Source organism: Pseudomonas sp. NUPR-001, from assembly GCF_052147955.1.
GTDB lineage: Bacteria > Pseudomonadota > Gammaproteobacteria > Pseudomonadales > Pseudomonadaceae > Aquipseudomonas.
On sequence record NZ_CP197353.1, the window covers coordinates 5,951,678 to 6,008,482 of the forward strand.

Genomic DNA, 56,805 nt, shown 5'->3' on the forward strand with positions numbered 1-56,805 from the left:
ATGGCGAAGCCCGCCCTGGCGCCTCGGGCCTTGAGATCTACCACCCGGAATACCGCGCCCTGACCGGCGATGAACCGGTCCCGGTGGAGCAGACCCTGACGCCGATCTACCCGACCACCGAAGGCCTGACCCAGCAGCGCCTGCGCCAGCTGTGCCAACAAAGCCTGGCGATGCTCGGCCCGCGCAGCCTGCCCGACTGGTTGCCGCTGGAACTGGCCCGGGATTACCAACTGGCGCCGCTGGATGAAGCCATCCGCTACCTGCACCATCCACCGGCCGATGCCGACGTCGACGAACTTGCCGAAGGCCAGCATTGGGCCCAGCACCGCCTGGCCTTCGAAGAGCTGCTGACCCATCAGCTGTCGCAGCAACGCCTGCGCGAAAGCCTGCGTGCCCAGCGTGCACCGGTGCTGCCCAAGGCCACGCGCTTGCCCCAGCAATACCTGGCCAATCTCGGCTTTGCCCCCACCGGTGCTCAGCAACGGGTCGGCAACGAGATTGCCTACGACCTCAGCCAACCGGAGCCGATGCTGCGCCTGGTACAAGGTGACGTCGGTGCCGGGAAAACCGTGGTGGCCGCGCTGGCGGCCCTGCAAGCCCTGGAAGCGGGCTATCAGGTTGCACTGATGGCCCCCACCGAGATCCTCGCCGAACAACACTTCGCCACCTTCAAGCGCTGGTTGGAGCCGCTGGGTATTGAAGTCGCCTGGCTGGCCGGCAAGCTCAAAGGCAAAGCCCGCGCCAGTGCCCTGGAACAGATCGCCAGTGGCACACCGATGGTGGTCGGCACCCATGCGCTGTTTCAGGAAGAAGTGAAATTCCACAACCTGGCCCTGGCAATCATCGACGAGCAACACCGTTTCGGCGTTCAACAGCGCCTGGCGCTGCGCCAGAAAGGTGTGGGTGGCGAGCTGTGCCCACACCAGTTGATCATGACCGCAACGCCCATCCCACGCACCCTGGCGATGAGTGCCTACGCCGATCTGGACACCTCGATCCTCGACGAGCTGCCGCCCGGGCGCACGCCGGTCAACACCGTCCTGGTCGCTGACAGCCGTCGCTTCGAAGTGGTCGAGCGGGTACGCGCGGCGTGCGCGGAAGGGCGTCAGGCTTACTGGGTGTGTACGCTGATCGAAGAGTCGGAAGAACTCACCTGCCAGGCCGCAGAAACCACATTCGAAGAACTGGGTAGCGCCTTGGGCGAGTTGCGTGTCGGCCTGATTCACGGGCGCATGAAGCCTGCCGAAAAGGCAGCGGTGATGGCCGAGTTCAAACAAGGCAACCTACAGTTGCTGGTCGCGACCACGGTGATCGAGGTGGGCGTCGATGTGCCCAACGCCAGCCTGATGATCATCGAGAACCCCGAACGCCTGGGCCTGGCCCAGTTGCACCAGCTGCGCGGGCGGGTCGGACGCGGCAGCGCCGTGAGCCACTGTGTACTGCTCTACCACCCGCCGCTGTCACAGATTGGCCGCGAACGCCTGGGGATCATGCGCGAAACCAACGACGGCTTTATCATCGCCGAGAAAGACCTTGAGCTGCGCGGTCCCGGTGAAATGCTCGGAACACGCCAGACCGGCCTGCTGCAGTTCAAGGTGGCCGACCTGATGCGTGATGCCGACCTGTTGCCGGCGGTACGCGATGCCGCCCAAGCGCTGCTGGCTCGCTGGCCGGAGCATGTCAGTCCGCTACTGGACCGCTGGCTGCGTCACGGCCAGCAATATGGCCAGGTGTGACCCTTGTCTCAAATTGGATCCAGCTCGAGGTTGAAGCTGGTTATACTCTTGCGAACCTAAAACCTCTGGATACAGACAATGACTGAAGTTGCCTTGGACACCGCAACCCCCCACGCTCCGTCTGTTATCCGGCTGTTGCTGGAAAAGCTCGGTATTGCCTACCGGGAAGTACTCGATCATCCGCACTTGCTGCCTGAGCGCAAAGTCCAGGCCGTCTTGCTCGACGACGCGGTCGGCGCCCTGATGGTGCTGTTCCCGCAGAACCAGCTACTGGACCTTAACCGCCTCACTGAACTGACCGGCCGTAAGCTGGCTGCCGTGCCCCTGGATCGCCTCAAGACCATGCTGGACAAGCACACGCTGAAGATCCTGCCCGGCATTCCAGCGCTGACCAGCTCGCCGTGCCTGTATGAAGAGAGCCTGCTCGAACCCGAGAAGCTACTGGTCCACTCTGGCGAAGCGCACCTGTGGCTGGAAATTGAGCGGGACGATTTCAAGAAGATGTTGAGCAAGGCCAGCGCGGGCAATTTCGGTGAGCCAGTGGCGCGCATCCGCCCCAACCTCGATCGCCCAACCGACGACCGCGCGGAAATCTCCCAGGCGGTCCAGGTCTTTACCGCCCGGCGTATTCAACAGCGCCTGGAAAACACCATCGAGATTCCGCCACTGGCAGAAACGGCGCAGAAGATCATCAAGCTGCGGGTTGATCCCAACGCGACAATCGACGACATCACCGGCGTGGTCGAGACCGACCCGGCCCTGGCTGCACAAGTGGTCAGCTGGGCGGCGTCACCCTACTACGCCTCACCGGGCAAGATTCGCTCGGTAGAAGACGCCATTGTGCGCGTGCTGGGTTTTGATCTGGTGATCAACCTGGCGCTGGGCCTGGCCCTGGGCAAAACCCTGAGCCTGCCCAAAGACCACCCGCAGCAAGCCACGCCGTACTGGCAGCAGTCGATCTACACCGCCGCAGTGATTGAGGGCCTGACCCGTGCCATTCCACGGGCAGAACGCCCGGAAGCCGGGCTGACCTACCTGGCCGGGCTGCTGCACAACTTTGGCTACCTGCTGTTGGCGCATGTCTTCCCGCCGCACTTCTCGCTGATCTGCCGTCACCTGGAGGTCAACCCGCACCTGTGCCACAGCTACATCGAGCAGCACCTGCTGGGTATCAGCCGCGAACAGATCGGTGCCTGGTTGATGCGCTTCTGGGACATGCCTGATGAGTTGGCCACCGCGCTGCGCTTCCAGCACGATCCTTACTACGATGGCGAACATGCCGCCTTCCCGAACCTGGCGTGCCTGGCCGTGCGCCTGTTGCGCGCCCGAGGCATCGGCTCGGGCCCTGATGAGCCGATTCCGGACGAGCTGCTGCAACGCCTGAACATCTCCCGCGACAAGGCAGAAGATGTGGTCACCAAAGTGCTAGAGGCCGAGGCGCTGCTGCGCGAGCTGGCCTCGCAGTTCAACCAGCACTGATCAGCACAGGCCTGAGCCTAGGCTCAGGCCTTTTTCTTCGGTTTCAGGTACTTCATCAGGCCCTGGAACCAGATCACCAGCGCCGGATTGCCCTTGATCTGGATGCTCTTGTCCTGAATCCCCTGCATAAATGCCAACTGCTTGTTCTTCGCTTGCAAGGTGGCAAAGCCGAAGGCTGCGTCTTTGAAGGCGATGGCAAATGCCGGCTGCGGGTGGACGCCAGACTGGCTGTTGATGCGCATGTCTTTGACGATGAAGTGGCGCGCGACCTTACCGTCGAGCGTCTGCAGCTGGAAAACCAGATCCTTGTCGGTCAGCTGCTGCTGAAACGCCGGGTTCTGACGGCTGGCCTTGGCCATCAGCAAGCCCATGGCCCAAAGGAGAAAGCGAAACTTCATGTGCACGCCTCGGCTAAAAAATGACTGGCGAAGCAGTTTATAGTCTCGCTACAAAAACACCATACTTTGCCGCACATTTCGCGACGTTCATCGCCGTTTACATCTTTGTGGGAGCGGGCTTGCCCCGCGATGCGATGTTGGCTGACACACCGCTATCGCGGGGCAAGCCCGCTCCCACAGGTGGTGCAAGACAGGTACTCCTATCAAGCGCCCATAAAAAACGGGCACCGTCGCCGGTGCCCGTTTCTCAATGCAGTCAATCGGTGCGAGGCATCACGGATTGACGCTGTCCTTCAGGGATTTGCCTGGCTTGAAGGCAACCGTGTTGCTGGCTTTGATTTTTACCGGCTCACCGGTTTGCGGGTTCTTGCCGGTACGGGCACCGCGATGACGCTGCACGAAGGTACCGAAACCGACCAGCGTCACACTGTCTTTACGATGCAGGGCGCCGGTGATTTCTTCGAGTACGGCGTTAAGCACGCGATTGGCTTGCTCTTTGGTGAGATCGGCCTTTTCAGCGATAGCTGCGGCGAGTTCTGGTTTGCGCATAGTGAAGCCTCTTTGACGGTTTTTTGTTGTTATGCCGTGCTGCCCTTCAGGACAGCGCCCAAGGCACCGCAGGCTCTAAACTGCGGCAGACGGGAGTGAGGATGGCATGCTGTCGGGGGCCGCGCCAGTCTCTGGACGGCCATTGTTGAGGCAATAACAGGGGAAATCCGACAGAACGCCCGCTATTTACGCCATTAGCGCCGGAAGTTGCCGATTTAGAGCCAGTTTCTCCATCACCGCCGAGCCGGTCAGGGCATAGCCCAGCAGGTTGCCATCAGCATCGTGGCACAGCACTTTGAGGTCTGTACCCTGGCCTTCAACCTGCCATGTGCCTTCACGGCCATGGGGTGGCGGCGACACCACCAACGGGCACGCCGGGGTTTTCACGGTCACCGGCATAGGGCCATAGGCAACGCTCGTTGGATGACCGGCCAGGGTTTGCGCCAATGCCCGCGCGCAGCTCATCAGGGGCATGACGTAGAGCAGGTTGAGGCCATCGACTTCGGCACAATCGCCCAACGCGTAGATGTTGGCATGCGAGGTACGCAGCTGGCGGTCGACCACCACGCCACGATTCACCTGCAAGCCGGCAGCGGCGGCCAGATCGATACGCGGGCGCAGGCCAACGGCTGAAACCACCAGGTCGCAGGCGATAACAGTGCCATCGCTCAGATGCGCCTCCAGAGCGTCGCCAATGCGCTGCAAACGGTTAAGCACGGGGCCAAGATGGAAACGCACGCCAAGCCCTTGCAACCCAGCCTGCACGGCGCCAGCGGCCGCAGGATGGAGCAAGGTCGGCATGACCTGCTCGCAGGGCGCTACCAGATCAACCTGAAAACCACCCAGGCTCATGTCGTTGGCAAACTCGCAGCCGATCAACCCGGCACCGAGAATCAACACGCGCTGCTTGCCAGCGGCAGCGGCGCGAAAGCGTGCGTAATCTTCCAGATCGTTGATCGGGAAGATCGCGTCGGCCGCATCACCCGCAACGGGCACCTGAACGGTTTGCGCGCCCCACGCCAGGACCAGGTCACGGTAAGCCACCTGTTCCTCACCAATCCACAGGCGCTTATGGCCCGGATCGATGCCGCTGATGCGGGTGTGCGTACGCACTTCGGCGTTGAGCTGCTCGGCCATGGCGCCGGGTTCGGCCATGCTCAGGCCATCAGCATCCTTGTTCTTGGCAAAGCCGGTGGACAGCATCGGCTTGGAATAGGAACGGCCGTCATCGGCGGTAATCAACAGCAACGGCGTGTCGCTGTCGTGTTTGCGAAATTCGCGGGCCAGGTTGTAGCCCGCCAACCCTGTACCCACAATTACCACCGGTGCCGTCATGCCTTGTGTCCTTGCATCCTGATTAAAGAGTGATCAGCCGATGGCGATCATTTCGAAGTCCATCTTGCCCACGCCACAATCCGGGCACAGCCAGTCTGCCGGTACGTCTTCCCAACGGGTGCCCGGGGCAATACCGTCATCAGGCCAGCCTTCAGCCTCGTCGTAGATCAGACCGCACACAATACACTGCCACTTTTTCATTACGCACTTCCTCAACAGACCCAGGCATTGGAGGGGTCGCTCTTGGATAAATTACAGTGGCGACCCGCTAAGGAGGGGCTTTGTACTGGAGCCAGGTGCCAGCATGCAAGCCGGATCGGGCAATCATGCTAAGCTCGCGGTCTCTTTGGCCTGTTAATCCATACCATCGTGCCGTACGAAACATCGCAAGCGCCCGCTGCAGAATGGTTGCAGTACTCTCAGGTAGCAGACAGCACAACGCCTGCACTCCTTGACTGGTTGTTCGATCAAGGGTCACTGACGCGTCGCCTGACTCGATTATCCGCCGATCACTTTTCTGTTACACCCCTTTGCGAGGGCTGGCAGCCGCTGCGTGATGACGAGTGTCAAGCGCTCGACCTGCCGCCCGGCAGCGAAGGCTGGGTGCGCGAAGTGTACTTGCGTGGTCACGGCCAGGCCTGGGTATTCGCCCGTAGTGTTGCCGCGCGCAGTGCCCTGGAGCGCGGCGGGCTGGATATGGAGGCGCTGGGCAGCCGCTCGCTGGGCGAACTATTGTTCTGCGACCAGGCGTTCACCCGCCGTGCCATTGAGGTCTGCCACTATCCCCGCGGCTGGCTGCCAAGTGCAGACGCCAGCGACACACTCTGGGGGCGGCGCTCGCGCTTTGATCGCGGCGAGTTGAGCATTCTGGTTGCCGAAGTCTTCCTGCCATCACTGTGGCAGGCCGCTGAGATCACCGGGGAGATCCGCTGATGTACCTGCAGCTGCTCAAGTCGTTCAATCGTCTGCACCCTCGGGCCTGGGACTTCATTCAGCTAAGCCGCATGGATCGTCCGATCGGTATCTATCTGCTGCTGTGGCCCACCCTCTCAGCCGTATGGATCGCCGCCAAGGGTTCGCCAACCCTGGCCAATGTGCTGATTTTCACCCTTGGCGTGGTGCTGATGCGCGCCGCCGGCTGTGCCATCAATGACTTTGCCGACCGCAAGGTCGATGGCCATGTCAAACGCACCGCCGAGCGTCCGCTGGCGGCCGGCAAGATCAAGGCCCGCGAGGCCTTGGTGCTGTTTGCCGTGCTGGTGGGCGTGAGTTTCTTGCTGGTGCTGTGCACCAATGCCCAGACGGTGTGGCTGTCCTTCGGCGCGGTGGCGTTGGCCGCCTGTTACCCGTTCATGAAGCGTTACACCTACTACCCGCAAGTGGTACTCGGGGCCGCTTATTCCTGGGGCATTCCCATGGCCTTCACCGCCGCCACCGGTGAACTGCCTGCCATCGCCTGGCTGCTGTACATCGCCAACCTGCTGTGGACGGTGGGTTATGACACCTACTACGCCATGGTCGACCGCGATGACGACCTGAAAATCGGTGTGAAGTCTACAGCGATCCTGTTCGGTGAAGCCGATCGGGCAATCATCCTGACCCTGCAGGTGCTGTCGTTGGCGTGTTTGCTGCTGGCCGGCAACCGCTTTGAGCTGGGTGGCTGGTTCCATCTGGGGCTGGTAGCGGCGCTGGTGTGCTTTGTCTGGGAGTTCTGGTCGACCCGCAAGCTGGACCGCGAGTCGTGCTTCAAGGCGTTCCTGCACAACCACTGGGCGGGGTTGCTGGTATTTGTCGGGATTGTGCTGGATTACAGTTTTTGATGTGTCGCGGGGCAAGCCAGCTCCCACAGAGCCTGTAGGAGCGGGCTTGCCCCGCGATCAGAAACTGCTACTTAATCACGTGCCAAACATCTTTCATGCCGTCACCGGTCATGTCACCGGCTTTCTTGTCCTTGATGAAGGTGTACACCGGCTTGCCTTTGTAGGCCCATTGCATTGAGCCGTCGTCGCGCTTGATCTGCGTCCAGCCCTCTTCGGCCGTATCTCCCGCTTTGACCATCAACGGTGGCCAGTTCTTGGCACACTCGCCGTTGCACATGGACTTGCCGTCAGAGTCCTTGTCAAAGGTGTAGAGCGTCATGCCCGCATGATCGACCATCATCCCGTCTTTCATCATGGCATGATGGGCCGAGGCTATCCCTGGCAACGCCAGTGCCACCGCAGCGAAAAGCGTCATCCAGTTCAGCGTATGTCGTGTCATTGGATCCACCGTGTTTCTCGGGAGAGGGAATTTAAGCCTAGCTCAGTAACAGAATGTTGCTGGAAGCGTCACACCCTGTCACACGACTGCAATAATTCCGTTATCTAATGCGGGCCAAGACACCTGAACGGGAAGAGGTTTGAACATGGTTGGCAGAAACATTCTGATCGTTGACGACGAAGCGCCAATCCGCGAGATGATCGCCGTTGCATTGGAAATGGCCGGCTATGACTGCCTGGAGGCAGAGAACTCGCAGCAGGCCCACGCCATCATCGTTGACCGCAAGCCGGACCTGATCCTGCTCGACTGGATGCTTCCGGGCACCTCGGGTATCGAACTGGCCCGCCGCCTCAAGCGCGATGAGCTGACCGGTGATATCCCGATCATCATGCTCACTGCCAAGGGCGAGGAAGACAACAAGATCCAGGGCCTGGAAGTCGGTGCAGACGACTACATCACCAAACCGTTCTCGCCGCGCGAGCTGGTGGCCCGCCTAAAGGCTGTACTGCGCCGTGCCGGCCCCAGTGATGGCGAAGCACCGATCGAAGTCGGTGGCCTGCTCCTCGACCCCATCAGTCACCGCGTCACCATCGATGGCAAACCTGCGGAAATGGGCCCGACCGAATACCGCCTGCTGCAGTTCTTCATGACCCACCAGGAACGCGCCTATACCCGTGGGCAACTGCTCGATCAGGTCTGGGGCGGCAACGTGTATGTCGAAGAACGCACCGTCGATGTGCATATCCGTCGCTTGCGCAAAGCGCTGGGTGACGCCTACGAGAATCTGGTACAAACGGTACGCGGCACCGGCTACCGGTTCTCAACTAAAAGTTGATTCAAGCGGCAAGCTGTAAGCTGCAAGCCTCAAGAAAGAGCAAAAGCAATACGCGATCCGCTTCAATCTTGCAGCGTGTAGCTTGCAACTTGTAGCTGATCCGCTAAGGATCCAAATTGAACCAAAATTGGCATGGCACCCTGATTCGCCACATGCTGCTGTTGATCACCGTCTGCCTGCTGGTCGGTCTGGTCAGCGGCTATTACGGCTGGAGCCTGGCCGTGGGCCTGGCGCTGTACCTGGGCTGGACGCTGAAACAGCTGCTGCGCCTGCATGAGTGGCTACGCCTGCACAAACCAGATGAAGCGCCCCCCGACGGCTACGGTTTGTGGGGTGAGGTATTCGACAGCATCTATCACCTGCAACGCCGCGATCAGCGTGTGCGCGGGCGACTGCAGGCGGTGATCGACCGTGTACAGGAGTCCACCGCCGCGCTCCGGGATGCGGTGATCATGCTCGACAGTGACGGCAACCTGGAATGGTGGAACCGTGCTGCCGAAACATTACTGGGTCTGAAAACCCCGCAAGACAGCGGCCAGCCGGTCACCAACCTGGTGCGCCACCCGCGCTTCAAGGAGTACTTCGAGCAGGAGAATTACCTTGAACCGCTGGAGATTCCTTCACCAATCAACGACCGCCTGCGCGTTCAGCTGCATATCACCCGCTACGGCAACAACGAGCACCTGATGCTGGTACGCGATGTCACGCGCATCCACCAGCTTGAACAGATGCGCAAGGACTTCGTCGCCAACGTCTCCCATGAGCTACGCACGCCGCTGACGGTGATCGCCGGTTACCTGGAAACCCTGCTCGATAATGTCGAAGACGTGAACCCTCGCTGGGTTCGGGCCTTGCAGCAAATGCAGCAGCAAGGCGGACGCATGCAGACCCTGCTCAACGACCTGCTGCTACTGGCCAAACTGGAAGCCACCGATTACCCCTCGGACAATCAACCCGTGGCCGTTGACGCCTTGCTGCAATCGATCAAGGGCGACGCGCAGGCCTTGTCGGGCCAGCGCAATCAACGCATCACCCTGGAAGCCACACCGGGAATTTTCCTCAAGGGCAGTGAGGCAGAGCTGCGCAGTGCGTTCTCCAACCTGATTTTCAATGCGGTCAAATACACCCAGGACGAAGGGCAGATCCGCATTCGCTGGTGGAACGACGAACAGGGCGCGCACCTGAGCGTCCAGGATTCGGGGATTGGCATCGACGCCAAGCACCTGCCGCGCTTGACTGAGCGTTTTTACCGGGTCGACTCCAGCCGAGCGTCCAATACCGGCGGTACCGGCCTGGGGTTGGCGATCGTCAAGCACGTACTGTTGCGTCATCGCGCACGCTTAGAGATCAGTAGCGTACCCGGGCATGGCAGCACCTTTACCTGCCATTTTTCCCCCGCCCAGATTGCCCAACGCGTGGCCTCTTGAGGCCCCGCCCCTAGGCAATTGCGCCCTCACCCGCTACATTGGCGAACCTGTGCCAGCGAATGCTGGCACCGTATTTCTCTCTTTTTTCAGATGACGGACCCCGTAAAAATCCATCATGGACCCTTCCCCTGGTATTAGCCTCGCGTCACTTTTCGCCGATTTCGGCATGATTCTTTTTGCTTTCCTGCTGGTGCTGCTCAACGGTTTCTTCGTTGCGGCCGAGTTTGCCATGGTCAAATTGCGCTCGACGCGTGTCGAGTCGATTGCCGAGCAACATGGCTGGCGGGGGCAGATCCTGCGCACCGTCCACAATCAGCTGGATGCCTACCTTTCGGCCTGCCAACTGGGTATCACCCTGGCCTCGCTGGGCCTGGGTTGGGTGGGTGAGCCGGCCTTCGCACACCTGCTGGAGCCCATGCTGGCGGCGATTGGTGTGCAATCGCCAGAAGTGATCAAGGCGGTGTCGTTCTTCAGCGCCTTCTTCGTGATTTCCTACCTGCACATTGTGGTCGGTGAGCTGGCGCCCAAGTCGTGGGCGATTCGCAAACCTGAGCTGCTGTCGCTGTGGACTGCCGTGCCGTTGTACCTGTTCTACTGGCTGATGTACCCGGCCATCTACCTGCTCAACGCCAGCGCCAACGCCATCTTGCGCATCGCTGGCCAAGGTGAGCCCGGGCCGCACCACGAGCACCATTACAGCCGCGAAGAACTGAAACTGATTCTGCACTCCAGTCGTGGCCATGACCCGAGCGACCAAGGCATGCGCGTATTGGCTTCGGCCGTGGAAATGGGTGAGCTTGAGGTGGTCGATTGGGCCAACTCCCGCGAAGACATGGTGTTCCTGGACGCTCATGCGCCGCTCAAAGAAATCCTGGCGATGTTCCGCCGCCACAAATTCAGCCGTTACCCGGTGTTCGATGCCGAGCGGGGTGAGTTTATCGGCTTGCTGCACATCAAGGACCTGCTGCTGGAGTTGGCCGACCTGGACCACCTTCCGGCGTCGTTCAACCTGGCCGAACTGACCCGGCCGCTGGAGCGCGTGTCCCGGCACATGCCGTTGTCGCATTTGCTCGAGCAGTTCCGTAAAGGCGGCGCGCACTTTGCCCTGGTCGAAGAAGCTGATGGCAAGGTCATTGGCTACCTGACCATGGAAGATGTGCTGGAAGTGCTGGTTGGCGACATCCAGGACGAACACCGCAAGGCCGAACGCGGCATCCTCGCCTACCAGCCCGGCAAGTTGCTGGTCCGTGGTGATACACCACTGTTCAAGGTCGAGCGTCTGCTTGGTGTCGACCTCGACCATATCGAGGCAGAAACCCTGGCGGGCCTGGTTTACGAGACGCTCAAGCGCGTACCGGAAGAAGAAGAAGTGCTGGAAGTCGAAGGCCTGCGCATCATCATCAAGAAGATGAAAGGCCCGAAAATTGTCCTGGCCAAGGTGCTCAAGCTCGATTGAACCGCCGGTGGGAGCGGGCTTGCTGTGGGAGCGGGCTTGCCCCGCGATTGCGGTGTGTCAGCTACATCGTATCGCGGGGCAAGCCCGCTCCTACAGTGACTGATCCTGCAGTCAGGGGTTGCCGGCAGTAAAGTTCGGCAATCCCCCGACAGCTTGGTTGAACTGGAACGGAATCGACTCCAGCGCCAGCCCGACGTTGCGTTGTATGACAAAGTGCAGGTGCGGGCCAGTGCTGTTGCCGGTGTTGCCCGACTTCGCCAACGGTGTTCCGTACACTACTGACTGCCCCTCACGGACCACCACCGACCCACGCATCAGGTGCAGGTAAACCCCCATCGTGCCGTCATCATGCAAGATGCGCACAAAGTTGCCTGACGGGTGCGTACCCCGCCCACTCTGGTTGTTCTCAGTCTTGATCACCACACCCGCCCGTGAGGCAATGATTGGCGTCCCTTCAGGCATGGCGATGTCCATGGCATAGCGCCCTTTCGGCCCAAAATGGCTGTATTGCCCGTTCGGCCCCTGGGTCAGGCGAAATGGCCCGCCGCGCCACGGCACCGGGTAGCGGTAGGCCAGCTGGCGCTGCTTGGGGTTGCCCAGGGCAAAAGTGAACTTCTCCTGGTAACCCACCGGCTGCCCCGGCTGCTGCGCGTTGACCACCGTCAGCACCACTGCTGCACGCGCTGGCACCACCCGCCGAACCAACCGTGTAGCACCGCCTTTGGCGTTGCTCAGGCGCTCCAGACGCAGTTCCACCTCCACCGGCGCGTAAGTGTCGTTACGCGCACTGAAGCTCACGCCGCCGGTGAACGTGATGGCATGCAGTTTCACCTGGCGTTCCAGCTGCTCGACCATTCGATCGCGAAAAACCAGCGGCTGCGAGTCCGGCATGGGCCGGTCAGAGTACGAGACCACACCGTAGGCATCGGTGCTTTTGAAGATCGGAGTGGCCAAGGCCGGGCCACACGCCACGAGCAAGGCACAAAACAGCAGCGAGCGTGCTGGCATGATGGTGGCTTTTTGACAGTTGATATCTGTCGAAGACTAGCAGCAGATTTTGCCGTGAGAATCGCTGAAGTGTTGCAGAGGTGTACCAATGGACGAACGGTGGCAAACCCACCCCCGCCTGTGGGAGCGGGCTTGCCCCGCGACTGTGGCTCGTCTGCCACACCGCATCGCGGGGCAAGCCCGCTCCCACAGGCGGGGCAAGACAGTTCCACACAGAGCTGTATCAGGCTCCAGGCACAAAATGCTTCTGTGCCGTACCACGGGCAATCAGGCGCGACAGGTAATCCAGCTTCTGCGCATCCTGATCGACAAACTTGAAGGTCAACTGCAGCCAGTCGCTGTCCGGCTTGGGCTCCAGCGCGGCAATCGCATGCAGATAGCCATTAAGCCGGGCCACTTCAGCGTTCTCGCCCTGCTCCAAGTCGAGTACAGCGCCTTCGAGTACCTGAGGCAGGGTTTCGCCACGGCGCACCACCAGCAGCGCCTCCTTGAGGCTCAAGGCCTTGATCACGCAAGGCTGCACACCACTGGGCAAACGCAGTTGCCCCTGGCCACGCCCGGCAGGCGCGGCAGTGGCTGGCTTGGCGGCGTTGACCAACGGTTTGGCGGCAGCAACCGGCGCTGCTGGCGCCGCAGGCTTGACCACTTCGGCGCGCCCAGCGGTCAGCGCATTGAGCGAGTCGTTGGCAAACGCCGAGGTGGCCCGCGTCGGTGCGCTGGCCATGACTGCATCGAGCTTGCCGACCTTGGTCAGGGCTTTCTTCACTTTGGTCAGCAGTTGCTCGTTGGTGAACGGTTTACCAACAAAGTCGGAGACACCGGCCTGAATCGCCTGGACCACGTTCTCCTTGTCACCCCGGCTGGTCACCATGATGAACGGCAGGGTCTTCATCGACTCTTGCTGACGGCACCAGGTCAGCAGTTCCAGCCCGGACATTTCCGGCATTTCCCAGTCGCACAGAACCAGGTCGAATGCTTCGCGCGACAGCAAGGTCTGGGCCTTGCGGCCGTTCACTGCGTCTTCAATGACCATGCCGGGAAAATAGTTGCGCAGGCACTTCTTTACCAGGTCACGAATGAACGGCGCATCATCCACAACCAATACACTGACTTTACTCATCGCCACTCCTATTGAATCCCGACTAGCATAACGCTGACTGATGGCCATTTGCCAAACACTGGCTCATGCCGGGACTCGTTGCTTCGTTCACGGCTGCCTTGAGGTGCTCGACCGCAAACGAAAACGCCCGGCCTAAGCCGGGCGTTCATTCTCGGGGCAGTCTTACTTATCGTCAGAATTGCCTGGAACATTAGCCTTTTCGCCGCTGCCCTGAACCTCTTCCTTCATCCGTGCCAGGCCCAGGTGACGCACGTCAGTGCCGCGCACCAGGTAGATCACCAGCTCCGAGATGTTGCGTGCATGGTCGCCAATACGCTCCAGCGAACGCAGGGCCCAGATCACGCTCAGCACTCGCGAAATCGAGCGCGGATCTTCCATCATGTAGGTGACCAACTCGCGCAGTGCGGTTTTGTACTCACGGTCGATGGTTTTGTCGTATTGAGCAACCGACAGCGCCAGGTCTGCATCGAAGCGGGCGAACGCATCCAGGGCGTCACGGACCATGTTGCGCACCTGATCGCCGATATGCCGGACTTCAACATAACCACGCGGCGACTCACCCTCTTCACACAGCTGGATCGCCCGGCGGGCAATCTTGGTCGATTCGTCACCGATACGCTCCAGGTCGATCACCGACTTGGAAATGCTGATGATCAGACGCAGGTCGGAAGCCGCTGGCTGACGGCGAGCGAGAATGCGTACGCACTCCTCGTCGATGTTGCGCTCCATCTGATTGATTTGCTCATCGACTTCACGCACCTGCTGAGCCAGGCCCGAATCGGCCTCGATCAGCGCGGTAACCGCGTCATTGACCTGCTTCTCGACCAGGCCGCCCATCGCCAGGAGGTGGCTGCGGACCTCCTCAAGTTCGGCGTTGAACTGCTGGGAGATGTGATGGGTAAGGCTGTCTTTATCAATCATGCTTTCGCTCCGCTAAGCTGCAAGCTTCAAGCTGCATGCTTCAAGTCGTTCGTGTCGTTCCCAGGCACCGCTATCCTTCTTGCCGCTTGTAACGTGCAGCTTGAAGCTGTCGCCCTGCGACTAGCCATAGCGACCGGTGATGTAGTCTTCGGTCTGCTTCTTCGCCGGGTTGGTGAACAGCGTGTCGGTGTCACCGAATTCGATCAGCTTGCCCATGTACATGAAGGCGGTGTAGTCGGAAACCCGCGCGGCCTGTTGCATGTTGTGGGTAACGATGACGATGGTGTACTTGGACTTCAGCTCGTAGATCAGCTCTTCGACTTTCAGCGTCGAGATCGGGTCGAGTGCCGAGCACGGTTCGTCGAGCAGCAGTACTTCAGGCTCTACAGCAATGGTCCGGGCAATCACCAGACGCTGTTGCTGACCACCGGACAAGCCCAGTGCCGACTCGTGCAAACGGTCTTTGACCTCATCCCACAGGGCCGCACCCTTGAGGGCCCATTCCACGGCTTCATCCAGCATGCGTTTCTTGTTGATGCCCTGGATACGCAGACCGTACACCACGTTTTCGTAGATGGTCTTGGGGAACGGGTTCGGCTTCTGGAACACCATGCCCACCCGGCGGCGCAGCTCGGCCACGTCTTCGCCCTTGCGGTAGATGTTGTTGCCGTACAGGTTGATTGCGCCTTCAACACGGCAACCATCAACCAGGTCGTTCATGCGGTTGAAGGTACGCAGCAAGGTCGACTTACCGCAGCCGGACGGGCCGATGAAGGCGGTCACGCGCTGTTTCGGGATGTTCATGCTGACGTCGAACAGCGCTTGTTTCTCACCGTAGTACAGGCTCAGGCCTGGTACTTCGATGGCGACGGTTTCTTCAGCCAACTGCAGGCTTTGCTTGGTGCGACCCAGGGCCGACATATCAATACCGTGAGAATGAGTTTCGTGTTGCATAATTTCACTCCTTTTGTGGCTGCAACTTCAAGCTGCTAGCCGCAAGTCTGAGCAAAAGCGGCGGGTAGCTTGCCGCTTTTGGCTAATAGCTTTCAATCAGCTGTCCAGCGCCTTGTACTTCTCGCGCAGGTGGTTACGAATCCATACCGCCGAGAGGTTGAGGGTCGCGATCACCAGTACCAGCAGCAACGCGGTGGCGTACACCAGCGGTCGTGCGGCTTCGACGTTCGGGCTCTGGAAGCCGACGTCATAGATGTGGAAGCCCAGGTGCATGATCTTCTGGTCCAGGTGCAGGTACGGGTAGTTGCCGTCCACCGGCAGCGATGGCGCCAGCTTCACTACACCCACCAGCATCAGCGGTGCCACTTCACCGGCGGCACGCGCAACGGCGAGGATCATGCCGGTCATCATTGCCGGGCTGGCCATTGGCAGAACGATCTTCCACAGGGTCTCGGCCTTGGTTGCACCAAGCGCCAGCGAGCCTTCACGCACGGTACGTGGAATCCGCGCCAGGCCTTCTTCAGTGGCCACGATCACCACCGGTACCGCCAGCAGCGCCAGGGTCAGCGAAGCCCAGAGCAGGCCTGGGGTACCCAGGGTTGGTGCTGGCAGTGCCTCCGGGAAGAACAGACGGTCGAGCGAACCACCCAGCACGTAGACGAAGAAGCCCAGACCGAACACGCCGTACACAATCGCGGGTACACCGGCCAGGTTGTTCACCGCAATACGGATCAGGCGGGTCACCGGACCTTGGCGTGCGTATTCACGCAGGTACACCGCCGCCAGTACACCGAACGGGGTGACGATCACGGCCATGATCAGGGTCATCATCACGGTGCCGAAAATCGCCGGGAAAATCCCGCCTTCGGTGTTGGCTTCACGCGGGTCGTCGCTGAGGAATTCCCAAACCTTGGCGAAGTACACACCCATCTTGGTGAAGAAGCCCATGCCGTTAGGCTGGTAGGCGTGCACCACTTTGCTCAGGTTGATTTCAACTTCACGACCATTGCCATCCTTTGCTACCAGGCTGTCGCGAGCGAAGTCCTGGTGCAGGCCGCTCAGGCGCTCTTCAATGGCCTTGTAGCGATTGTTCAGCTCGGCACGTTCGGCTTCGATGTCAGCCTGGGCAGCCGCATCGAGCTTGCCATCAAGCTCCAGCTTGCGGGTTTGCAGACGCAGGCGCTCAAGACCGTAGTTGATCGCGCCGATGTCTTTCTTTTCCAGATGCTGCAAGTCACCGGCCAGCTTGTCGGCACGCTTGAGACGCGCCTGCAGCTCAGCCCAGGCGGCCTGACCTTCGGCCACGACCTTGCCGTTTTCCTTGACGCTGACCAGATAGCCGTAGAAGTTGCCCCACTCGCGGCGCTCCAGCGCAATCAGCTCAGCTGGCGTCTGGATGTCGGTCAGCCAGTCACCCACCACCCAGGTGAAGTCGCTGCCGTTGAGGTCGCGGTTACCGACCTTGATCAGCTCACGGGTCATGAACTCCGGGCCGTTATCAGGTACCGGCAAGCCGGCACCTTTCAGACGCGCCAGCGGCACTTCTTCCTTTTGCACCACTTCGCCAATCACAACGTGATCGGCCTGGCCCGGCACCTTATAGGTGGCCTGGATCAAATCAGCCGGCCAGAAGTGGCCAAGGCCGCGTACAGCGATGACCGAGAGCAGACCAATGGTCATGATCACCGCGATGGCGACGGCGCCACCGCTGATCCAGACGCCAGGGGCGCCGCTCTTGAACCAGCTTTTGAGGGAATCCTTTTTCACGGATCTCTACCTTTCTATCAAAGCGACGAGTATTTCTTGCGCAGACGCTGGCGAATCAGCTCGGCCAAGGTGTTCATCACGAAGGTGAACATCAGCAGCACCAGCGCGGCGAGGAACAGCACGCGGTAATGGCTGCCGCCAACTTCCGATTCCGGCATTTCCACCGCAACGTTCGCGGCCAGGGTACGCATACCTTCGAACAGGTTCAGTTCCATGACCGGGGTGTTACCGGTTGCCATCAAGACGATCATGGTTTCACCCACCGCACGGCCCATACCGATCATCAGCGCCGAGAAAATGCCCGGGCTGGCGGTCAGGATGACCACGCGGGTCAGGGTCTGCCATGGCGTTGCACCCAGGGCCAGGGAGCCCAGGGTCAGGCTGCGCGGCACGCTGAACACGGCGTCTTCGGCAATCGAGTAGATGTTCGGGATAACGGCGAAGCCCATGGCAATACCCACTACCAGGGCGTTGCGCTGGTCGTAGGTGATACCCAGGTCATTGGTGATCCACAGCCGCATGTCGCCACCGAAGAACCAGGTCTCCAGCAGTGGGCTCATGTACAGGGCAAACCAGCCGGTCAGCAGGATCACCGGGATCAGAATCGCCGACTCCCAACCATCCGGCACCCGCAGGCGAATCGACTCAGGCAGACGGCTCCAGGTGAAGCCGGCCACCAGGATGCCGATTGGCATCAGCAGGAACAGGCTGAATACACCCGGCAGGTGCCCTTCCAGGTACGGCGCCAGGAACAGACCGGCGAAGAAGCCGAGAATGACCGTTGGCATCGCCTCCATCAGTTCGATCACCGGCTTGACCTTGCGGCGCATGCCAGGGGCCATGAAGTAGGCGGTGTAGATCGCTGCAGCAATGGCCAGCGGAGCCGCCAGAATCATCGCGTAGAACGCCGCTTTCAGGGTGCCGAAAGTCAGCGGCGACAGGCTCAGCTTGGGTTCGAAGTCGGTGTTCGAGGCGGTGGACTGCCAAACGTATTTCGGCTCGTCATAGTTCTCGTACCAGACCTTGCTCCACAACGCGCTCCAGGACACTTCCGGGTGCGGGTTCTTCAGCGTCAGCGGCAGCAGCTTGCCACCTTCTTCAACGATGATGCGGTTGGCCCGCGGCGACAGCGCCAGAACGCCTGCGCCTTCGGCTACTGGCTCGACCAGCAGGGTACGGTGTGCGGTGCTGTGGAACACGCCAAGCTCGCCAGCGGCATCCAGGGCAACGAAACCTTTACGACGCTCTTCGGCATCGATCTGAACGATCGGCGAGGTGCCCATCTGGAAGTCGCGGATACGCTTGAAGCGCTGTTCGCCATCCGGGTCACGGGCCATGAACCACTGGGCCAGGCCACCTTTGGAATCACCGATGATCAGCGAGATGCCACCCACCAGCTGCGTGCTGGCAGTGACTTCGGCATTGCCGTCTTCGAGCAGCTTGTAACGGCCGTTGAGGTTCTTTTCACGCAGGCTGAAGACATCCGCCTGAGCGCGACCGTTGATCACATACAACCACTGCTGACGCGGGTCGATGAAGATCGCTTTAACCGGCTCGGTCATCTGCGGCAGGTCGATACGGTTCTGCTCGGTGGTGACCTCGCCGGTCATCATGTTTTCTTCGCGGCTCAGCGACATCACCTGCAGGTGCGCACCGGTAGAGCCAGCAACCACCAGGGTTTCGCCGTTCACATTAAGGCTGACGTGCTCCAGGGCACGGCCCTGGTCATCGAGCACGAAAGGCTCCTGGCCATAAGGGAAGTCGATGGCCGGGGTGATGGTTTTCTTGTTGTCCGGGTAGGTGATCTTGTAGCTGTGGCTGAACGCCAGCGCCTGACCATTGGACAAGCCCAGCACCACCAGCGGGTTACCCGGCTGATCAGCACCGATGGACGTCACCTGGGTACCGGCGGGTACCGGCAACTCGACGCGCTTGAGTTCGGCACCGGTCTTGGTGTCGAAGAACAGCGCCTGGCCTTTGTCGGAAACCCGCATGCCCACAAGGTTCTGTTCTTCCAGGGCAATCATCAGCGGTTTGCCGGCGTCCTGGCTCAACCAAGTCGGCTCCAGGGCTTTCTTGCTGGTCAAGGTAGCGCCCTGGAACAGCGGCACGACCACGTAGGCCAGGTAGAAGAAAATCAAGGTGATCGCTGCCAGCACGGCAAGCCCGCCTACCAGTACGTACCAGCGGGTCAGGCGATCTTTGAGTGCACGCACGCGACGCTTGCGTTGCAGTTCGGGCGTATTGAAATCAATCCGCACGGGGGGAGAATTTTGGGTCATGGTGGAGTTGGCCAGATCATTCATGCGCACACCCTAGCGGTCCCGTATGACAAAAACATTACAGTGCAGTGACGCAACAAAGCCCGCCGCTCAGTAACCCTGGCGGCGGACTCGCAATTTTCAGCAGGACCTGGTCAATTCCAGACCCTGCCTAGTTCACTCTCAGTTCTTAGCTACGCCTTTGGCGTGGTCCAGGCCCAGGTCTGCCAGGGCTTTTGCAGCGACTTTGGCAGGCAGTGGGATGTAACCGTCCTTGACCACAACTTGCTGGCCGGCTTGCGACAGCACCAGCTTCACGAACTCAGCTTCCAGCGGAGCCAGCGGCTTGTTCGGCGCCTTGTTGACGTAGACGTAGAGGAAACGCGACAGCGGGTAGGTGCCGTTCAGCGCGTTGGATTCGTTGTCTTCAACGAAAGCGCCGCCTTCTTTCTTGGCCAGAGGCACGGTCTTGACGGAGGCGGTCTTGTAACCGATACCCGAGTAGCCGATACCGTTCAGCGAGCTGCTGATCGACTGCACAACCGAAGCCGAGCCTGGTTGTTCGTTGACGTTCGGCTTGAAGTCGCCTTTGCACAGGCCTTCTTCTTTGAAATAGCCGTAGGTGCCCGACACCGAGTTACGGCCGAACAGTTGCACCGGCTTGTTGGCCAGGTCGCCGGTCACGCCCAGGTCACCCCAGGTTTTCACGTCGGCTTTGGCACCGCACAGGCGGGTCGAGGAGAAGATCGCATCGACCTGAGCCATGGTCAGGCCTTTGATCGGGTTGTCCTTGTGTACGAATACGGCCAGGGCATCGACGGCAACCGGGATTGCGGTTGGCTTGTAGCCGTACTTCTGTTCGAACGCCTGCAGCTCGACGTCCTTCATTTTGCGGCTCATCGGGCCGAGGTTGGCGGTGCCTTCAGTCAGCGCGGGTGGCGCAGTGGAAGAACCAGCAGCCTGAATCTGGATGTTTACGTTCGGGTATTCCTTCTTGTAGGCCTCAGCCCACAGAGTCATCAGGTTCGCCAAGGTATCGGAACCGACGCTGGAGAGGTTGCCCGACACACCGGTGGTTTTGGTGTAGGTCGGGATAGCAGGGTCAACAGCGGCAACCGCGTTGGCGGTAGCAACGCCAGCGGCGACGAAAGTCAGGGCCGCCATCAAACGCTTCAGTTTCATGCCTTACTCCTAGCAGGAATTGGGGTGAGCTGGATCTGGCCCAAGTATCTGCAGGCCGCATGAACACTTTATGAATCGAATATGACAATTAGATGAAAGGCCATCATCGGAAACCGAGGATGGCCTTTTCAAAATGTTGCGAGGGTTGAGCTAGAGCGGTCTTAGCGTTTGTTGGCCAGCAAATAAACGCCAACCAGCAGACCAATGGTGGAGATACCCGCCACATAGTAGGCCGGCGCCATTGGGCTGAACTTGAGCAATGCGGTCACCACCATCGGCGTCAGACCGCCGAAGATCGCATAAGCCATGTTGTAGGAAAACGACAGGCCGCTAAAACGCACCACCGGCGGGAACGCCTTGACCATGACATAGGGCACGGCGCCCACGATGCCGACACACAGCCCGGTCAGGGCGTACAGCGGAACCATCCACTCAGGGTGGGTAGGCAGGCTGTGATAAAACGTCCAGGACGACGCCAGCAACGCCAGGCTACCGACGATGAACACCCGACCAGCGCCCAGGCGGTCAGCCAGTGTGCCGGTGGCAATGCAGCCGAAGCTGAGCAGGACGATGGCCAGGCTGTTGGCCTTGAGCGAGTCGGTCGGGCTGATCTGATAGAGGCTCTGCAACAGGGCTGGGGTCATCAGGATCACCACGACGATACCGGCCGACAACAGCCAGGTCAGCAGCATCGACAGGACAATGGCGCCACGGTGATCACGCAATACCGCGCGCAGTGGCACTTCTTCGGCCAGCGCCTTGCGTGCCTGCATTTCGGCAAACACCGGTGTTTCGTGCAGCCAGCGACGCAGGTACACCGCGAACAGGCCAAACACGCCGCCAAGCAGGAACGGCAGACGCCAGGCGTAGTCAGCCACTTCTTCAGGGGTGTAGATGCTGTTGATCAGGGTTGCCACCAGCGAGCCAAGCAGAATCCCGGAGGTCAGCCCCGCCGTCAGGGTGCCGCAGGCATAACCAGTGTTGCGTGCCGGCACATGCTCAGACACGAATACCCAGGCGCCTGGCACTTCACCGCCAATCGCCGCGCCCTGAATCACCCGCATCAGCAGCAACAGAATCGGTGCCCACATGCCGATCTGTGCGTAGGTAGGCAGCAAGCCCATGATCAGCGTCGGTACCGCCATCATGAAGATGCTCAGGGTGAACATCTTTTTGCGCCCCAGCAGATCGCCAAAGTGCGCCATGACAATGCCGCCCAAAGGCCTCGCCAGGTAACCCGCGGCGAAAATACCAAACGTTTGCATCAAACGGAGCCATTCAGGCATGTCGGCGGGAAAGAACAGCTTGCCGACCACGGTGGCGAAGAACACAAAAATAATGAAATCGTAGAACTCCAGCGCACCGCCCAGGGCGGAAAGCGACAGAGTTTTATAGTCACTGCGGGTGAGCGGCCTCGAAGGCTGCGCAATACTGCCTGGCACGGAGGTCATAAGTATCTCTTATTGGATTTTCATTATGGATACCGCAGGCCGCCTGCGACAGGGCTTTCGGCCTGAGAAGCCCCGAACGATATCAAATTGCCGGAAAAAGCACATCGCAGTACATATTCAATACAAGTATTCATGACTGCATGGTCGTCGCTGCGCTTTCAGCTCTATATACTGGCCGCCTGTAGGATGAGGTTGGACCTTGCGAAGGATGTTGTGCGAAAACGTCGCTAAGCAGGCTTAGTCGATTTCGCAGAGTTTCCCTTCGCCGCCTGGCAAAGCGAAAGCAGCGTAAAATAGTTGTGCTGAATCGTTTTTCGAGGCGTCTGTCATAGCGCCAACCAACGAAGCGTCATGGGTCAGAGGCACCCCCGGCATGATTGAACTCGAACAAGAAGATCCTATCCCGCAGGGCGACCTGGCCTTGCAGATCACCGCATTACCGCGTGAAACCAATGGTTTCGGCGACATCTTCGGCGGCTGGCTGGTCGCCCAGATGGACTTGGCCGGTACCGCCATGGCCAGCCGTGTCGCCGGTGGCCGAGTCGCGACCGTAGCGATTGATCGCATGGCCTTCCTGGTACCTGTCGCCGTTGGCGCACAGTTGTCCTTCTATACCCAAACCCTGGAAATTGGCCGCAGCTCGATCCAGATGATGGTTGAAGTATGGAGCGACGACCCGCTGTCCAGCGAGTGGCGCAAGGTGACTGAAGCCGTATTCGTGTTCGTTGCCATCGACGGCAGTGGCCGTACCCGCTCGGTTCCTCCTCGTCGCTGACCTGGCTGCGCGGTAAACTCAAGGGTATGCAAGCGGTCCAAAACCGTACGGCAAACCAATGAGAGCATGCGCATGTCCACACCCAAGGTCGAATCCGAAAAGCACGGTGAGCTTAACTGCTGGCGCATCACCAGCGACACTGCCGAACTGCTGGTAGCCCAGCAGGGCGCGCAGGTCCTGAGTTATCAGCGCCTCGGCGAGCCACCGGTGCTGTGGCTGAGTGAGCAGGCCATCTTCAAACAGGGCAAATCTGTGCGTGCCGGTGTTCCGGTGTGCTGGCCCTGGTTTGGCAACCTCAAGCGCAACCCTGAAACTGTCCAGGCCCTGTATCACGGCGAAGAAGCGCCAGCCCACGGCTTGGTACGGGGTCGTGACTGGGAATTGCTGGGCATCGCCAACGAAGGCAGCGCGGTACGCGTGGACTTTAGCTTGCCGCACACTCAGGGTGGCCTGCCCGGCTGGCCACACAATGTCGAGCTCACCCTGAGCATCGTCATGGCTGAACAACTGCGAATCACCCTCACCAGTTACAACCTCGACAACGTGCCGGTCACCCTCAGCCAGGCGCTGCACAGCTACTTTGCCGTCAGTGATGTGCGTGAAGTACAGGTCGAAGGCGTGGAGGGTCTGGGCTATATCGAAACCCTGGCCAACTGGGAACAGCGCACACAAGCAGGCGCGCTGGGCTTTGCCGGAGAGACTGACCGCATTTACCTGCAGGTGCCGGAGCAGTTGAGCATTGTTGATCCGAACTGGAACCGACGCACTCGTGTAACCAGCACCGGCTCGCGCTCGGCTGTCATCTGGAACCCCTGGATCGAGCGCGCTGCTGAACTGCCAGACATGGCTGATGATGGCTGGCAGCGCATGCTGTGCATTGAAACGGCGAATGTCTGGGACGATGTGGTGACGCTGGCGCCAGGTGCGAGTCATACGTTGAGCTTGAGTATCGGTAGCGAACCGCTCTAGAACGCAGATCGCGGGGCAAGCCCGCTCCCACAGGAGCAGGCTTGGCCAAAAGGCAGCTACCTCAGCCTCGCTTCATACCCATCTGCACAACATCAATGATCGCCTTGGCGAAGCCGCTGAGGTAATACGCGGCCCAGACTGTGCAGTCGTCTTCATCCATGACCCCGGCCATGATCAGCTTGTGCACACAGCCGAGTATCGTTGATGCCTGTTCCAGCGCGTAGTCACAGGGAACACCCGGTGCAATGCAAAACAGCTCCAAGGGCGGATGCCGGCTGTTGATAAACGTTGCGATTCCGACTGTCTCGGGAGGTGAATCCTTGTTCATACCGAGCCTCCTTGCACTTTGATCAGCGCATGCTCGACCAATGCCCTGGCCATCTCGGCCGAATGCAGCACATTCACCAGCATGCCCTGGCCCGGTTCGTTGGCATGGGCTCGGCAGTATTCTTCAGTGGTTTCGCGGATGCCGTGCAGTAGCTCGCTGGCGAAGGCCAGGGAGTCTGGAGGGATCAGATCGCTGTGGATGGAAAAGTATGGGGTGGTGATAAGAGAAGGCGGTGGATCGGGGACAATTTTCTTCATGACGTAACTCCTATATCTATCAGGAGCTACCCCCATATCCCTCTCACAGGATAAGGGTGGCAGCCGTACGCGGGGTGAGAGACCGGTAGACATAGGAAACCCGGCCAGACCGAAGCCTGCCCGCGCACAGCCGCCATAACTAGCTGCAACTACATCCACAAAGGCTCTCACACCCAGCGAGAAAGCTAGCCCTGTAGTGCCTTACTCACAACAGCGAAAAGGCGACAGCGTTCGTAGGATAGATCTGAACAGCATCCAAGTGAATTTTTTTGCCAACACCTCAGCGGTGGGAGCGGGCTTGCCCCGCGATAGCGATCTGTCAGCCACATCGCTTCGCGGGGCAAGCCCGCTCCCACAGGCGGGGCAAGATGGTTGCCCCCACCGGTCAAAGGTCTGCGTCTTCCACTACCCGCACGTTGCCTGCATCCATGGCATAGGCAGCATCAGCCAGGTCGTTACTGACTTTCTCGATCTGCAGGGTGCCGTCGACCCACAGCGGTGTGTAGATATCGTCCAGCTTCAGGCCTTTGGGGTAACGCACCAGTACCAATTGGTTCGGCGGCGGTGGCGGAACGTGGATGCAGGCACCAGGGTACGGCACCAGGAAGAACAGGGTGCTGTTGCCTTTGGCGTCGGTTTCCAACGGCACCGGATAGCCACCCAGGCGGATGTGTTTGCCGTTCATCGCCGCCACGGTTTTGTTCGAGTACATCACCGCAGGCAAACCCTTGCTCTGCTTCAGGCCGCCCTTTTCGGTGAAGGTGCCCGTGGCTTCCGGCGAGTTGTGGTCGATCTCGGGCATCAGCTCAAGGGCTTTCTGGTCCGACTTGGGCATCAGCTCCAACCAGTCGGTTTCCGGCAGCTCGGCATGGGCAAGGCTGCTGATCAGCAGCAGTGAAAACAGAAATACACGGCGCATGAAAATGCTCGGCAACAAAAATTGCCGAGCATTTTAGCCTGCCGTCAGTTCTTTTTGACTATGCCGTATATCACCAGAAGAACCACAGCGCCCACCAGCGCGCCGAGGAAACCTGCACCTTCTCCGGCCTGGTAGATACCCAGCGCCTGGCCGCCGTAGGTCGCCGCAAGCGAACCGGCAATGCCGAGGAGAATGGTCATGATCCAGCCCATGCTGTCGTCGCCGGGCTTGATGAAGCGTGCCAGCAGACCAACGATCAGGCCGATGAAGATGGTTCCGATGATACCCATGGCAATCCCTCTGAATGGAATGACGCATGCCAAAGCCTAGTCAGCGCTTTGGCATCCCGCCATCAGAGGGATTGTGGAAGAGGAAGGTTCCCCTCAGCCCTGGATCAAGGCCTCTACCTGCTGGATTTTCTGCTCCAGGGTAGCAATATCGGCACAACGCAGGGTGGCGTGGCCAACCTTGCGCCCGACCTTGAAGGCTTTGCCGTAGTGATGCAGGTGGCATTCGTCGATGGCAACCACCTTGTCTACCGCCGGCACTTCACCGATGAAGTTGAGCATGGCGCTCTCACCGACTTTGGCCGTCGAGCCCAGCGGCAAGCCAGCAACGGCACGCAGGTGGTTTTCGAACTGGCTGCACTCGGCGCCTTCGATGGTCCAGTGCCCGGAGTTGTGCACACGCGGGGCAATTTCGTTGGCTTTCAGGCCACCGTCGACTTCGAAGAATTCGAAGGCCAGCACGCCGACATAGTCGAGTTGCTTGAGCACGCGCCCGGCGTAATCTTCGGCCAGCGACTGCAGCAGGTGGTCTTCACTGGCCACCGACAAGCGCAGGATGCCGCTCTCGTGGGTGTTATGCACCAGCGGGTAGAAACGGGTTTCACCGTCGCGAGCACGCACAGCGATCAGCGAGACTTCACCGGTGAACGGCACGAAGCCTTCCAGCAGGCACGGCACACTGCCCAGTTCGGCGAAAGTACCCACTACATCTTCGGCCGTTCGCAGCACTTTCTGGCCTTTTCCGTCATAACCCAAGGTACGGGTCTTGAGTACGGCTGGCAGACCAATGCTGACCACTGCGGCGTCCAGGTCGGCTTGCGACTGGATATCGGCGAACGACGGCGTTGGGATGCCCAGGTCCTTGAACATGCTCTTTTCGAACCAGCGGTCGCGGGCGATACGCAGGGATTCGGCGCTCGGGTAGACCGGTACGAACTGCGAGAGGAAGGCGACGGTTTCAGCCGGAACGCTTTCGAACTCGAAGGTGACCAGATCAACTTCGTCAGCCAACTGGCGCAGATGGTCCTGGTCGCCGTAATCGGCACGCAGGTGCTCGCCCAATGGCGCGGCACACGCGTCTGGCGCTGGGTCGAGGAAAGCGAAGTTCATGCCCAGCGGAGTTCCTGCCAGGGCCAACATGCGACCGAGCTGGCCGCCACCGATTACACCGATTTTCATGCTTGTGACCTCAGGCCTGGCGCGGATCTGGATTGTCCAGAACGTTGTCTGTCTGCTCTGCGCGGAACTGCTTCAACACGCTGTGGAACTGCGGGTGCTTGGCGCCGAGGATGCTCGCCGAGAGCAGCGCGGCGTTGATTGCGCCGGCTTTGCCGATTGCCAAGGTGGCCACCGGAATGCCTGCTGGCATTTGCACGATCGACAGCAGCGAGTCGACGCCGGAGAGCATCGAGGACTGCACCGGCACACCCAGCACCGGCAGGTGAGTCTTGGCGGCGCACATGCCAGGCAGGTGGGCAGCACCACCGGCACCGGCGATGATCACCTCGATGCCTCGGCCTTCGGCCTCTTCGGCATACTGGAACAGCAGGTCCGGGGTGCGGTGGGCGGAGACCACTTTAACCTCGTAGGGAATGCCGAGTTTTTCCAGCATATCGGCGGTGTGGCTAAGGGTGGACCAATCGGACTTGGAGCCCATGATCACGCCAACCAGTGCACTCATCGTCGAGCCTCTTCTCTTGGGCGCCCGCAGGCGCGTCAAAAAACAACAAGCCACGCGGGACGACCGGCGTGGCTTGTTATACGAATTAGGGTCGGGCGAACCGACCGAAGGCCGCGCAGTATATCGCAAAGCCGCGACGTTGATGCACTCCGTCGACCAACTGTCGGCCTTATTTTTCGGGGCCCGGACTGACTTTGGGGTCAAATAGCGACCCCCCTCGCATGGACTATCGCCCTACCACTGCAGTCAGCCTTTCCCGCTGCCTGCACCGCCTCAGTCGCCTTAGCGTAGGTACCTCCTAACGTCACAACGTCCAAGGAGGACACCACAATGACCCCTTTCAAACCCTTTGTAGCGCTGTTCGCCCTGCTGTGCGCGGTGCACTTACCCTCAGCCATGGCGGCCAAATCGCTGGTAGTTGAAGTTTTTGCCCACGACGAATTGGCTGACATCAGCAACGAAAGTCTTGAAAAAGACTACTTTTCGCACTGGATAAAGGAAATGCGCGAGATCAGCGCCCACCCGGTTGAGATCGTGTTCCGCCGCGGCATCGCAGGGGTGACGGACATCGATTACCGCAACAAGCCACCTCAACAAACCCTGGAAACGTTCGGCGACAATGCCAGCCAACAGGCAAAGACCGATGGCAAGTTGATACTCATCACCAAAGATATCTTCGACAGCAACACCGCCGGGCTGGCAAGCGTGTTCTTCGGCTCCGGCACTTACGCCATGGCCTCCATGTCAGCCTACGGTAACGCCGCCCATGAACTGGGGCATCTGCTGTCGGCAGTGCATGAGGATTCGGAAATCCGCTTCAATGGTTGGGCCTGCGAAACCTACATGCAACCAGGCCGCAACCAGCTTCGCTCGAACTGCTATCGCTACAGCGATGCAAACCGTGAACGTATCGCGCAAAACCTTCAGCGTACGCTCGAGTAACGCCAGCTCGTAACTGTCATTCGCCTGTGCTGGCTGCCGTCTCCAGCTTGCGCCACAGCAAGCGCACGTTGGCCTTGCGTACCAGGGCGCAGCGATACAGGCGAATTTCCAGGGGCACATGCCACTGGCTGCTGCCACAGATCACCAGCTCACCACGCTCAAGTTCTGCGCGTGCCGAAAGCCTCGGCACCCAGGCGACACCCAGCCCTTCCAGGGCCATGCTCTTGAGACTGTCGGCCATGGCGGTCTCATAGACCGTGGTGAAACGCAGGTTGCGCTGACGCAGCAGCAGATTGACCGAACGCCCGAGGAACGCCCCGGCGCTGTAGGCCAGCAACGGCACACTGCCCTCACCCTCCAGGTCGAACAGTGGCTTGCCATTGGCGTCAGCGGCGCACACCGGCAGCATCTCGGTGGTGCCCATGTGCAGTGACGGGAAGATTTCGGCATCCATCTGCAGGGCGGCATCGGGGTCGTAGAACGCCAGCATCAAGTCGCAGCCGCCTTCACGCAACGCATGCACCGCGTCGCCAACGTTGGTGGCCACCAGCCGGGTGGCGATGTTCAGCCCATCGTTGCGCAGTTGGGCAATCCAGCGCGGGAAGAATCCCAATGCCAGGGAGTGCGCCGCTGCCACCTGAATCACTTCGCCCTGCCCACCTTCCAGGTGGTGCAGGTGTCGCAGCACTTCGCCCAACTGATCGACCACGGTCCGTGCCGTGACCAGAAACAACTGGCCGGCTGCGGTCAGTTCGATGGGGGTGCGCGAGCGGTTGACCAAGGTCAGCCCCAGCGCAGCCTCAAGGCTGCGAATGCGGCGGCTGAAGGCCGGCTGGGTCACGAAGCGGCGCTCAGCGGCCTGGGAAAAGCTGCGGGTCGCCGCCAGGGCACTGAAGTCTTCCAGCCATTTGCTTTCGAGGTTCATTTGTCTCTCCAGGCATGCACCAAAATGGCACACGCTCGAATGTCGGTTGGCGTCACATCAACCATTATGCCGTTTGTGCATAGGTTAGCGTGCAACAGCATTGGCCGCAAAACCGGCGCAGGCCTAGGATTGGCGCCATTCCGGCATGTGCCGGGCCAAACTCGAGATGATATTTATCATGTCCGCTGCTGCATCGTTCCGCGTTGAAAAAGACCTGCTTGGCACCCTTGAAGTCCCAGCTGATGCCTACTACGGCATCCAGACCCTGCGCGCTGCCAACAACTTCCACCTCTCCGGTGTTCCGCTGTCGCACTACCCGAAGCTGGTCGTGGCCCTGGCCATGGTCAAGCAAGCAGCTGCCGACGCCAACCGTGAGCTGGGTCACCTGAGCGATGCCAAGCACGCCGCCATCAGCGAGGCTTGCGCCCGTCTGATCCGCGGTGACTTCCACGAGCAGTTCGTGGTCGACATGATTCAAGGCGGTGCTGGTACTTCTACCAACATGAACGCCAACGAAGTTATCGCCAACATCGCGCTGGAGGCCATGGGCCACCAGAAAGGCGAATACAAATACCTGCACCCGAACAACGACGTGAACATGGCGCAGTCGACCAACGACGCCTACCCGACCGCGATCCGTCTGGGTCTGCTGCTGGGTCACGACGCCCTGCTGGCTAGCCTCGACAGCCTGATCCAGGCCTTCGCTGCCAAAGGTAAAGAGTTCGACCACGTCCTGAAGATGGGCCGTACCCAGCTGCAAGACGCCGTACCGATGACCCTCGGTCAAGAATTCCGCGCCTTCGCCACCACCATGACCGAAGACCTGCAGCGCCTGCGCTCGCTGGCACCGGAACTGCTGACCGAAATCAACCTCGGTGGTACCGCGATCGGCACCGGCATCAACGCCGACCCTGGCTACCAGGCCCTGGCCGTACAACGCCTGGCAACCATCAGCGGTCAACCGCTGGTACCGGCTGCCGACCTGATCGAAGCAACCTCCGACATGGGCGCCTTCGTCCTGTTCTCCGGCATGCTCAAGCGTACTGCGGTCAAGCTGTCGAAGATCTGTAACGACCTGCGCCTGCTATCCAGCGGCCCGCGTACCGGCATCAACGAGATCAACCTGCCAGCACGTCAGCCAGGCAGCTCGATCATGCCAGGCAAGGTCAACCCGGTTATCCCGGAAGCGGTCAACCAAGTGGCCTTCGCCATCATGGGCAACGACCTGGCCCTGACCGTCGCCGCCGAAGGTGGCCAGCTGCAGTTGAACGTTATGGAGCCGCTGATCGCCTACAAGATCTTCGACTCGATCCGCCTGCTGCAACGCGCCATGGACATGCTGCGCGAGCACTGCATCGTCGGCATCACCGCCAACGAACAGCGCTGCCGTGAACTGGTCGAACACTCGATCGGCCTGGTTACTGCGCTGAACCCGTACATCGGCTACGAAAACGCCACCCGTATCGCCGCCATCGCCCTGGAAAGTGGCCGTGGTGTGCTGGAACTGGTCCGCGAGGAAGGCCTGCTGGACGAAGAGATGCTCAACGACATCCTGCGTCCGGAAAACATGATTGCTCCGCGTCTGGTTCCGCTGAAAGCGTAACGGATGCTGTAACACCGCTCACCAGGTCGAGGGACTAGACACCTCTCACCTTTTGAGGGCCCAGGGTTGATACCCCGGGCCCTTTTTTTATGCCTGTGAAAACCCGTAGGAGTGGGCTTGCCCCGCGATCACGGTCTATCAGTCACATCGCATCGCGGGGCAAGCCCGCGCCTACCCGGTGGCGTATAGTGGGCAGCTAACTATAAGCCGACCACGGAGACCGCCCGATGCCAACCGCACATACCGCCCGCACCATCATGGTGCTGTACACCGGTGGCACCATCGGCATGCAGGCGAGTGCTCATGGCCTGGCGCCGGCTTCCGGCTTCGAGCAGCGGATGCGCGAGCAACTTGATGGGGTTGCCGATATCCCGTCGTGGCGGTTTCGCGAAATGCAGCCATTGATCGACAGCGCCAACATGACACCTCAATACTGGCAGCGCTTGCGTGAGGCGGTCATCGAAGCGGTCGACGAGCAAGGCTGCGATGGCGTGCTGATTCTGCACGGCACCGATACCCTCGCCTACAGCGCGGCCGCCATGAGCTTTCAGTTGCTTGGCCTGCAAGCACCGGTACTGTTTACCGGCTCGATGCTGCCCGCCGGAGTCGCCGACAGCGATGCCTGGGAGAACCTGGTCGGAGCCCTGCAGGCACTCAAGCGCGGAATCGCCCCAGGGGTGCAGCTGTACTTTCATGGGGAACTGCTCGCCCCGCATCGCACCGCCAAGGTGCGCAGCTTCGGCCGCCACCCTTTCGTCCCCCTCAAACGCGCCGGTGGTGCACCCAGCGTGCAAGCATTAGCGCCCGAGCTGGACTATCGCCACCCCAAACAAACCGCCAAGGTTGCAGTCTTGCCGCTGGTTCCGGGATTCGACGCGCGCCTGTTGCAAGCAGTGCTCGCCAGCGGTGTGCAGGGTTTGGTTCTGGAGTGTTTCGGCAGCGGTACTGGCCCGGCCGACGACACCGAATTCCTCGATGCGCTGGCTCAGGCGCAGGCCAAAGGCGTGGTGGTGGTTGCGATCACCCAGTGCCATGAAGGCGGGGTTGAGCTGGATGTGTATGAAGCGGGCAGCCGACTGCGCCAGGCCGGGGTTTTGTCTGGCGGTGGAATGACCCGTGAGGCGGCATTCGGCAAATTGCAGTTGCTACTCGGCGCCGGTTTACCGCTGCCCGAAGTACGCCAGCTGATTGAACAAGACCTCTGCGGGGAACTGCGCTGACCCGGCAAGGCACGCATATTGCTGGCTTGCAGGTAGCCCTTCAGCAGGAAGCCCACCATGCTCCACTCGCACCTCACGACCCTCAACGCCGTGTCGCTGATTCTACAAGCCTTCAAAAATGACGGCGTAGAGGCAGCAGCGCTGCTCGACGGTAGCGGTATAAGCCCCGAGGACATGGGCCGCGCCGACCTGCGCATTACCACGCGCCAGGAGTTGTTGGTCTGCGCCAACGCGGTAGCGCGGCGTCGTGAAGTGGGCCTGGAGCTGGGTCGGCGCATGCATGTTTCCTGCTACGGCATGCTCGGTTACGCCCTGCTCTCCAGTGCCACCTTAGGTGACGCTTTGCGCCTGGCCATGCAGTACCCGGCGCTACTGGGAACACTTTTTCAACTGCGCCTGATCGACGACGGCGAGCGCATCTGGTTCAGCGCCAGCAACTATCGCGAAGTCCCGCAGTTGGCCGCGTTCAATGCCGAGTTCTGCCTGACCTCCTTGAAAGTCATTTGCGACGACTTGCTCGGGCAGTCATTGCCGCTGCTGGCGACACGCTTTGTCCATGCCGCACCAGACTATCAAGCGCTGTATGCCGACACCTTCAATTGCCCGTTGCAATTCGAAGCCAACGACAACGCTTTTGCTTTCGAGCGCCACTGGCTAGACAAACCCTTACCGTTGGCCGACCAGATCACCCACCGGGCCATGAGCGAACGTTGCCGTCGACAGAACCTTGAGTTCACCGGGCGTCAGGCCTGGCTGGGGCGCATCCGCCAGTTACTGCTCGAGCAACTGGACGCCGCACCCGGCCTGGAAGGCCTGGCCAAACAGATGAACTGCTCTTCACGTACGTTGCGCCGCCATTTGCAGGAGCTGGGCAGCAGCTATCAGCAATTGCTCGATGAGCTGCGCTTTGAGCGGGCCAAACAATTGCTGGCTGAAGACCAGCTGCCGATCTATCAAATTGCCGAAGCCTTGGGCTTTAGCGAAACCGCCAGCTTTCGCCATGCGTTTTTACGCTGGAGCGGTGTGGCGCCCAGTCATTTCCGCGCATAAATAGCGCGCCGCGCATCCACCCAGGGCGATATCCGGACCAGCAATCTGGCCATATCGATCCCCTTTTGGCCGTTTCCGCCGTTCTGAACCCAGGCCGATCCATCAACAATGGACCCCTGCCTGTGACTGTGGAAAACAAAAAAATGCTGACCATTTACTCTGATGACCATCGCCTGCACCACGGCCGCTGCGAGCTGATCGACGGGCAATTGATGCCGTGCTTCGAAATGCCTTCGCGCGCGGATCATGTACTGGAGCGGGTAAAAACGCGCGAACTGGGCCCGGTTCAAGGCCCGGTAGACTTTGGCCGTGCGCCCCTCCTACGCGTGCACAGCGCCGACTACCTGAACTTTTTCGAAGGCGCCTGGCAGCGTTGGGCCAGCCTCGGCCACGACGGTGACCTGCTGCCCTACACCTGGCCGGCACGCACGTTGCGTGGCGTTAAGCCAACTCACCTGCACGGCGAACTGGGTTATTACAGCTTCGATGCCGGCGCGCCCATCACGGCGGGCACATGGCAGGCCGCATACAGTGCCGCGCAAGTAGCACTCACCGCTCAGGCTGCCGTGCAAGCCGGTGCCCACAGCGCCTTTGCACTGTGCCGCCCACCAGGACACCACGCCGCCAGCGATGTCATGGGCGGTTACTGCTACCTGAACAACGCGGCGATTGCCGCTCAGGCGTTTATCGACCAAGGCCGCCGCAAAGTCGCCATCCTTGATGTGGACTACCACCACGGCAACGGCACCCAGGAGATTTTCTACCAGCGCAACGATGTGTTCTTCGCCTCGATTCACGGCGATCCACAAGCCGAGTTTCCGTTTTTCCTCGGTTATGCCGACGAACAGGGTGAAGGTGAAGGCCTGGGTTACAACGTCAACTATCCGCTGCCGGCAGGCAGTGACTGGCAGACGTGGGGTAACGCATTGGATCAAGCCTGCGAGCGCATTGCTGACTTTGGGGCGGAGATAATAGTGGTCTCGCTCGGGGTGGATACTTTCAAAGACGATCCGATCTCGCAGTTCAAACTGGACAGCCCCGACTACCTGAAAATGGGCGAACGCATCGCTCGCCTGGGTAAACCGACGCTGTTCGTGATGGAAGGTGGCTACGCGGTCGAGGAAATCGGCATCAACGCGGTCAACGTGCTGGAAGGCTTCCAGAACGCTCAGCCAACAGCCCGGTAATCTGGCGCCTGGGTGATACGTCACCCAATCGATAATGGGGGCGTATCACCATTCAGCAGTGAAACTGCTTATTGATACGCCGCCATCTTGTCCTTTTGCCAGGATGGACAAGAGCAATGCCGGTCATGCCCGGCAAAACATTGAACGCCATTACCTCCATACTTTGGATAATGCCTCCAGTGCGCTTATCACTGAACCTTCAGGCACTGAGGCAAAGCCCATGACCAAACCTGCCCGCGGCGCCAACTGCCCTTGTAGGTCCGGCATCGAAAAGTCACTCAGCGGGGTGATTTCCACCCCCACCTGCGCGGCCTGTGCAATCAACTGCCGCTCCCGCTCAATACTCTCGACTTCTACCGTGACATGCAGCCCGGCGTCGATATCCGGCAGCGGTTTGATACCGTCTTTACCGGCTGGCCAAGCGCTTATCAACGCGTTGCGCCGGGCCAGTGCCGCACGGCGCATGCGCCGGATATGACGCTGAAAGTGACCCTGAGCCATGAACTGCGCCATGACCCGTTGGGTGCCAATTTCCGAGTGCCTTACCGCCAATGCCCGACCTTGGGAAAATGCCTCGACCAGGCCTGGCGGCAGCACAAGATAGCCCAGCCTCAGGGCTGGAAAGGCAATCTTGCCGAAGGTTCCGACGTACAACACCCGACCATTGCCATCCAGCGCTGCAAGCGGTGCCAAGGGGGCACCGTTGTAGCGATATTCGCCGTCATAGTCGTCTTCGATGATCCAACCATCGTTGCGCTGAGCCCAGTCCAGCAAGGCCAGGCGCCGCGCAAGCGACATGGTCACGCCAAGTGGATACTGATGAGCTGGCGTTACATAGGCAAGACGGCACGTCGCAAGGGCCTGCAACGCAGAGCAATCGAATCCCTCCTGGTCCACAGCCACTCCCACAACCCGTGCCCCCGTCAGGGTAAAACTGTGGGCGGCGGCTCTGTAGCCAGGGTTTTCCACAGCAGCGATCTCGCCTGGCTGCAACAGCAGCTGTGCACAAAGGCTGATCGCTTGCTGCGCACCACTGGTGATCACAATTTGCTCAGCCCTGCAGGAAAGCCCGCGAGATCGACGAAGATAGGCAGCAATCAACTCACGAAGTTGCGGCTCACCCGCAGGGTCTCCGTAGCCCAGAGCCGCAAGTTCCGGATTACGCCAAAAACCCGCCTGCAGCTTGGCCCAGACCTCGAAAGGAAACAGATCGAGCGCCGGCAAACCGACACGAAATGCACGCGGCGACCCGCTTTTCGGGGCGGGTAAATGATTGCTTTGCAGGCGACTCAACGGGCCTTTGTGGATAACTTTACTGGACAAATCAACAGTATCAGAAGCCATTTTTGTGGATAAGGCTGTGGAAAAACCCCGGGATAACCCTGTGGATACTTTTGTGGATAGTTTTGGCAGCTGACTGACATAGGTCCCGTCACCGACCCGGCTTTCGATAAAGCCCTCGGCGTACAACTGGTCATAGGCACGCACCACACTGTTACGTGACAGCGACAAAGCACTGGCCATTTCGCGCGTGGCCGGCAAGCGCGTGCCGCTACTCAATCGACCATCCAGAACGCGCATGCGTAATGCCTGATAGAGCTGACGGCTGAGCCCCTGGCGCCGATCAAGGACGATACCCGCAGGGTCGAATTGCAGCGTGAGAGGATGCTCGCTCATGACAATGGACCTATCAAATTAGCTTTAAATGGCTCTTACCATAGACCAATAGCCTGCCTAGGATTGAGCCATTCGCCAAGGACAATCCCTATGTTCACACCGTCGCACTACAAGGAAACCGACCTCAGCCAACTGCATCAGCAGATTGAGCAGACGCGCCTGGCCGTTCTGGTAACCCAGGGTGAACAAGGCCTGCAGGCTAGCCACCTGCCGCTGTTGCTGGACCGCAGCGAAGGCAGCAACGGCACCCTGTACGGTCACTTTGCCCGCGCCAATCGGCAATGGCAGGAGCTGGCCAACGGCGCCGAAGCGCTGGTGATATTTGCCGGGCCCGATGCCTATGTCAGTGCCGGCTATTACCCCAGCAAGGCACAGAACCCGCGCACTGTACCAACCTGGAACTACCTGGCCGTGCATGCCTGGGGCAAAGCCGAGGTGTACCACGATGCCGAGCGCCTGCTGGACATTGTCCGACGCCTGAGCGACCACCACGAACAAGGCCAGGCCAAGCCGTGGTCGGTGGACGAAGCACCCGCCGATTACATGGCCGGGATGCTCAAGGCCATCGTCGGCTTCGCGCTGCCCATTGAGCGCCTGCAAGGCACCCGCAAGCTCAGCCAGAACCGTTCCCCCCTCGACATCGAGGGTGTCCGCACCGGCCTGGCCAACAGCCCTGATCCACTGGATAACCAACTGAGCGCATTGATGCGCCAACCTTGAAGGAACCGCCCCATGACTGCCGTCACTATCCGCCCGGTTACCGCCAACGACCATAGCGCCTGGCTGCCCCTGTGGCAGGCTTATCTACGCTTCTACGAAACCCGTCTTGCCGATGAGGTGACCACTGTCGCCTGGCAGCGCATGCTCGACCCGGCGGAGCCGACCAATGCCGCTCTGGCCTGGGTCGATGGCAAGGCGGTGGGCATGGTTCACTGGATCTATCATCGCTCCAACTGGAGCATCGAGAATTCCTGCTACCTGCAGGACCTCTATGTACAGAGCGAACTGCGTGGCCTTGGTGTCGGTCGCCAGTTGATCGAATACGTCTACGCTACGGCGAAGGAAGCTGGCTGCGCCAAGGTTCACTGGTTGACCCATGAAACCAACGCCACGGCCATCAGCCTCTATGAGCAAGTCGCTGAGCGGCCTGGCTTCATCCAGTTCCGCAAACCGTTGTAAGTCCAGGAGCCCTCATATGAGTACAACGTTGCACTGGCATCCGGCAAAACGCCCGCAACCTACCCCATTGGTTGGCCGCTTCATCCGCCTGGAGAAGCTCGACCCGCGGCGTGACCGCGAGGACCTGTGGCAAGTGTTCCAAGGCCCCGATGCCGACCCGAAACTCTGGGACTACCTGGCCTATGGCCCCTTCACCGAACGCGAAGACTTCGACCATTGGCTCGACAGCAATGCAGCCAGTAGCGATCCGTTGTTTTACAGCGTCATCGACAGTGCCAGCGGCCAGACCCAAGGCATCCTCAGCCTGATGTCGATCGTGCCTGACCAGGGCCGTATCGAAATCGGCCACATCGCCTTTGGCGCCGCCATGCAGCGCACACCCCGCGGCACCGAAGCGGTGTACCTGTTGGGCAAGCTGGCCTTCGAGCTGGGCAACCGGCGTCTGGAATGGAAGTGCAACAACGACAACGCCCGCTCGAAAAGGGCGGCTGAGCGCTTCGGTTTCCACTTTGAAGGGGTGTTTCGCAAACATATGGTCATCAAAGACCGCAACCGCGACACGGCGTGGTTCTCTATTACCGATGACGAGTGGCCGGCCATTGCGCTGGGGTTTGAGCGTTGGTTGTCGGCAAAGAATCAACAACCGCAAGGCCAAGTGCATTCACTAGAGGCATGCCGAGGCCTTTGAACCCGGTAGGAGCGGGCTTGCCCCGCGATGCGGTCAGACAGACAAACTGCAATCGCGGGACAAGCCCGCTCCTACAGGTGGTGCAAGACAATTGATCCCACCGCAAAAAAAAAAGGGGAGCATACGCCCCCCAGAGGTTAACCGCTTGTAGATGAGGGCTTGAGAATCAGCCCTCGATCTCGATCAGGATTTCACCCGGGTTGACCCGGTCGCCCTTGGCCACGTGAATGGCGGTGACCTTACCGGCGATGTCCGCCTGAACTTCGGTCTCCATCTTCATGGCTTCGGTAATCAGCACCGCCTGGCCGGCCTTGACCACGTCACCTTCCTTGACCAGCACATCGACGATGTTGCCCGGCATGGTGGTGCTGACATGGCCCGGTGCACTGGCCTGCTTGCGCTTGCTGCTGCCACCGCCGACGAATTCGTTGAGCGGCTCGAACACCACTTCTTCCGGCATGCCATCAATCGACAGGTAGAAGTGACGCTTGCCTTCAGCCTTGACGCCAACACCGGTGATGTCGACGCGGTAGGTTTCACCGTGTACGTCGATGACGAACTCGGTCGGTACGCCTTCACCGCTGGCCGAGGCCACGGCACCGGCTTCCGGAATCGGCAGTAGCACTTCAGGGGTCAGGGTTCCGGCTTCGCGCTCTTCAAGGAACTTGCGCCCGATGTCCGGGAACATGGCGAAGGTCAGCACGTCTTCTTCAGACCGGGCCAGGCTGCCGATGTCGTTACGCAGCTTGGTCATTTCCGGCTTGAGCAGGTCGGCCGGGCGCACGTCGATCACTTCTTCGCTGCCGATGGCCTGGCGGCGCAGGTTCTCGTTGACCACGCCCGGCGCCTTGCCATAACCACCTTGCAGGTACAGCTTCACCTCGTTGGTGATGGTTTTGTAGCGCTCACCGGCCAGCACGTTGAAGAACGCCTGGGTGCCGACGATTTGCGAAGTCGGGGTGACCAGTGGCGGGAAGCCGAGGTCTTCACGCACCCGTGGGATTTCCGCCAGCACTTCGTTCATGCGATTGAGTGCGCCCTGCTCTTTGAGCTGGTTGGCCAGGTTGGAAATCATGCCGCCCGGTACCTGGTTGACTTGCACACGGGTATCGACGGAGGTGAATTCGCTTTCGAACTGGTGGTACTTCTTGCGTACGGCGTAGAAGTACAGGCCGATTTCCTGCAGCAGCTCCAGGTCCAGGCCGGTGTCGAACTCACTGCCCTTGAGCGCCGCAACCATCGATTCGGTACCTGGATGGCTGGTACCCCAGGCAAAGCTGGAGATCGCGGTATCGATGTGGTCGGCACCGTTCTCGACCGCCTTGAGCTGGCACATGGCAGCCAGACCGGCAGTGTCGTGGGAGTGGATGAACACCGGCAGCGATTGCTCGGCTTTCAGTGCCTTGACCAGTTCACCTGTGGCGAACGGCGTCAACAGGCCGGCCATGTCTTTGATCGCCACCGAGTCGCAACCCATGGCTTCCATCTGCTTGGCCTGGGCCACAAACGCATCGATGGTGTGCACGGGGCTAGTGGTGTAAGCGATGGTGCCCTGGGCGTGTTTGCCGGCAGCTTTGACCGCTTCGATCGCCACGCGCAGGTTACGCACGTCGTTCATCGCATCGAAGATACGGAACACGTCGATACCGTTGACCGCAGCCTTGGCCACGAAGGCTTTGACCACGTCGTCGCTGTAGTGGCGGTAGCCGAGCAGGTTCTGCCCGCGCAGCAGCATTTGCAGACGGGTGTTAGGCAGTGCCGCACGCAGTTTGCGCAGACGCTCCCACGGGTCTTCCTTGAGGAAGCGCACACAGGCGTCGAAGGTCGCACCACCCCAGACTTCCAGCGACCAGTAGCCGACCTTGTCGAGCTTGTCGCAGATCGGCAGCATGTCTTCGGTACGCATGCGGGTGGCCAGCAGGGACTGGTGAGCGTCGCGCAGGATTGTGTCGGTTACAAAGATTTTCTTGGACATTATGGGATTCCTCACAGGCCTGCGTGGGCGGCAATGGCGGCAGCGATGGCCAGGGCCAGCTCTTCGGGTTTGCGCTTGATCGAGTAGTTGGTCAGTTCCGGATGGCTTTCAACGAAGCTGGTATTGAACTGACCGCTGCGGAATTCCGGATTGCGCAGGATTTCCTGGTAGTAGGCGGCGGTGGTTTTCACCCCTTGTACGCGCATGTCGTCCAGGGCCCGCAGACCACGGTCCATGGCTTCTTCCCAGGTCAGCGCCCAGACCACCAGTTTCAGGCACATGGAGTCATAGAACGGTGGAATGGTGTAGCCGGTGTAGATCGCCGTGTCGGTACGCACGCCAGGGCCGCCGGGTGCGTAGTAACGGGTGATCTTGCCGAAACTTGGCAGGAAGTTGTTTTTCGGGTCTTCAGCATTGATCCGGAACTGCAGGGCGAAACCGCGGTGCTGGATGTCTTCTTGCTTGACCGACAGTGGCAGGCCCGAGGCAATGCGGATCTGCTCACGAACAATGTCGATACCGGTGATTTCTTCGGTGATGGTGTGTTCCACCTGCACCCGGGTGTTCATTTCCATGAAGTACACCTCGCCATCGGCGAGCAGGAACTCCACGGTACCGGCGTTCTCGTAACCCACAGCCTTGGCTGCGCGCACCGACAGGTCACCGATGTAGGCGCGCTGTTCGGGGGTCAGTTGCGGGCTTGGGGCGATCTCAATCAGCTTCTGGTTGCGGCGCTGGATCGAGCAGTCACGCTCGAACAGGTGCACCACGTTGCCGAAGCTGTCACCGAGGATCTGCGCCTCGATGTGTTTCGGGTTGACGATGCATTTTTCCAGGAAGACTTCCGCCGAACCAAAGGCTTTGGTGGCCTCGGAAATCACTCGTGGGAAAGCTTGTTCCAGCTCATCACGGCTGTTGCAGCGACGAATACCGCGGCCGCCACCACCGGAGGTGGCCTTGAGCATGACCGGGTAACCGATGCGGTCACCTTCCTCAAGCGCCTCATGAATGTCGGCAACGTTGCCTTCAGTGCCCGGGGTGACCGGTACACCGGCTTTGATCATGCTGCGACGGGCTTCAGTCTTGTCACCCATGCGGCGAATGACTTCGGCGGCAGGGCCGATAAACTTGATGCCACGCTCAGCGCAGATGTCGGCAAGTTCAGCGTTCTCCGACAGAAAACCATAACCCGGGTGCAGCGCATCACAACCGGTTTCCACTGCCAGGTTCACCAGCTTGCGCGGGTTCAGGTAGCCGGCCAGGGGCTCGGCACCAATGCTGTGGGCCTCATCCGCACGTTTCACGTGCAAGGCGTGGCGGTCGGCGTCGGAGTAGATCGCCACGGAGCGAATGCCCATCTCGGCGCAGGCACGCACGATCCGAACAGCAATTTCACCACGGTTGGCGATCAGGATCTTTTTTATCACTGGAGTATTCCCAAGGCCGCTAGAACAAACGAGTCGGCAAAGCCGGTCGGCGCGTGACCAATCGTCGCTGGCCAGTCGCATCTTTACCCTAGCGCTGTCTCTTGATAAACAAAAATCAATATTTATTAGGGTGTGCATTAGCAAAAGCTTATAGTGCTGTTACAAGGTTTTGCCGAGATAAGAAAAAAATGCGTAAGTCATTGATGCGTATGACATTGCGTCAATTGCAGATCTTCAATGAGGTCTGTGATTTGCGTTCCTACAGCCGGGCGGCCGAGGAGATGAACCTGACGCAACCCGCCGTTAGTCTACAGATCCGCCAGCTTGAAGAATTGGTGGGCCAACCGCTGTTTGAATACGTCGGCAAAAAACTCTACCTGACCGAAGCTGCCGAAGCCCTTCAGCGTGCCAGCCGCGACATCTTCGGCCGCCTGGAAAGCCTCGACATGCAGCTTTCCGACATGCAGGGCTCGCTGCAAGGGCAGCTGAAGCTGGCGGTCGAGTCGAGCGCCAAATACTTCGTTCCACACCTGTTCGCCGCCTTCAAACGCCTGCACCCAGAGGTCAATCTTACCCTCACGGTGGTCAACCGGGCCCAGGCTATCCGTCGTCTTTCCGACAATCGCGACGACCTGATCATCATGTCCATGGTGCCTCAGGACATGGGCCTGGAATTTCTGCCCTTCCTCAACAACCCGATTGTAGCCGTGGCACCGCCCAATCATCCGCTGTGCAAGCTGGAGACGCTGCGCCTTCAGGACTTGGAACCGCATACCCTGCTGGTTCGCGAGCAAGGCTCGGGAACGCGTAAAGCGTGCGAGGAGTACTTCAAGGACAAGCGTGTGCACTTTACCCAGACGCTTGAGGTGGCCTCCGCCGATGCCCAGCGCGAGTGCGTGATTGCCGGGCTGGGCATTGCCCTGCTCACCCGCCACGCCCTGAACCTGGAACTGGCCACGGGCGTGTTGCGCGAGTTACCGGTCGAAGAACTTCCGCTGTACCGCAGTTGGTGCGTGGTGCAGTCCAAGGCCAAGCGGCAATCGCCGGTGGCCTTGGCCTTTCTTGCATTCATCCGCAGCGAACGTACGCAAATTAGCGCACTTGTTGAGCGTTTTTCGGGGAGCTTGCCGCCGATACCTGCCACACACTGATGGCCTGCAAATCGGGGTAATCGGCAATTTCCTGCAATAAGCGGCGTTGCTCGGAGTAGCTTTCGATCGCGCGTCGGAACTCCATGCGACGCTGATCCTTCTCCTGCTGCTTACGGGATTTGACGGTGGGTTGATACGAGCCATCGAATTCACGAGCCATTGCCTATCTCCCTGATCGAGTGCGGGAGTTTCAGCCTGACTACGTGGCGTTACGGTTTGGCGGCGCGCCAATGACAAATCAATGAAACGATTGTTGTAGGAGCGGGCTTGCCCCGCGATAGCGATCTTTCAGACACGTCGCATCGCGGGGCAAGCCCGCTCCTACGGAGGTCAGTCGTCCATCGCTTTGATTGATTTGGGCGACAGTCGCAGGCTGCGCAAGCTGCGCTTGACGCTCTTGAGGTGGTTGACCAGGCTTGGACCACGGGCCATCGCCACCCCCATCGCCAGCACATCGATCACCACCAGGTGGGCAATACGCGAGGTCAGCGGCGTGTAGATTTCCGTGTCTTCATGCACGTCGATGGCCAGGTTGACGCTCGACAGCTCGGCCAGTGGGGTCTGGCTCGGGCACAGGGTGATCAACGTGGCACCGCTCTCACGCACCAGGTTGGCGGTGATCAGCAGGTCTTTGGAGCGCCCTGACTGGGAAATGCAGATCGCCACATCGCCTGGCTTGAGGGTCACGGCCGACATCGCCTGCATGTGCGGGTCAGAGTACGCCGCCGCCGTGAGCAGCAAGCGGAAAAACTTGTGCTGCGCATCCGCAGCCACCGCGCCGGAAGCACCAAAGCCATAGAATTCGACGCGCTGAGCCTGAGCCATGGCCGACACCGCACGCTGCAAGGCCTGAGGGTCAAGATGCTCACGCACCTCCATCAGGGTATGCAATGTTGTATCGAAGATTTTCAGGCTGTAGTCGGCGACGGAGTCGTCTTCATGGATGGCGAACTGGCCGAAGCTGGCACCGGCCGCCAGGCTCTGGGCCAGCTTCAGCTTGAGGTCCTGGAACCCTGAACATCCGATGGCTCGGCAAAAGCGCACGATGGTCGGCTCGCTGATACCAACGCTGTGGGCAAGATCGGCCATGGAGCTGTGCATGACGGCTGCGGGATCCAGCAGCACGTGATCGGCAACTTTCAGTTCCGATTTGCGTAACAGATGGCGCGACTGGGCGATGTGTTGCAACAGATTCAAGGGCAGGACTCGGTTATGATCGACTGACCGGGTTGTAGCTTTCTTGTAGTTATACTACATGACCGGCGACCCGCCCAGCTAAACCAACTAGGAGAGTGGTGGTATTGACTATCCCCTGCGACATTATGGTGTTCGGCGGCACCGGTGATCTGGCCTTGCATAAACTGCTTCCGGCGCTCTACCACCTGTATCGCGAGGGTCGTCTGCACATTGCCGTGCGGATCATTGCGCTGGCCCGGCGCAACCTGCCACGCAGCGAATATCTCAAGCTCGCTGAACGCCGTTGCCGCGCCCAGATTGCCCGCAACGACTTCGACGAAGACGTCTGGGCGCGCTTCTCTGCCCGCTTGGACTACTTCTCCATGGATGCCGCGCAAAGCGCCGACTTCGGGCGCCTGGCACGCTATCTCGGGGAAGCCGGTGGTTTGACACGGGTGTACTACCTGGCGACCGCGCCGAACCTCTTCGTGCCGATCGCCAACCACCTGAAAGTGGCCGGTCTGGCTGACAGCGAAGCGCGTATCGTCCTGGAAAAGCCGATTGGCCATTCGCTGGACTCTGCCACTGCAATCAACCAGGCGATCGGTGCGGTATTCGACGAGTCGCAGGTGTTTCGCATCGATCACTACCTCGGCAAGGAGACCGTGCAGAACCTCATGGCCCTGCGCTTTGCCAATGCCCTGCTGGAGCCGGTGTGGCGTAACAGTCAGGTCGAGCACGTGCAAATCAGCGTTTGCGAAACCCTGGGCGTGGAAAACCGTGGTGCCTACTACGATCGTGCAGGTGCTACCCGCGACATGCTGCAGAACCACTTGCTGCAACTGCTCTGCCTGGTCGCCATGGAGCCACCCGCGCAGTTCGAGGCCGAAGCGGTGCGCGATGAAAAGGTAAAAATCCTCAAGGCGCTCAAACCCATTTGCGGCCAGGATGTGCAGGACAAAACTGTGCGCGGGCAATACAGCGCGGGCAAGATCGGCGGCCAGGAAGTTCCTGCGTACTACTTCGAGAAAGATGTCGACAACGACAGCGATACTGAAACCTTCGTCGCCGTAGAAGCACACATCGACAACTGGCGCTGGGCCGGCGTGCCGTTCTACCTGCGCACCGGCAAGCGTCTGGCCAAGCGCACGTCGCAAATCGTCATTCAGTTCAAGCCCGTTCCCCATCGCCTGTTCGACGGCGACCAGGCCAACCAGCTGCTGATTCAGCTACAGCCCGACGAGCGCATCAGCCTGCAGATGATGACCAAGTCCCCCGGCAAAGGCATGCGTCTGGAGCCGGTGGAACTGAACCTGAACCTTGCCCAAGTGTTTGGCCAGACGCGCCGCTGGGACGCTTACGAGCGCCTGTTGCTGGATGTCCTCGACGGCGACTCGACGCTGTTTATGCGCCGTGACGAGGTGGAAGCGGCGTGGGCCTGGATCGACCCGATCCTCACCGGCTGGCAAGAGTACTTTCAGGCGCCCAAGCCCTACCCTGCGGGCTCCAACGGGCCCGACCAGGCTCATAGCCTGCTGGGACGCCAAGGGAGCATGTGGCACGGCTGAAGGTTTTCCAACTCCACTGCCAACCTCGGTAACAACAAGATGGGGCTGCAACCTGTGTTGCGACCCACTATCGAGGAAACAAGACATGATGATCTCATCCAAGGACTGGCGTATTCACCATAATCTGATGCCAGGCGTCGATGGCAACAGCTTCAAGGTGCGCGGCACCGTCACTGTCGCCAATCCAGGCATCAAGGCGACACTGGAGAAGGCCAGAATTCAGGACAAATCCTTTGCCCTGAATCTGGAGCTCAAGCTTGAGCAGGAGTCAGGCCTCACCGTTCAGGTGATCACCGATCAAGAAGCCTGCTTCGAGATGCTCGGCGATCACAGCAATATCCCCTGGGTGAACATCTTTCATGAAGGCAAGCTGCTGACCACCGTCACAGAAGTCATCATTACCAAGTGACCCTGCACTGGCAGGCCTGCGCTCGCGTACGGTCTGCCAGCTCGCCAAGGGAGTATCCGCAACGGTTGAAGGCCGTTCAGCTCCACTGGTGAGCCTGCAACCTGTGTTGCGACACACAATTGAGGCATTACGTTATGACGATCGAGACCAAGGACTGGCGTTATCAAGTAGACCCGATATCAGGCAGCGACGATATGCGCGTCACGGTGCGTGGCACCGTTACTGTCGCCCACCCAGGCATTAAGCCGACACTGGTGAAAGGCAGGAAACTCAGAAGAGACGGTAGCGAACCTCTAGATCTCAAACTCGAGCAAGAGGCAGGCACGTTCATCCAAGTGAAGACCGATAAAGAGGTCTGTTTCGAAGTAATCGACATCCCAGGCAATCAACCCAAACTTGTTCATGTGAGAATACTCCATGAGCGTGCGGAAATTGCCACCCTCTTTGAAGTCGTCAAACCCGACTGATGTTTGCACTGGCAGGCCTGTGCCCGTACACGGCCTGCTACCCGCAGAAGCGGGTCATGCTGGATGCCAGCAGATTGCCGAAGGCAGTGGCATCCACCGGCTTGCTGATCAAGTAACCCTGCACTTCATCACACCCCTGCTCGCGCAGCAGTGCCAGTTGCTCCTGGGTTTCCACACCTTCGGCCACGACTTTCAGCTCCAGGCTCTTGGCCATGGCGATGATCGCCCGGGTAATCGCGGCATCTTCACTGCCTTCATGCAGGCCACGAACAAAGGCCTGATCGATTTTCACGTAGTCCACCGGGAAGCGCTTGAGGTAGCTGAGTGATGAATAGCCCGTACCAAAATCATCAATCGCCAGCTTGACCCCCAGTTCATGCAGTTGCTCAAAGGTGGTGATGATGTGCTCGACACTGTCGAGTAACTGGCTCTCGGTCAGTTCCAGTTCCAACAGGTGCGGCGCCAGGCCACTTTCCTCCAGCACCTGGCGCACCAGGCTGACCAGCTTGCCTTGACGCAGCTGATACACCGACAGGTTCACCGAAACACGGATCGGCGCCAGCCCTTGCCGCTGCCATTCACAGGCCTGCCAGCAGGCCTGGCGCAGGACAAATTCACCAATCGGTGCGATCAACCCGGTTTCTTCGGCCAGGCCAATGAACTCACCCGGCGGCACCATGCCCCACTCCGGATGCTGCCAGCGCACCAACGCTTCAGCGGCCAACAACTGACCATGGCGCAGGCACAACTTGGGCTGGTAATACACCAGCAACTGGCGCTCTTCGATGGCTTTGCGTAAATGATTTTCCAGTTGCAGGCGCTCGAGCGTGCTTGCCCGCAGGCTCTCGGTATAAAACTGGAAGCTGTCACCGCCCAAGTGCTTGGCGTGTTGCTTGGCCATATCGGCCTGGCTGACCAAGGCATTGAGATCGAACGTGGCATCGGACAACACACTGATGCCCACCGAGGCACTGATCACCACTTCATGGCCACCCAGGCGCTGCGGCACGCGCAGTTTGTCGAGCAGGCGTGTGGTCACCCGTACCAGGCTGGAGAGGTTGTTGTAACCGTCGAACAGCACGGCAAACTCGTCACCGGACAGGCGCGCGACAGTGTCAGCTTCAGGCAGCGCGCTGGCGATACGCTGGGCCATTTTCTTGAGCAACTCATCCGCCAGTTCATGGCCCAGGCTTTCATTGAGTAGCTTGAAGCGGTCTAGATCGATGTGCAGCAATGCCAGGCTGCGGCCATTAAGCCGTACTCGCTGCCCGGCCTCATGCAGGCGCAGGCGAAACAGTGCACGGTTGGCCAGCCCGGTGAGTTCGTCATAATGTGCCAGGTAGCGTAAACGCTCTTCCGACTCCCGACGTGCCGACAAGTCGGTGAAAAAGCCGACGATATTGCTGATGTTGCCTCGCGCATCCCGTACACCATTGAGCTGTAGCCATTGCGGGTACAGCTCTCCATTCTTGCGCGCTTCAACCAGTTCGCCCTGCCAGCGCCCCTGCTGGTCCAGTGCCTGGTCAATGGCCATGCTGTGCCGCCGGGCATCCCGGCTGCAAGGCAGCTCCAGGGCATCACGCCCCAGTAATTCTTCGCGGCAGTAACCGGTGACTTCGCAGTACGCCTGATTGACGGCCAGCAGTTCGAAGTCCGGGCTGAGAATGGCAATGCCCTCGCTGGCGGCTTCGAACACGGTCGCTGCCAACCGTTGCTGTTCTTCATAGGCCTTCTGGGCAGAAACATCGCGACGCGTACCGAGCATGCGCACTACCTTGCCGCTGGCATCGTGCTCCACGGCCCGCCCGCGGTCTTCGACCCAGCACCAGTGTCCCTGGTTGTGGCGCACACGGTACTCAACCCGATAATCCTCGCTGCGCCCTTTAAGGTGCTCGACCAGGGTGCGCCGCAACACCGGCAGATCATCCGGGTGCAACCGAGGCTTGAGGTCATTGCGCACGCTACGTACCTGGGTCTGCTCAAGGCCGAACAGGGTGTGCAGCTGGGTGTGGTGAATTTCATCCGTCTCCAGGTTCCAATCCCACATCCCCAGCTCACTGGCTTGCAGAGCCAACGCCAGGCGTTGCTCGCTTGCACTGAGGGCGTGATTGGCGTGGTCCAGCGCCCGCCCGCGCTCTTCGACCCGTGACTCAAGGCCGGCCTGGGCCTCTCGCAGCTGTTCTTCTATAAGTCGCCGCTGCTCAACTTCGCCGGCCAGCGCCTGGTTGAGGCGTTCGCTGCGCCGCTGTGCAGCCTGCAGGTGTTCGATCAGCGCCTGATTCTGAAAGCGTTTGAGCAAGCCTGCCTCGATCAGTCGGTTGACCTGCCATGCCACCACCAGCAAAGCGCCCAGCAGAATCAGCCCGAGCCAGCCCCACCCCTGTTGCTGCTCGTCGCCCGTCCAGAACAGAAAGGCGATAGGGGGTAGCAGGCACGGTAGGGTAAAACTGAGGAACGCAGGCAGGCTGACGGCATAGGCGATGCTGGCAGACAGGGTCGCCACCCCAAGCAAGCCGAATACCCACGCTTGCTGGGTGAAGTTGTCCACAGGGACCAAGGCAATCGCTGCACTGGCCAGGGTCAGGCCACTGAACGCCGAGCCTAATAGAAACATTCGCCACCAGGTCGGCTTGGCCTGGCGTTCGGGCATGGCCGAATCAAAAGCAGCAACCTGAATAACCCGCAGGGCCACCAGCGCCATCAACCACACCACCCAGACACTGACTTGCAGGTAGCGCGCCGGGCTCCACAGCAACCAGGCACAGACCAAACCGGTGAGCAGCATGAATAAGGTGGGCAGCAACGAGCCTTGATAGAGCAAGCGGGTACGCTCTACCGCCAGTTGCGTCGCGAATTGCTTACGGATACCCCCGCGCGTCTGCAATGGAACGCCAACGGAGCTCACACCAGTGGTCATAGGCAGTGTTCTTGTAATGGTTAGCCCTAAACGTGCACGGAGCATACACAAGCAAAGGCCTGCGCCAAACTGCTCTGGATCATTAATTCTGCTAGCGGATTTCCGACGAAAAGCGCTCAAGCGCGCAGGCCTTGGGCTGCGGCACGGTGACCGGGTGGTCGTGGGGCTTAACTTTTTCTACTGTATGTTTGCCCAAGGGTTGATTGCGCCCCTAAAATGGCCGGATGCGCGATGATCTCTCTCTCCTGTTGAACTCCCTCAACGACGCCCAACGCCAGGCCGTAGCGGCCCCCGTCGGTCGTCAGTTGGTCCTGGCTGGTGCTGGCTCCGGCAAAACCCGCGTGCTTGTGCACCGTATCGCCTGGTTGATCCAGGTCGAACAGGCCTCGCCGCACTCGATCCTGTCGGTGACCTTCACCAACAAGGCTGCCGCCGAAATGCGCCAGCGTATCGAGCAACTGATGGGCATCAACCCAGCGGGGATGTGGGTGGGTACCTTCCACGGCCTGGCTCACCGCCTGTTGCGTGCGCACTGGCAAGAAGCCGGGCTGAACCAGAATTTCCAGATTCTCGACAGCGATGACCAGCAACGCCTGGTCAAGCGGGTAATCCGCGAGCTAGGCCTCGATGAACAACGCTGGCCCGCGCGCCAGGCGCAATGGTTCATCAATGGGCAGAAAGACGAAGGACTGCGCCCGCAACATATCCAGGCCAGCGGTGACCTGTACCTGGGCACCATGCGCAGCATCTATGAAGCTTACGAGGCAGCCTGTCAGCGCGCCGGGGTCATCGACTTCTCCGAACTGCTGTTGCGCGCCCTGGACCTGTGGCGTGATCACCCGGGCCTGCTGGAACACTACCAACGGCGTTTCCGCCATGTACTGGTAGACGAATTCCAGGATACCAACGCCGTGCAGTACGCCTGGTTGCGCCTGCTGTGCAAAGGCGGCGACAGCCTGATGGTGGTCGGCGATGACGACCAGTCGATTTACGGCTGGCGCGGCGCCAAGATCGAGAACATCCACCAGTACAGCGCCGACTTCCCCGACGCCGAAATGATTCGTCTGGAGCAGAACTATCGCTCCACCGCCGGCATCCTCAAAGCGGCCAACGCCTTGATCGCCAACAACAGCGATCGCCTCGGCAAGGAGCTATGGACCGACGGCGGCGACGGTGAGCCGCTGAGCCTGTACGCCGCGTTCAACGAGCACGATGAAGCGCGCTACGTGGTGGAAACCATCGAAAGCGTGCTGAAAACCGGCCTGGCACGCAGCGACATTGCCATCCTGTACCGTTCCAACGCCCAATCGCGAGTGCTGGAAGAAGCCTTGCTGCGCGAACGCATTCCCTACCGCATCTATGGCGGCCAGCGCTTCTTCGAACGGGCAGAAATCAAAAATGCCATGGCCTACCTGCGCCTGCTTGAAGGTCGCGGTAATGACGCGGCGCTGGAGCGGGTCATCAACGTCCCTCCGCGTGGCATTGGCGAGAAAACCGTCGAAGCCATCCGCGATCACGCGCGACACGCCGAAGTGTCGATGTGGGAATCGATGAGCCTGCTGATCGCCAACAAGGCCCTCAAGGGCCGTGCCGCCAGCGCCCTGGCAGCGTTTATCGAGCTGATCGAAAACCTCGCCGCGAAAGTCATGGACATGCCTCTGCATCTGATGACCCAAACCGTCATCGAGCAGTCCGGGTTGATCATCTATCACCAGGAAGAAAAAGGTGAGAAGGGTCAGGCGCGGGTAGAAAACCTTGAGGAACTGGTCAGCGCCGCGCGCAACTTCGAATCCAGCGAAGAAGATGCCGAACTGTCTCCACTGGCCGCGTTCCTCGGCCATGCGTCACTGGAAGCCGGTGATGCCCAGGCCGACGAGCATGAAGACAGCATCCAGCTGATGACCCTGCACAGCGCCAAAGGCCTGGAATTCCCCCATGTGTTCCTGGTCGGCATGGAAGAAGGGCTGTTCCCGCACAAAATGAGCCTGGAAGAGCCGGGCCGCCTGGCGGAAGAGCGCAGGCTGGCCTACGTCGGCATCACTCGGGCGATGCAGCAGTTGGTGATGACCTACGCCGAAACCCGACGCCTGTATGGCAGTGAAACCTACAACAAGGTTTCACGATTCGTACGCGAGATTCCGGCGGGGCTGATTCAGGAAGTCCGCTTGTCCAACAGCGTCAGCCGTCCGTTCGGCTCTGGCCAGCAGCAAAACACCAGCAGCCTGTTTGCCAACGCAAACATTCCGCAAACCGCGTTCAACCTCGGCCAGCGTGTACAGCACGCGGTGTTTGGCGAAGGCGTGATCCTCAACTTCGAGGGCTCCGGTGCCCAGGCGCGGGTGCAGGTCAACTTTGCCGAAGGCAGCAAATGGCTGATGCTTGGCTATGCCAAGCTCGAAGCGCTGTAGACGGCGTCTGTAGGAGCGGGCTTGCCCCGCGATGTCATTTCATCGCGGGGCAAGCCCGCTCCTACAGATAAAGATGGAAACATCTTGGCGCTGGTCATGTGTCCTACAACCTGTGCAACATGACGCGCGTGCAATCCACAAAACGGGAATACCCTTCTATGCAACGTTTTCTCAGCATCGCCCTGGCGCTGTGCATCGGTCTGACGATGAGCCTCGACGCCAGTGCCGCTAAACGCATGGGCGGCGGCAAAAGCTCGGGCGCCGCGCCAATCCACCAGACTCGCCAGGCTACCCCCGCCACTCCGGCTGCCTCGCCAACCGCTCCAGGTCGCGCACCTGCAGCCGCCAGCGGCGCTTCGAAATGGCTCGGCCCTCTGGCCGGTATCGCCGCCGGTGGCCTGCTGGCCTCGATGTTCATGGGCGATGGCTTCGATGGCATGCAGATCTTCGACATCCTGATCATGGCGCTGATCGCCTTCCTGGTGTTCCGCTTCATCGCCGCCCGTCGCCGCAAGCAGCAGCCACAAATGGCCGCCGCCGGCCACGCGCCGTTCCAGCGTGAAGCACACCAGCCTGCTGCCCAGCCGTCGATCTTCGGTGGTTCCGCTGCACCTGCTGCTGCCGCTCGTCCGGTGATCAACGCTCCAGCCTGGTTCAACGAACAGAACTTCCTGGCCGCTGCCCGTAACCACTTCCAGACGCTGCAGCAGCACTGGGACGCCAACGAAATGGACAAGATCGCTGAATTCGTCACCCCGCAGATGCTGCAATTCCTCAAGCAGGAGCGTGCTGATCTGGGTGATGGCTTCCAGTCCACCTACATCGACAACCTGGACGTGCAACTTGAAGGCGTCGATGACCGCGCCGACAAGACCATCGCCACCCTGACCTTCAGCGGTGTATCGAAGACCTCGCGCTTCGACCAGGGCGAAGTGTTCAGCGAAAGCTGGAACATGGAACGCGCCCAGGGCGAAAACCAGCCTTGGCTGGTCGCCGGGATCCGCCAGAACGGCTGATCTTAAGGCATTGCACAAAAAACCCCGGGCTCGTCCCGGGGTTTTGCTTTTAGCGCAGCAGGCTACTAGGGTATAACGCGCAGCGTGTCGTAAAGGTTAGAGGATAGAACCGTGGAAGAAGTCATCGAACAGCTCCGAGAAGCCAACGAGCCGGTGCCCGTGCCGCTTGAGTTACCGGACGAAGACCAACTGGTCGAAATCGAAGAAGAGTTGTTCATCAACATTCCATTCGTCTTCAAGGAGTTCTTGCTGACGGTCAGCGACGTGGTCTATGGCAGCCTGGAGCCGGTCACCGTCACCGATCCGCAGTCGCACACTTACCTGCCAGAGGTCGCGGCAAACGCCTGGGATGCGGGTGTGCCACGCGACCTGATCCCGATTTGCCAGGATGGCGACGATTACTACTGCGTCGAAGAAGACGGCACCGTTGTGCTGTGGTCTGGCGAGGAAGAAATCGTCACCGAGGAAAGCTGGGAATCGGTCTGGCACTGGGCCCGAGATGTCTGGCTGGAAAGCTGAATGAGAAATATCCGCACAAATTAATGGCTCTTAGCCATTAATGTTCGTAAAATCGCCATGCCTTCCTGTGCGTGGCGATTTCGCTACCGCTCCATCCCCTCGGACATACGAATCGTCCCGCGCGGGAAGCGTCTTTAATCACTGCGTCAGCGGTGATGCTCCTGATGATTATCCAGCGTCTCCAACAGCGCGATCTGCATGCGCGTATGCACGCGGATGAACCAGCGCCACAGCACTGCAACCACTCCCGCCGCCACCACTACGATCAAGATCAGCAACTCATTGGTGGGCAGAATGCTCGCCGACAATGCCGACAGCAGCAGAAAAATCACCAGCAGCGACAATAGCGGAATCACCTCGGCGATCACCCGACGCACTCGCTGGGTATGACGACCGGCCATTTCCGGTTTGACGCCCATCTCTGCCAGCAACATCGACAGCGCTTTGAGCTTGCGGTACGCGGCAATCAGGAACGGCAGCGAAAGCAGCAACGCAGCGCCCCAGATCAATGCTTTCTGCTGGCCGACATCGCTGACCCACTCGCCCAGGTATTCACCAATACGCACCGCGAAATAGCCGCCACTGAAGAAGATCGCCACCACCAACGCCAGGTTCACCCCCACTTGCAGCAAAATGCGCCGGATCATCGACGCCAGTAGCGCCCCCTCCCCGTGTGGCTGAATGCTGCGCAACCACTCGCCATACAACGACAGCACCCGTGCCAAACGCCGTGGCACCACCTTGGCAAGCTTGAGCGACAAGGGGTCGGCGCCACGAATCAGGTAAGGCGTGAGCAGCGTGGTAATCGCCGAAACAGCCACCGCAACCGGATAGAGGAAGTCGCTGGTTACCTGCAGGGTCATGCCCAAGGCGGCGATGATGAACGAGAACTCGCCGATTTGAGACAGCCCCATGCCTACGCGCAACGAGGTGCGCCCGTCGTTGCCGGCGATGAATGCCCCCATGCCGCAGGACAGCATCTTGCCCAACACCACTGCCACGGTGATGACCACAATTGGCCAGGCGTATTCGACCAGCACCATAGGGTCGATCATCATGCCAATGGCGACAAAGAAGATAGCGCTGAACAGGTCGCGAACCGGCTCGATCAAGCGTTCAATTTTCAGCAGCTGGCGGGATTCGGCCATGATCGCACCGATCAGGAACGCGCCGAGCACCATGCTGTATTCGAGTTTGACCACCAGCAAGCAAAAGCCGAAGCACAGGCCCAGTACCGTGATCAGCAGCATTTCGTTGCTTTCGAAACGTGCCACATAGGCCAGCAACCGCGGCACCAGCAAAATGCCAATGACCAGCGCCACGATCATGAACAACGACAGCTTGCCGACCGTGGAGAACACCTCACCGGAACTCACCGAACCACTGACGGCTATTCCGGAGAGCAAGGCGATGATGCCGATGCCTAGGATATCCTCGACGATCAGCACACCAAAGATCAGCTGGGCAAAGCGTTCGTTCTTCATCTTCAAGTCATTGAGCGCCTTGACGATGATGGTGGTCGAGGAAATCGCCAGAATCGCACCGAGGAACAACGAGTCCATGGTGCTCCATCCAAACCAGCGGCCGATCTCGAAGCCGATCCAGATCATCAGCACGATTTCCAGGAACGCCGCGATAAACGCAGTCGCCCCGACCTTGAACAACTTGCGCAGGCTGAACTCCAGGCCCAGGCAGAACATCAGAAAGATCACCCCTAGCTCGGCAAGGGTCTTGATGGTGACTTCGTCGTGAATCAGGCCAAACGGCGGGGTGTGTGGGCCGATGATGAAGCCGGCGACGATGTAGCCGAGCACGACCGGTTGCTTGAAGCGATGAAAAAGAATAGTGACCACACCCGCAACCAGCATGATCACTGCCAAGTCCTGGATAAAGCTGATGGCATGCACGGCGTGGTACTCCTTACCTTAAGACCAAGGACAAACCGCTACTTAAGCCCCGGAATTGACGGGTTGAGTTGCGGCTACATAGTGCTTTTAATGTAGAGATCCCCACCTTGCATGGGCTTCTTCAGGTTAACACTGCCGCCTGAGGTGAAAAGCCGATGCAATAAGTGGAAACAGATCGACCAGATCAACGCCGTAAATGGCACAAACAGCGTGACGGCAAGGCCGCTGTCAGCGTCCCGTCTTTAGATGGGAATCGTAATAGGGGAAAGAAGCGTGAAAACCAGTCGCCACCCCGCCTCAGCGCAACCTCACCGTGAGCACACTATGGAACCTGGAAACGCCCAGCTGTCGATGACCGTCCTGATGACTCCGGACATGGCCAACTTTTCTGGCAATGTTCATGGCGGCACGCTGCTTAAATACCTGGATGAAGTCGCCTACGCTTGCGCCAGCCGCTATGCCGGGCGCTATGTAGTCACCCTGTCGGTAGACCAGGTGGTCTTTCGCGAGCCGGTGCATGTCGGTGAGCTGGTGACCTTCCTGGCCTCGGTCAACTACACCGGCAACACCTCGATGGAAGTTGGTATCAAGGTGGTCACCGAAAACATTCGCGAACGTTCGGTACGCCACAGCAACAGCTGCTTTTTCACCATGGTGGCCGTCGATGACGACCGTAAGCCAGTGGCAGTACCGCCGCGCCAGCCCGAAACCAGCGAAGAAAAGCGCCGTTTCCTGCAAGGTAAACAGCGCCGGTTGATCCGCCAGGAGCTGGAGAAGCGCTACCAGGAGCTCAAAGGCGACACGCTTTAATCGTTCAGACGGCGCGCCTCAAAGCGCACCCGTGGATGCACGATGCGGTCCTGGGCCCGCACCAGTTCAAGTTCGTAACTGGCGCAGGCCTGGGTCTCAAGCAACACCTCATGCACTGCGGCGGCGGCAAACTCGAACGCGGCCAGGCAGCTATCACCCAGCAGCAGGCGCGCCAGGAACAGCCCTGAGGTGAGGTCACCGACACCCACGGGCTGACGCGGGAAGGCCAGCAAAGGCCGGCGCAGATGCCAGCTGCCCTCTGCCGTTACCAGCAGCATTTCAAAGTCCTCTGCGCCACGTCCCGGGTAGGCCAGGTGTTTGACCAGCACCGCTTTCGGTCCCCGTTCCAGCAGGCTACGCGCCATCAACACACAATCTTCCAGAGACTGCGGTCGACGGTCACAGAAGGTATCCAGTTCCAACTGGTTCGGGCACAGCACATCAGCAACGGCAACCGCCTCTTCAAGCAGAAAGGTGCTGACTTCGGCCGGTACGATGCAGCCCTTTTCCGGGTGCCCCATCACCGGATCGCACAGGTACAGGGCCTTGGGATTGGCGGCCTTGATTCGCGCCACACCACTGAGAATCGCGCGGCCCTGTTCGGCGCTGCCCAGGTAACCCGACAACACCGCGTCGCAGTTACCCAGTTCGCCGATCGCCGCAATGCCCTCGACCAGCGCAGGAATTTGCGCTGGAGCAAGCACTTCTCCCGTCCACTGGCCATACTGAGTGTGATTGGAGAATTGCACGGTGTTCAACGCCCAGACATTCACCCCCACCCTCTGCATCGGAAACACTGCCGCGCCATTACCGGCATGGCCAAAAACGACGTGAGACTGGATGGCGAGCAGATGCGGTGTACGTTTCATGCAAGGCTTCCAAAGCAAAGGAATGAATAACAAGGACGCAGTATGGCGCTAAAAGCCTCCTGTACGACAGACCGGGGAGGCAGTTAAGCTGGGCATACTTTGTTGGAGCATTTGCAAATGTTGACCCTGGGTAATCTCTCCGTGCTGATGCTGCTGGCCACGGCTGGCGCCTGGCTGTGGCATAACCATGGCTTGCGCGAAAAGGCCCTGGAGCGGGTCAAACAGCACTGTGCAAAACTCGATCTGGAATTGCTCGATGGCAACGTCGCGCTCAAGCGTATCGGCTTTGTCCGAGACGCCCAAGGCCGCAAGCGTCTGGCGCGTGTGTATAACTTCGAATTTACCGTCACCGGGGAGCAGC

General features: G+C 59.9%; 54 protein-coding genes (2 of these 54 only partly in view). 26 read left to right on the plus strand and 28 right to left on the minus strand.

Annotation, left to right across the window (positions count from 1 at the left end):
• Positions 1-1,736, plus strand: the 3' portion of a protein-coding gene (recG, locus tag ACP6KB_RS27395) for an ATP-dependent DNA helicase RecG (RefSeq protein WP_442110897.1). It extends 340 nt beyond the left edge of the window; 1,736 of the gene's 2,076 nt are visible here — the last part of the coding sequence; the start codon falls outside the window, past its left edge; the stop codon is at positions 1,734-1,736.
• Positions 1,737-1,814: 78 nt separating this feature from the next.
• Positions 1,815-3,215 carry an aminoacyl-tRNA deacylase and HDOD domain-containing protein gene (locus ACP6KB_RS27400; RefSeq protein WP_442110899.1) on the plus strand — a complete coding sequence of 467 codons (1,401 nt, stop codon included), beginning with the start codon at positions 1,815-1,817 and terminating at the stop codon, positions 3,213-3,215.
• Between the two features lie 23 nt (positions 3,216-3,238).
• Here the strand turns inward: ACP6KB_RS27400 and ACP6KB_RS27405 are convergent, their stop codons facing one another.
• The 4 genes from ACP6KB_RS27405 to ACP6KB_RS27420 all read right to left on the minus strand — a co-directional run bounded on the left by ACP6KB_RS27405 (position 3,239) and on the right by ACP6KB_RS27420 (position 5,698).
• A complete protein-coding gene (locus ACP6KB_RS27405; protein WP_442110901.1) occupies positions 3,239-3,613 on the minus strand; it encodes a helicase in 375 nt (124 codons plus the stop codon).
• 273 nt (positions 3,614-3,886) lie between these two features.
• The gene (locus ACP6KB_RS27410; RefSeq protein WP_133213757.1) at positions 3,887-4,162 is read right to left on the minus strand and encodes an HU family DNA-binding protein; all 276 of its coding nucleotides are present in this window, start codon (positions 4,160-4,162) and stop codon (positions 3,887-3,889) included.
• Between the two features lie 186 nt (positions 4,163-4,348).
• Positions 4,349-5,497, minus strand: a complete 1,149-nt coding sequence (locus ACP6KB_RS27415) for an NAD(P)/FAD-dependent oxidoreductase (RefSeq protein ID WP_442110903.1) — start codon at positions 5,495-5,497, stop codon at positions 4,349-4,351.
• A gap of 33 nt (positions 5,498-5,530) precedes the next feature.
• Positions 5,531-5,698 carry a rubredoxin gene (locus ACP6KB_RS27420; protein WP_028942479.1) on the minus strand — a complete coding sequence of 56 codons (168 nt, stop codon included), beginning with the start codon at positions 5,696-5,698 and terminating at the stop codon, positions 5,531-5,533.
• Positions 5,699-5,905: 207 nt separating this feature from the next.
• Between ACP6KB_RS27420 and ACP6KB_RS27425 the strand changes: the two genes are divergently transcribed.
• Together ACP6KB_RS27425 and ubiA are read left to right on the plus strand one after the other, a co-directional pair.
• Positions 5,906-6,430, plus strand: a complete 525-nt coding sequence (locus tag ACP6KB_RS27425; RefSeq protein ID WP_442110906.1) for a chorismate--pyruvate lyase family protein — start codon at positions 5,906-5,908, stop codon at positions 6,428-6,430.
• Positions 6,430-7,317, plus strand: coding sequence for a 4-hydroxybenzoate octaprenyltransferase (gene ubiA, locus ACP6KB_RS27430; RefSeq protein WP_442110908.1), 888 nt, complete (start codon positions 6,430-6,432; stop codon positions 7,315-7,317). The genes ACP6KB_RS27425 and ubiA overlap by 1 nt, the downstream gene beginning before the upstream one ends.
• Before the next feature lie 67 nt (positions 7,318-7,384).
• Here ubiA and ACP6KB_RS27435 read toward each other — a convergent pair whose 3' ends face one another.
• Positions 7,385-7,756: a COG4315 family predicted lipoprotein gene (locus ACP6KB_RS27435; RefSeq protein WP_442110910.1), complete on the minus strand. Its 372-nt coding sequence runs from the start codon at positions 7,754-7,756 to the stop codon at positions 7,385-7,387.
• Between the two features lie 145 nt (positions 7,757-7,901).
• Between ACP6KB_RS27435 and phoB the strand changes: the two genes are divergently transcribed.
• The 3 genes from phoB to ACP6KB_RS27450 all read left to right on the plus strand — a co-directional run bounded on the left by phoB (position 7,902) and on the right by ACP6KB_RS27450 (position 11,474).
• A complete protein-coding gene (gene phoB, locus ACP6KB_RS27440) occupies positions 7,902-8,591 on the plus strand; it encodes a phosphate regulon transcriptional regulator PhoB (RefSeq protein ID WP_010225936.1) in 690 nt (229 codons plus the stop codon).
• A 116-nt stretch (positions 8,592-8,707) separates the two neighbouring features.
• Positions 8,708-10,018: a phosphate regulon sensor histidine kinase PhoR gene (gene phoR, locus ACP6KB_RS27445; protein WP_442110912.1), complete on the plus strand. Its 1,311-nt coding sequence runs from the start codon at positions 8,708-8,710 to the stop codon at positions 10,016-10,018.
• 115 nt (positions 10,019-10,133) lie between these two features.
• Positions 10,134-11,474, plus strand: a complete 1,341-nt coding sequence (locus ACP6KB_RS27450) for a hemolysin family protein (protein ID WP_442110914.1) — start codon at positions 10,134-10,136, stop codon at positions 11,472-11,474.
• A 111-nt stretch (positions 11,475-11,585) separates the two neighbouring features.
• Here the strand turns inward: ACP6KB_RS27450 and ACP6KB_RS27455 are convergent, their stop codons facing one another.
• The 8 genes from ACP6KB_RS27455 to ACP6KB_RS27490 all read right to left on the minus strand — a co-directional run bounded on the left by ACP6KB_RS27455 (position 11,586) and on the right by ACP6KB_RS27490 (position 22,138).
• Positions 11,586-12,482, minus strand: coding sequence for a peptidoglycan DD-metalloendopeptidase family protein (locus ACP6KB_RS27455; RefSeq protein ID WP_442110915.1), 897 nt, complete (start codon positions 12,480-12,482; stop codon positions 11,586-11,588).
• A gap of 223 nt (positions 12,483-12,705) precedes the next feature.
• Entirely contained in the window at positions 12,706-13,602 is an 897-nt protein-coding gene (locus ACP6KB_RS27460) for a response regulator (protein WP_442110916.1), read from the minus strand.
• Between the two features lie 162 nt (positions 13,603-13,764).
• A complete protein-coding gene (phoU, locus tag ACP6KB_RS27465) occupies positions 13,765-14,523 on the minus strand; it encodes a phosphate signaling complex protein PhoU (protein WP_442110917.1) in 759 nt (252 codons plus the stop codon).
• Positions 14,524-14,643: 120 nt separating this feature from the next.
• The gene (gene pstB, locus ACP6KB_RS27470; protein WP_442110918.1) at positions 14,644-15,477 is read right to left on the minus strand and encodes a phosphate ABC transporter ATP-binding protein PstB; all 834 of its coding nucleotides are present in this window, start codon (positions 15,475-15,477) and stop codon (positions 14,644-14,646) included.
• Positions 15,478-15,573: 96 nt separating this feature from the next.
• Positions 15,574-17,244: a phosphate ABC transporter permease PstA gene (pstA, locus tag ACP6KB_RS27475; protein ID WP_442110919.1), complete on the minus strand. Its 1,671-nt coding sequence runs from the start codon at positions 17,242-17,244 to the stop codon at positions 15,574-15,576.
• 17 nt (positions 17,245-17,261) lie between these two features.
• Complete coding sequence (locus ACP6KB_RS27480) at positions 17,262-19,550, minus strand: ABC transporter permease subunit (RefSeq protein WP_442110920.1); 2,289 nt, start codon at positions 19,548-19,550, stop codon at positions 17,262-17,264.
• Between the two features lie 138 nt (positions 19,551-19,688).
• Positions 19,689-20,687, minus strand: coding sequence for a phosphate ABC transporter substrate-binding protein PstS (locus tag ACP6KB_RS27485; protein ID WP_442110921.1), 999 nt, complete (start codon positions 20,685-20,687; stop codon positions 19,689-19,691).
• Between the two features lie 161 nt (positions 20,688-20,848).
• The gene (locus ACP6KB_RS27490) at positions 20,849-22,138 is read right to left on the minus strand and encodes an MFS transporter (RefSeq protein ID WP_442110923.1); all 1,290 of its coding nucleotides are present in this window, start codon (positions 22,136-22,138) and stop codon (positions 20,849-20,851) included.
• Positions 22,139-22,511: 373 nt separating this feature from the next.
• On the opposite strand from ACP6KB_RS27490, the gene ACP6KB_RS27495 reads away from it, so the two are divergent.
• Both ACP6KB_RS27495 and ACP6KB_RS27500 read left to right on the plus strand, forming a co-directional pair.
• Positions 22,512-22,913, plus strand: coding sequence for an acyl-CoA thioesterase (locus tag ACP6KB_RS27495; protein WP_009402429.1), 402 nt, complete (start codon positions 22,512-22,514; stop codon positions 22,911-22,913).
• Between the two features lie 72 nt (positions 22,914-22,985).
• Positions 22,986-23,882: a D-hexose-6-phosphate mutarotase gene (locus tag ACP6KB_RS27500; protein ID WP_442110925.1), complete on the plus strand. Its 897-nt coding sequence runs from the start codon at positions 22,986-22,988 to the stop codon at positions 23,880-23,882.
• A 61-nt stretch (positions 23,883-23,943) separates the two neighbouring features.
• Here the strand turns inward: ACP6KB_RS27500 and ACP6KB_RS27505 are convergent, their stop codons facing one another.
• The 6 genes from ACP6KB_RS27505 to purE form a co-directional block, all read right to left on the minus strand.
• Positions 23,944-24,210, minus strand: coding sequence for a DUF3077 domain-containing protein (locus ACP6KB_RS27505; RefSeq protein WP_442110927.1), 267 nt, complete (start codon positions 24,208-24,210; stop codon positions 23,944-23,946).
• Positions 24,207-24,467, minus strand: coding sequence for a hypothetical protein (locus tag ACP6KB_RS27510; protein WP_442110929.1), 261 nt, complete (start codon positions 24,465-24,467; stop codon positions 24,207-24,209). The genes ACP6KB_RS27505 and ACP6KB_RS27510 overlap by 4 nt, the downstream gene beginning before the upstream one ends.
• Positions 24,468-24,852: 385 nt before the next feature.
• Positions 24,853-25,386, minus strand: coding sequence for a DUF3299 domain-containing protein (locus tag ACP6KB_RS27515; RefSeq protein WP_442110930.1), 534 nt, complete (start codon positions 25,384-25,386; stop codon positions 24,853-24,855).
• A 44-nt stretch (positions 25,387-25,430) separates the two neighbouring features.
• Positions 25,431-25,676 (minus strand): GlsB/YeaQ/YmgE family stress response membrane protein, encoded by a 246-nt coding sequence (locus ACP6KB_RS27520; RefSeq protein ID WP_442110931.1) that lies wholly within the window; start codon positions 25,674-25,676, stop codon positions 25,431-25,433.
• Between the two features lie 93 nt (positions 25,677-25,769).
• On the minus strand, positions 25,770-26,852 hold the full coding sequence (locus ACP6KB_RS27525; protein ID WP_442110933.1) for a 5-(carboxyamino)imidazole ribonucleotide synthase: 1,083 nt from the start codon (positions 26,850-26,852) through the stop codon (positions 25,770-25,772).
• Between the two features lie 10 nt (positions 26,853-26,862).
• Positions 26,863-27,354, minus strand: coding sequence for a 5-(carboxyamino)imidazole ribonucleotide mutase (purE, locus tag ACP6KB_RS27530; RefSeq protein WP_028942499.1), 492 nt, complete (start codon positions 27,352-27,354; stop codon positions 26,863-26,865).
• A gap of 330 nt (positions 27,355-27,684) precedes the next feature.
• Between purE and ACP6KB_RS27535 the strand changes: the two genes are divergently transcribed.
• Entirely contained in the window at positions 27,685-28,296 is a 612-nt protein-coding gene (locus tag ACP6KB_RS27535) for a hypothetical protein (protein ID WP_442110935.1), read from the plus strand.
• 16 nt (positions 28,297-28,312) lie between these two features.
• Here ACP6KB_RS27535 and ACP6KB_RS27540 read toward each other — a convergent pair whose 3' ends face one another.
• Positions 28,313-29,221, minus strand: coding sequence for a LysR substrate-binding domain-containing protein (locus tag ACP6KB_RS27540; protein WP_442110937.1), 909 nt, complete (start codon positions 29,219-29,221; stop codon positions 28,313-28,315).
• Positions 29,222-29,399: 178 nt separating this feature from the next.
• On the opposite strand from ACP6KB_RS27540, the gene aspA reads away from it, so the two are divergent.
• From aspA to ACP6KB_RS27560, 4 genes are all read left to right on the plus strand, one after another.
• Entirely contained in the window at positions 29,400-30,824 is a 1,425-nt protein-coding gene (gene aspA / locus ACP6KB_RS27545; protein ID WP_442110939.1) for an aspartate ammonia-lyase, read from the plus strand.
• Between the two features lie 227 nt (positions 30,825-31,051).
• Positions 31,052-32,044 carry an asparaginase gene (locus ACP6KB_RS27550; protein ID WP_442110941.1) on the plus strand — a complete coding sequence of 331 codons (993 nt, stop codon included), beginning with the start codon at positions 31,052-31,054 and terminating at the stop codon, positions 32,042-32,044.
• Positions 32,045-32,101: 57 nt separating this feature from the next.
• Positions 32,102-33,094, plus strand: a complete 993-nt coding sequence (locus tag ACP6KB_RS27555) for an AraC family transcriptional regulator (RefSeq protein ID WP_442110943.1) — start codon at positions 32,102-32,104, stop codon at positions 33,092-33,094.
• A 143-nt stretch (positions 33,095-33,237) separates the two neighbouring features.
• The gene (locus ACP6KB_RS27560; protein ID WP_442110945.1) at positions 33,238-34,281 is read left to right on the plus strand and encodes a histone deacetylase family protein; all 1,044 of its coding nucleotides are present in this window, start codon (positions 33,238-33,240) and stop codon (positions 34,279-34,281) included.
• A gap of 150 nt (positions 34,282-34,431) precedes the next feature.
• On the opposite strand, the gene pdxR is transcribed toward ACP6KB_RS27560, so the two are convergent.
• Positions 34,432-35,958 carry a MocR-like pyridoxine biosynthesis transcription factor PdxR gene (gene pdxR, locus ACP6KB_RS27565; protein ID WP_442110947.1) on the minus strand — a complete coding sequence of 509 codons (1,527 nt, stop codon included), beginning with the start codon at positions 35,956-35,958 and terminating at the stop codon, positions 34,432-34,434.
• 90 nt (positions 35,959-36,048) lie between these two features.
• Between pdxR and ACP6KB_RS27570 the strand changes: the two genes are divergently transcribed.
• Genes ACP6KB_RS27570 through ACP6KB_RS27580 form a run of 3 tightly spaced genes read left to right on the plus strand, consistent with a single transcriptional unit; the run spans position 36,049 to position 37,825 of the window.
• A complete protein-coding gene (locus tag ACP6KB_RS27570; protein ID WP_442110948.1) occupies positions 36,049-36,678 on the plus strand; it encodes an FMN-binding negative transcriptional regulator in 630 nt (209 codons plus the stop codon).
• Between the two features lie 12 nt (positions 36,679-36,690).
• Complete coding sequence (locus ACP6KB_RS27575) at positions 36,691-37,137, plus strand: GNAT family N-acetyltransferase (RefSeq protein WP_442110950.1); 447 nt, start codon at positions 36,691-36,693, stop codon at positions 37,135-37,137.
• Positions 37,138-37,153: 16 nt separating this feature from the next.
• Entirely contained in the window at positions 37,154-37,825 is a 672-nt protein-coding gene (locus ACP6KB_RS27580) for a GNAT family N-acetyltransferase (RefSeq protein ID WP_442110952.1), read from the plus strand.
• A 166-nt stretch (positions 37,826-37,991) separates the two neighbouring features.
• Here ACP6KB_RS27580 and oadA read toward each other — a convergent pair whose 3' ends face one another.
• Complete coding sequence (oadA, locus tag ACP6KB_RS27585) at positions 37,992-39,800, minus strand: sodium-extruding oxaloacetate decarboxylase subunit alpha (protein ID WP_442110954.1); 1,809 nt, start codon at positions 39,798-39,800, stop codon at positions 37,992-37,994.
• 11 nt (positions 39,801-39,811) lie between these two features.
• The gene (locus tag ACP6KB_RS27590) at positions 39,812-41,227 is read right to left on the minus strand and encodes an acetyl-CoA carboxylase biotin carboxylase subunit (protein ID WP_133213701.1); all 1,416 of its coding nucleotides are present in this window, start codon (positions 41,225-41,227) and stop codon (positions 39,812-39,814) included.
• 188 nt (positions 41,228-41,415) lie between these two features.
• On the opposite strand from ACP6KB_RS27590, the gene ACP6KB_RS27595 reads away from it, so the two are divergent.
• On the plus strand, positions 41,416-42,378 hold the full coding sequence (locus ACP6KB_RS27595) for a LysR family transcriptional regulator (RefSeq protein ID WP_442110957.1): 963 nt from the start codon (positions 41,416-41,418) through the stop codon (positions 42,376-42,378).
• Here the strand turns inward: ACP6KB_RS27595 and ACP6KB_RS27600 are convergent.
• Together ACP6KB_RS27600 and hexR are read right to left on the minus strand one after the other, a co-directional pair.
• Positions 42,320-42,538: a PA3496 family putative envelope integrity protein gene (locus tag ACP6KB_RS27600; RefSeq protein ID WP_442110959.1), complete on the minus strand. Its 219-nt coding sequence runs from the start codon at positions 42,536-42,538 to the stop codon at positions 42,320-42,322. The genes ACP6KB_RS27595 and ACP6KB_RS27600 overlap by 59 nt on opposite strands.
• A 170-nt stretch (positions 42,539-42,708) precedes the next feature.
• Positions 42,709-43,575 (minus strand): transcriptional regulator HexR, encoded by an 867-nt coding sequence (gene hexR / locus ACP6KB_RS27605; RefSeq protein ID WP_442110961.1) that lies wholly within the window; start codon positions 43,573-43,575, stop codon positions 42,709-42,711.
• A gap of 104 nt (positions 43,576-43,679) precedes the next feature.
• Between hexR and zwf the strand changes: the two genes are divergently transcribed.
• The 3 genes from zwf to ACP6KB_RS27620 all read left to right on the plus strand — a co-directional run bounded on the left by zwf (position 43,680) and on the right by ACP6KB_RS27620 (position 45,998).
• Positions 43,680-45,122, plus strand: a complete 1,443-nt coding sequence (zwf, locus tag ACP6KB_RS27610; RefSeq protein ID WP_442110963.1) for a glucose-6-phosphate dehydrogenase — start codon at positions 43,680-43,682, stop codon at positions 45,120-45,122.
• Positions 45,123-45,207: 85 nt separating this feature from the next.
• Positions 45,208-45,531, plus strand: a complete 324-nt coding sequence (locus ACP6KB_RS27615) for a hypothetical protein (protein WP_442110965.1) — start codon at positions 45,208-45,210, stop codon at positions 45,529-45,531.
• A gap of 134 nt (positions 45,532-45,665) precedes the next feature.
• Complete coding sequence (locus ACP6KB_RS27620; protein WP_442110967.1) at positions 45,666-45,998, plus strand: hypothetical protein; 333 nt, start codon at positions 45,666-45,668, stop codon at positions 45,996-45,998.
• A gap of 37 nt (positions 45,999-46,035) precedes the next feature.
• Here the strand turns inward: ACP6KB_RS27620 and ACP6KB_RS27625 are convergent, their stop codons facing one another.
• A complete protein-coding gene (locus tag ACP6KB_RS27625; protein WP_442110968.1) occupies positions 46,036-48,915 on the minus strand; it encodes a putative bifunctional diguanylate cyclase/phosphodiesterase in 2,880 nt (959 codons plus the stop codon).
• Between the two features lie 224 nt (positions 48,916-49,139).
• Between ACP6KB_RS27625 and uvrD the strand changes: the two genes are divergently transcribed.
• From uvrD to ACP6KB_RS27640, 3 genes are all read left to right on the plus strand, one after another.
• A complete protein-coding gene (uvrD, locus tag ACP6KB_RS27630; RefSeq protein WP_442110970.1) occupies positions 49,140-51,323 on the plus strand; it encodes a DNA helicase II in 2,184 nt (727 codons plus the stop codon).
• Between the two features lie 158 nt (positions 51,324-51,481).
• Complete coding sequence (locus ACP6KB_RS27635; protein WP_442110972.1) at positions 51,482-52,339, plus strand: TIM44-like domain-containing protein; 858 nt, start codon at positions 51,482-51,484, stop codon at positions 52,337-52,339.
• A 111-nt stretch (positions 52,340-52,450) separates the two neighbouring features.
• Positions 52,451-52,858 (plus strand): SMI1/KNR4 family protein, encoded by a 408-nt coding sequence (locus ACP6KB_RS27640; RefSeq protein ID WP_038616029.1) that lies wholly within the window; start codon positions 52,451-52,453, stop codon positions 52,856-52,858.
• 146 nt (positions 52,859-53,004) lie between these two features.
• On the opposite strand, the gene ACP6KB_RS27645 is transcribed toward ACP6KB_RS27640, so the two are convergent.
• Positions 53,005-54,765: a cation:proton antiporter gene (locus ACP6KB_RS27645; RefSeq protein ID WP_442110974.1), complete on the minus strand. Its 1,761-nt coding sequence runs from the start codon at positions 54,763-54,765 to the stop codon at positions 53,005-53,007.
• Between the two features lie 324 nt (positions 54,766-55,089).
• On the opposite strand from ACP6KB_RS27645, the gene ACP6KB_RS27650 reads away from it, so the two are divergent.
• Positions 55,090-55,575, plus strand: a complete 486-nt coding sequence (locus ACP6KB_RS27650; RefSeq protein WP_442110976.1) for an acyl-CoA thioesterase — start codon at positions 55,090-55,092, stop codon at positions 55,573-55,575.
• On the opposite strand, the gene pdxY is transcribed toward ACP6KB_RS27650, so the two are convergent.
• The gene (gene pdxY, locus ACP6KB_RS27655) at positions 55,572-56,444 is read right to left on the minus strand and encodes a pyridoxal kinase PdxY (protein WP_442110978.1); all 873 of its coding nucleotides are present in this window, start codon (positions 56,442-56,444) and stop codon (positions 55,572-55,574) included. The two genes, ACP6KB_RS27650 and pdxY, sit on opposite strands and share 4 nt — an antisense overlap.
• 117 nt (positions 56,445-56,561) lie before the next feature.
• On the opposite strand from pdxY, the gene ACP6KB_RS27660 reads away from it, so the two are divergent.
• Positions 56,562-56,805, plus strand: partial view of a DUF3301 domain-containing protein gene (locus tag ACP6KB_RS27660; RefSeq protein WP_442110980.1) — the 5' portion only. Its footprint extends 149 nt past the window's final position; only the first 244 of its 393 coding nucleotides appear in the window; it begins with the start codon at positions 56,562-56,564; its stop codon lies off the right edge, out of view.

Coding starts and splice junctions, on each gene's coding strand:
- ACP6KB_RS27400 (WP_442110899.1), top strand. CDS start 1,815: ATGACTGAAGTTGCCTTGGACACCGCAACCCCCCACGCTCCGTCTGTT.
- ACP6KB_RS27405 (WP_442110901.1), bottom strand. CDS start 3,613: ATGAAGTTTCGCTTTCTCCTTTGGGCCATGGGCTTGCTGATGGCCAAG.
- ACP6KB_RS27410 (WP_133213757.1), bottom strand. CDS start 4,162: ATGCGCAAACCAGAACTCGCCGCAGCTATCGCTGAAAAGGCCGATCTC.
- ACP6KB_RS27415 (WP_442110903.1), bottom strand. CDS start 5,497: ATGACGGCACCGGTGGTAATTGTGGGTACAGGGTTGGCGGGCTACAAC.
- ACP6KB_RS27420 (WP_028942479.1), bottom strand. CDS start 5,698: ATGAAAAAGTGGCAGTGTATTGTGTGCGGTCTGATCTACGACGAGGCT.
- ubiA (WP_442110908.1), top strand. CDS start 6,430: ATGTACCTGCAGCTGCTCAAGTCGTTCAATCGTCTGCACCCTCGGGCC.
- ACP6KB_RS27435 (WP_442110910.1), bottom strand. CDS start 7,756: ATGACACGACATACGCTGAACTGGATGACGCTTTTCGCTGCGGTGGCA.
- phoB (WP_010225936.1), top strand. CDS start 7,902: ATGGTTGGCAGAAACATTCTGATCGTTGACGACGAAGCGCCAATCCGC.
- ACP6KB_RS27450 (WP_442110914.1), top strand. CDS start 10,134: ATGGACCCTTCCCCTGGTATTAGCCTCGCGTCACTTTTCGCCGATTTC.
- ACP6KB_RS27455 (WP_442110915.1), bottom strand. CDS start 12,482: ATGCCAGCACGCTCGCTGCTGTTTTGTGCCTTGCTCGTGGCGTGTGGC.
- ACP6KB_RS27460 (WP_442110916.1), bottom strand. CDS start 13,602: ATGAGTAAAGTCAGTGTATTGGTTGTGGATGATGCGCCGTTCATTCGT.
- phoU (WP_442110917.1), bottom strand. CDS start 14,523: ATGATTGATAAAGACAGCCTTACCCATCACATCTCCCAGCAGTTCAAC.
- pstB (WP_442110918.1), bottom strand. CDS start 15,477: ATGCAACACGAAACTCATTCTCACGGTATTGATATGTCGGCCCTGGGT.
- ACP6KB_RS27480 (WP_442110920.1), bottom strand. CDS start 19,550: ATGAATGATCTGGCCAACTCCACCATGACCCAAAATTCTCCCCCCGTG.
- ACP6KB_RS27485 (WP_442110921.1), bottom strand. CDS start 20,687: ATGAAACTGAAGCGTTTGATGGCGGCCCTGACTTTCGTCGCCGCTGGC.
- ACP6KB_RS27490 (WP_442110923.1), bottom strand. CDS start 22,138: ATGACCTCCGTGCCAGGCAGTATTGCGCAGCCTTCGAGGCCGCTCACC.
- ACP6KB_RS27495 (WP_009402429.1), top strand. CDS start 22,512: ATGATTGAACTCGAACAAGAAGATCCTATCCCGCAGGGCGACCTGGCC.
- ACP6KB_RS27500 (WP_442110925.1), top strand. CDS start 22,986: ATGTCCACACCCAAGGTCGAATCCGAAAAGCACGGTGAGCTTAACTGC.
- ACP6KB_RS27505 (WP_442110927.1), bottom strand. CDS start 24,210: ATGAACAAGGATTCACCTCCCGAGACAGTCGGAATCGCAACGTTTATC.
- ACP6KB_RS27510 (WP_442110929.1), bottom strand. CDS start 24,467: ATGAAGAAAATTGTCCCCGATCCACCGCCTTCTCTTATCACCACCCCA.
- ACP6KB_RS27515 (WP_442110930.1), bottom strand. CDS start 25,386: ATGCGCCGTGTATTTCTGTTTTCACTGCTGCTGATCAGCAGCCTTGCC.
- ACP6KB_RS27520 (WP_442110931.1), bottom strand. CDS start 25,676: ATGGGTATCATCGGAACCATCTTCATCGGCCTGATCGTTGGTCTGCTG.
- ACP6KB_RS27525 (WP_442110933.1), bottom strand. CDS start 26,852: ATGAAAATCGGTGTAATCGGTGGCGGCCAGCTCGGTCGCATGTTGGCC.
- purE (WP_028942499.1), bottom strand. CDS start 27,354: ATGAGTGCACTGGTTGGCGTGATCATGGGCTCCAAGTCCGATTGGTCC.
- ACP6KB_RS27535 (WP_442110935.1), top strand. CDS start 27,685: ATGACCCCTTTCAAACCCTTTGTAGCGCTGTTCGCCCTGCTGTGCGCG.
- ACP6KB_RS27540 (WP_442110937.1), bottom strand. CDS start 29,221: ATGAACCTCGAAAGCAAATGGCTGGAAGACTTCAGTGCCCTGGCGGCG.
- aspA (WP_442110939.1), top strand. CDS start 29,400: ATGTCCGCTGCTGCATCGTTCCGCGTTGAAAAAGACCTGCTTGGCACC.
- ACP6KB_RS27550 (WP_442110941.1), top strand. CDS start 31,052: ATGCCAACCGCACATACCGCCCGCACCATCATGGTGCTGTACACCGGT.
- ACP6KB_RS27555 (WP_442110943.1), top strand. CDS start 32,102: ATGCTCCACTCGCACCTCACGACCCTCAACGCCGTGTCGCTGATTCTA.
- ACP6KB_RS27560 (WP_442110945.1), top strand. CDS start 33,238: ATGCTGACCATTTACTCTGATGACCATCGCCTGCACCACGGCCGCTGC.
- pdxR (WP_442110947.1), bottom strand. CDS start 35,958: ATGAGCGAGCATCCTCTCACGCTGCAATTCGACCCTGCGGGTATCGTC.
- ACP6KB_RS27570 (WP_442110948.1), top strand. CDS start 36,049: ATGTTCACACCGTCGCACTACAAGGAAACCGACCTCAGCCAACTGCAT.
- ACP6KB_RS27575 (WP_442110950.1), top strand. CDS start 36,691: ATGACTGCCGTCACTATCCGCCCGGTTACCGCCAACGACCATAGCGCC.
- ACP6KB_RS27580 (WP_442110952.1), top strand. CDS start 37,154: ATGAGTACAACGTTGCACTGGCATCCGGCAAAACGCCCGCAACCTACC.
- oadA (WP_442110954.1), bottom strand. CDS start 39,800: ATGTCCAAGAAAATCTTTGTAACCGACACAATCCTGCGCGACGCTCAC.
- ACP6KB_RS27595 (WP_442110957.1), top strand. CDS start 41,416: ATGCGTAAGTCATTGATGCGTATGACATTGCGTCAATTGCAGATCTTC.
- ACP6KB_RS27600 (WP_442110959.1), bottom strand. CDS start 42,538: ATGGCTCGTGAATTCGATGGCTCGTATCAACCCACCGTCAAATCCCGT.
- ACP6KB_RS27615 (WP_442110965.1), top strand. CDS start 45,208: ATGATGATCTCATCCAAGGACTGGCGTATTCACCATAATCTGATGCCA.
- ACP6KB_RS27620 (WP_442110967.1), top strand. CDS start 45,666: ATGACGATCGAGACCAAGGACTGGCGTTATCAAGTAGACCCGATATCA.
- ACP6KB_RS27625 (WP_442110968.1), bottom strand. CDS start 48,915: ATGACCACTGGTGTGAGCTCCGTTGGCGTTCCATTGCAGACGCGCGGG.
- uvrD (WP_442110970.1), top strand. CDS start 49,140: ATGCGCGATGATCTCTCTCTCCTGTTGAACTCCCTCAACGACGCCCAA.
- ACP6KB_RS27635 (WP_442110972.1), top strand. CDS start 51,482: ATGCAACGTTTTCTCAGCATCGCCCTGGCGCTGTGCATCGGTCTGACG.
- ACP6KB_RS27650 (WP_442110976.1), top strand. CDS start 55,090: ATGGAACCTGGAAACGCCCAGCTGTCGATGACCGTCCTGATGACTCCG.
- pdxY (WP_442110978.1), bottom strand. CDS start 56,444: ATGAAACGTACACCGCATCTGCTCGCCATCCAGTCTCACGTCGTTTTT.